Genomic DNA, 57,671 nt, shown 5'->3' with positions numbered 1-57,671 from the left:
TATCGTCGAGCCTATCGGGGTGTGGGGGGTGGGGCCACGGGGCCGGGGCTTGGTGGGGGGTGTGGCGGGGCAGGGCTGCGCGGCGGCCTCGGGTGTGGAGGCCGCCGCGCGTGTCGTCCTGGAGGGGTGTGTCAGAGGTATTGGCCGGTGTTGGCGACGGTGTCGATGGATCGGCCGGCTTCTGCGCCCTTGGTTCCGGAGACGAGGGTGCGGATGTAGACGATCCGTTCGCCCTTCTTGCCGGAGATGCGGGCCCAGTCGTCGGGGTTGGTGGTGTTGGGGAGGTCTTCGTTCTCGCTGAATTCGTCGACGCAGGCGGCCAGGAGGTGGGTGACGCGTAGGCCTTTCTGCCCGGTGTCGAGGAATTGTTTGATGGCCATTTTCTTGGCGCGGTCGACGATGTTCTGGATCATGGCGCCGGAGTTGAAGTCCTTGAAGTAGAGGACTTCTTTGTCACCGTTGGCGTAGGTGACTTCGAGGAAGCGGTTCTCCTCGGTTTCGGCGTACATGCGTTCGACGGTGCGTTGGATCATGGCTTCGACGGTGGCGTCCGGGGAGCCGCCGTGTTCCTTGAGGTCGTCCGGGTGGAGTGGGAGTCCCTCGAGGATGTATTTGGAGAAGATGTCCTTGGCGGCTTCGGCGTCGGGTCGTTCGATTTTGATTTTGACGTCGAGGCGGCCGGGTCGGAGGATCGCGGGGTCGATCATGTCCTCGCGGTTGGACGCGCCGATGACGATGACGTTCTCGAGGCCTTCGACGCCGTCGATCTCGCTGAGGAGTTGGGGGACGATGGTGTTCTCGACGTCGGAGGAGACTCCGGATCCGCGGGTGCGGAAGATGGAGTCCATCTCGTCGAAGAAGACGATGACGGGGGTTCCGGCGGAGGCCTTTTCGCGGGCGCGCTGGAAGACGAGTCGGATGTGGCGTTCTGTTTCGCCGACGTATTTGTTGAGGAGTTCGGGGCCCTTGATGTTGAGGAAGAAGCTCTTGCCTTCTTGGCCGGTTTTCTCCGCGACCTGTTTGGCGAGGGAGTTGGCGACGGCCTTGGCGATGAGGGTCTTGCCGCATCCGGGGGGTCCGTAGAGGAGGACGCCCTTGGGGGGCCTGAGTTGGTGTTCGCGGAAGAGGTCGGCGTGCAGGTAGGGCAGTTCGACGGCGTCGCGGATCATTTCGATCTGTGAGCCGAGTCCGCCGATCTCGTTGTAGGAGATGTCGGGGACCTCTTCGAGGACGAGTTCTTCGACCTCCGCTTTGTGGATTTTTTCGTAGGCGTATCCGGAGCGGGGTTCGAGCATGAGGGAGTCGCCTGCGCGGAGGGGGACTCCGCGGAGGGGTTCGGCTAGTTTGACGACGCGTTCCTCGTCGGCGTGTGCGATGACGAGGGCGCGTTCGCCGTCGTCGAAGAGCTCTTTGAGCATGACGACTTCGCCTTGTTCTTCGAAGGCGAGGGCTTCGACGACGTTGAGGGCCTCGTTGAGCATGACCTCTTGGCCGCGTTGGAGTTCGTCGACGTCGACGGCGGGGCTGACGTTGACGCGGAGTTTGCGTCCGCCGGTGAAGATGTCGATCGTTCCATCGTCGCGGGCTTCGAGGAAGACTCCGAACCCGGATGGTGGTTGTGCGAGCCTGTCGACCTCCTCCTTGAGCGCCACGATCTGTTCGCGAGCCTCCTTGAGGGTCGCTACGAGACGCTCGTTCTGACCGGTTACGGCGGCCAGGTTGGCCTGTGCCTCATGGAGGCGTTCTTCCAGAACACGTACTTGGCGGGGGGATTCCGCGAGCTTGCGGCGCAGCACGGAGATCTCCTCCTCCAGGAAGGAGATCTGTGTTTGGAGGTCCCTGACCTCTTTTTCGTGCTGCGCCCTTCGCGCCCCAGCGTCGTCACGAGCGGCCACGCCCCGTCACCTCCTCATGAAGAGCCGACGACCTACTGAGACCCTACCTATCTGGAGGGCTTCCGTAACCTGCCCATTCGGTGTTCGTGTCGTGCGGTGGGGTTCCGCGGGGGTTGGGAGGGGTGCTGTGGGGGCGGTGTGGGTCGGGGGGTTACGGGGCGTGGACCTGGGGGTTTGTGGGTGTTGGGTGGGGTGTCGTGGTGGGTTTGGGGGGTCGGGTGGGGCTGGGGGTGGGTTTCCGGGGTGTCGTGGTGGGTGCGGAGGTGGTGTCGTGGGGTGTGGGGGCGGGGTGTGATCTACGACTCGGTGGTGTGCCCGGGCGTGGCGGGTTCTGGCGTGGCGGGTTCGGGTGTGGCGGGTTCGGTTCGGGGGGTGGCGGTTTCGTCGGGGGTGGGGTGGGCGCCTTTGGCGGGGCGGCGGCGCCGAGCGGGTGGGGTGACGCCGTCGGCGAGGCGGCGGGCGGTGACGAGGAAGCCGGTGTGGCCGATCATGCGGTGGTCGGGGCGGACGGCGAGGCCGTCGACGTGCCAGGTGCGGAGCATGGTCTCGAAGGCGGTGGGTTCGGCGAAGCGGCCGTGGGCGCGGAGGTCTTCGACGATGCGGGACATCTGGGTGGTGGTGGCGATGTAGGCGCAGAGGATGCCGCCGGGGATGAGGGCGCGGGCGACGGTGTCGAGGCATTCCCAGGGGGCGAGCATGTCGAGGACGACGCGGTCGATGTCGGTTTCGGTGAGATGGTGTTCGAGGGATCCGACGGTGAGGCGCCAGGCGGGGTGGGGGGCGCCGAAGAATTTCTCGACGTTGGTGCGGGCGATGTCGGCGAAGTCGGGGCGGCGTTCGTAGGAGGAGAGGAGGCCGTGTTCGCCGACGGCGCGGAGAAGGAAGCAGCTGAGGGCGCCGGATCCGGCTCCGGCCTCGATGACGCGGGCGCCGGGGAAGATGTCGGCCATGGCGACGATCTGGGCGGCGTCCTTGGGGTAGACGACGGCGGCGCCGCGGGGCATGCGGAGGGCGAAGTCGGCGAGGAGGGGGCGGAAGGCGAGGTATTCGGTGCCGCCGGTGGAGCGGTAGACGGTGCCTTCGGGGTTGCCGATGATGGCGTCGTGGGGGACGGAGCCTTTGTGGGAGTGGTAGAGCTTGCCGGGTTGGAGGGTGATGGTGTTGATGCGGCCTTTGGGGTCGGTGAGCTGAACCTGGTCGCCGGGGCGGAACGGGCCGTGGGGGGTGTGGCGTGGGGTGGGGGTGGTGGCGCCGTTCGGCTGGGGTTCGCTCATGGGCGTCAAGGCTAGCGGCGGCTGTGGGACGTCCGGGCCGGTCGGGGTGGGGGCGCGGGCGGGGTCGGGTCTGGGGGGCCGGTGGTCGGGTCAGATGCCGGTGAAGGCGCGGTCGATGTCGGCGGTGGCGAGGACGCCGTAGACGCGGCCGTCGGGTTCGACGAGGAGGTATTCGGTGGCGGGGGCGCGGCGGAGGGCGTCCATGAGGTCGTCGCCGGCGATGTCGGCGGGGAGGGTGAGGTCGTCGTCGATGCCGCGGGAGAGGTCGCCGGCGGTGACCCAGGGGCGGCGGTGGTGGGGGGTGGCGGTGACGGCCTTCTCGTTGACGAGGCCGAGGGGTTTGCCGTCGTGGTCGGCGATGACGATGGCGCCGGCGTGGTCTTCCTGGGCGCGGCGGACGGCTTCGGCGAGGGGGACGTCGGCGGTGACGAGGGTGGCGCGGCGGGCGAGGCGGCGGGCGGACAGGAGGGGGATGCGGTCGCGGACGTGTTCGGCGCGGATGGCGTGGGTGGCGCCGACCCAGATGAAGGAGGCGACGAGGGCGGACCAGAGGAGGGCGAGCCAGCCGATGCCGCCGTCGTCGCCGGTGCCGTAGGTGGCGAGGAAGGCGCCGGCGACGAGGGTGGCGAGGGCGACGCCGCGGCCGACCCAGCCGGCGATGATGGCGCCGCTGCGGGCGCGTCCGGTGGCCTTCCAGACGGCGGCGCGGACGAGGCGTCCGCCGTCGAGGGGGAGGCCGGGGAGGAGGTTGAAGACGCCGACGAGGAGGTTGGCGAAGGTGAGGGCGTCGACGAGGAGGAGGGCGACGTCGGGGAGTGGGAGGAGGGCGTGGGTGAGGAGGCCGAGGCCGGCGAGGATGAGGTTGACGAGGGGGCCGGCGAAGGCGATGAGGAATTCGCGTCCGGGGGTGGGGGCCTCGCGTTCGATGGAGGTTTCGCCGCCGAGGATGTGGAGGGTGACGGATCGGACGGGGAGGCCGAAGACGCGGGCGGTGACGGCGTGGCTGAGTTCGTGGACGAAGACGGAGCCGTAGAGGAGGACGGCGTAGAGGAACGCGACGAGGTAGCTGACGGGGCGTTCGACGACGTCGTGGACCTGTCCTTCGAACATGACGGTGACGAGGGCGGCGACCAGGAACCAGCTGGGCGAGACGTAGATGGGGACGCCGAGGAGGCGGCCCATGAGGAGGCCGGGCCGTGGGGTGGGGCCGTTGTCGTGGCCGGGGCCGCCGGTGGGCGTCTTGCCCTCGGTCGGGGGCGCGCTGTGTGTCACGTTACCGATGCTACGGCCCCGGTGGGGCGGGCCGGGTGGTGGTGTGGGGGTGGGGGCGTCGGGTTGCGGGATTTCGTCGGGGGTGTGGCCTAGTGTGCTGTGCCATGACGACGACCGAGGCGGGTAGTGAGGCGTGCGTTCCGTCCGCTGGTGGCGGCGCGGGGGCGACCGGGTCGGCGGGGTCGGTGGGATCGGTGGGGTCTGCGGGTGTGGAGGTGGTGGGGTCGTTGTCGCCGTCGCGGGCGAGCGATTTCATGACGTGTCCGTTGTTGTATCGGTTCCGGGTGATCGATCGGTTGCCGGAGCGGCCGAGTGCGGCGGCGGCGCGGGGGACGTTGGTGCACGCGGTGCTGGAGCGGTTGTTCGATCTTCCGCGGGGTGGGCGGACGGCGGCGGCCGCGGTGGAGTTGGTGGGTCCGGAGTGGGAGCGGCTGCTGGCGGCGGAGCCGGAGTTGGCGGGGTTGTTCGGGGACGGGGAGGCCGGGGACGCGGAGCGGGCGGAGTGGCTGGGGCAGGCGCGGCGGATGGTGGAGCGGTATTTCGAGTTGGAGGATCCGCGGCGGTTGGAGCCGGCGGAGCGTGAGTTGTTCGTGGAGACGGTGCTGGATTCGGGGTTGAAGTTGCGGGGTTACATCGACCGGGTGGATGTGGCGCCGAGTGGTGATGTGCGGATCGTGGACTATAAGACGGGGACGGCGCCGCGGGCGGATTTCGAGGCTCGGGCGTTGTTCCAGATGAAGTTCTACGCGTTGGTGCTGTGGAGGTTGCAGGGGCGGGTTCCGCGGTTGTTGCAGTTGATGTATCTCGGTAACGGTGAAGTGTTGCGGTATGAGCCCGATGAGGGGGATCTGCGGGCGACGCAGCGGAAGGTGGAGGCGTTGTGGGAGGCGATCCGGCGGGCGATGGACAGTGGGGAGTGGCGTCCGCGTTCGGGTCGGTTGTGCGACTGGTGTGACCACAAGGAGCGGTGTCCGGAGTTCGGGGGTACTCCCCCGCCGCTGCCGGTGGGGCCGGTGGGTCGCCCGTCCCCGGCGGATCTCGAGGGTGGGGGCGGTGTGGAGGGGTCGGCGCGCGAACACGACGATCTGTGATCCTTCCGGTCGTGTCGCGGGTCGGGGTTCCGGTCATGCCGTTGGTCGCGCGGTCAGGTGCGCCGCTGGTCACGGGGGCGTGTCGGCACCGGCCCGGTCACCGGTCCGGTCACTGGTCCGGCTGCTGGTCCGGCTGCTGGTCCGGTCGCTGGGCAGGGGCTGGTCCGGGCGGTTCGGCGCGGGGTGGATCGGGTGCCGTGGGCGCGTCCTCCTTGGGGAGGACGGCGGATCGGCGTCCAGGAGGGCTCACGACCTGGTGCGACCTCCTAGGGTGAGAGTCGTGTCACCCCGCATCAGTGGTCTACTGTCCATCCGCGCATGGCTCAAGGCGCGTCCGCAGGCGGCGGACGCGCTGCTCGCGGTGGGGCTGCTGGTCGTGGGGTTGCCGCAGCTGTTCCTGGAGAAGCTTCCGGCGTCTCCGGAGTTCGAGCGGTTCCGTGACCCGGACGTTTGGGCGGCGTTGCTGATCGCGGGGGTGACGTTGGCGCTGACATGGCGGCGCCGGGCCCCGCTGGCGGTCCTGCTGGTGATCATCGCCGGTGAGTTGACGTTGGCGGTGTTGGAGTATCCGCCGGGGTTGCCGGACGTGGTGGCGTTCCTGGTGGCGGTGTACACGGTGGCGGCGTATCGCGGGTTGGCGAAGAGCGCGCTCGGCGGGCTGGTCGCCTGCGTGTACTTCGTGACGTTCCTGGTGATGTTGCCGGTGTCGACGTCGCCGTTGACGATGATCACCGATGCCGCGTTGGTGGTGGGTGTGTGGGTGCTGGGCCGGAACCTGCGGCTGCGGCGGGCGTACTTCGCGGAGTTGGAGGATCGGGCGGCGCGGCTGGAGCGGGCGCGGGGCACCGACGCGCGGGCGGCGCGGATCGAGGAGCGGTCGCGGATCGCGCGGGAGCTGCACGATGTGGTGGCGCACCATGTGAGCGTGATGACGGTGCAGGCGGGTGCCGCGCGGCGGATCATCGACCGGGATCCGGGGAGCGCGCGGGAGGCGATGTCGACGATCGAGGAGGTCGGTCGGACGGCGTTGAGCGAGATGCGGCGGATCGTGGGGGTGTTGCGGACGGACCGGGATTCGGAGCGTGCGGGGCGGGAGTTGGCGCCGCAGCCGGGTCTGGGGGATCTCGGTGAGCTGCTGGATCACGTCCGGGAGACGGGTCTGTCGGTGCAGTTGTGGATCGAGGGTGAGGCGCGGCCGCCGTCGCCGGGGGTGGACGTGGCGGCGTTCCGGCTGATCCAGGAGGCGTTGACGAACACGTTGAAGCATGCGGGGCCGCAGGCGCGGGCGTGGGTGCGGTTGTACTACGGGGACGGTGATCTGACGGTGGAGATCGAGGACGACGGTCGGGGCACGACGACGTTCATGGGGGACGACGGTGACAACCCGGGGCATGGGCTTGTCGGCATGTACGAGCGGGTGGCGCTGTACGGTGGCGAGTTGAAGATCGGGCCGCGGGTGGGCGGCGGGTTCGGGGTGCGGGCGCGTTTCCCGTTGGAGGCGTGAGATGGTCCGCGGATCCGCCGGTTCGGGCGGTGAGTCCGGGACGGCGAGATTCGGACAAGGCTCCGAACGAAGCTCCGGGCGAAAGTCCGAACGAAAGTCCGGGCGAAGGTCCGAACGATGCTCCGGGCGAAAGTCCGGGCGAAAGTCCGGGCGAAGGCCCAGGCAGAGATTCGGGCCGGGTTTGGACCAGGGTCCGGGCGAGGGTCCAACTTCGTCCTCGTCCGCACGCTGGGCGGCGGGCCGGATGTCGACCAGCAGGTCGCCCGCCTCCCACCGGGCGTGCGCCGCCTCGGGGGTCAGACCGTCGCCCGGACCAGGGTCCGGGCGAGGGTTCGGGTCGCGGGATCTGGGCGGTGCGGTCCGGTGGGGCCGTAGGGTGTGCTGGAGCGCTGTGAGGCGAGGAGCGGTGACGATGAACGGACCGGCCTGTGATGGAGGGACGGCCCCCCGCGCGTCCCGGAGCGGCCCGGTGCGCCGGGTGGGCGGGGCGCGGCGATGACGGCGGTACGGGTGCTGCTCGTCGACGACCAGCCGCTGCTGCGGACGGGGTTCCGGCTGATCCTGGAGGCGGAACCGGACATCGCGGTGGTCGGTGAGGCCGGGGACGGCGCGGCGGCGGTGGAGATGACGCGGTCGTTGCTGCCGGACGTGGTGTTGATGGACATCCGGATGCCGGGCGTGGACGGGATCGAGGCGACCCGGCGGATCATCCGGGAGGGCGCGGCGTCGCACGACCCGCGGGTGTTGATCCTGACGACGTTCGATCTGGACGAGTACGTGATCGAGGCGGTGCGGGCGGGGGCGAGCGGGTTCCTGTTGAAGGACTCGCCGCCGGAGGACCTCGTCCAGGCGATCCGGATCGTGGCGGCGGGGGACGCGATCGTGGCGCCGTCGGTGACGCGGCGGCTGCTGGACCGGTTCGCGACGCGGCTGCCGGCGGTGCGGGACCAGACGCCGCCGCCGGGGTTGGACACGTTGACCGAGCGGGAGCGTGAGGTCCTGGCGCATGTGGCGCGGGGCCAGTCGAACGCGGAGATCGCGGCGGAGCTCGTGGTGAGCGAGACGACCGTGAAGACGCATGTGGGGAACGTGCTGGCGAAGTTGGGGCTGCGGGACCGGGTGCAGGCGGTCGTGTACGCGTACGAGACGGGGTTGAGCAGGCCGGGTCAGAGCTGACCGGCGGTGCCTCGTCCGCGGCGCGGAGAGCGTCGCCGGGCGCCGGGGTCTCGGGGATGTCCCTGAGGTCCCGGCGTTCGTGTCGGTGCAGGTGAGCGGCGCGTGCCGGGGCGCGGGGCGGTTCCGGGCGGGTTTCGGTCCCTGAGACGTCCCCTGTCTTTCTGCGCGGTGGGTCTACTCCGCTGGTACGACCGGCGGAGGGTCGCTCCTGCCCTGGGTGGACGGACGATTCAGTTCCTCAGGGCCATCTCAGGAGATCGTCGGGCTTCTACTGTTTTGAGGGTCGGATCGCCGGGGGCTCGGCGCGGTCACGACGCGAACGTTCTACTCACTCACACATGGGAGTTTCACGTGACGAACACCGCCCCGTCGACCGCCGGCGCGCCGACCGCGCCCGGGGCGGGCGACTTCGCCGCACGGACCGTGGAGATCGCGAAGGTGTACGGGCGTGGTGACGCCCGTGTCGTCGCGCTCGACGGGGTCACGGTCGGCATTCCCCGCGGCCGGTTCACCGCGATCATGGGTCCGTCCGGGTCGGGGAAGTCGACCCTGATGCACTGCATGGCGGGTCTGGACTCGGTCGACTCGGGAGAGGTCTTCATCGGGGACACCGAGCTGACGCGGTTGAAGGACAAGCAGTTGACGCGGCTGCGGCGCGACAAGGTCGGTTTCATCTTCCAGGCGTTCAACCTGGTGCCGACGTTGACGGCGTTGGAGAACATCACGCTGCCGATGGACATCGCGGGTCGTAGGCCGGAGAAGGAGTGGCTGGACGCGGTGATCGACACGGTGGGGTTGCGGCCGCGGTTGAAGCACCGTCCGACGGAGTTGTCGGGCGGGCAGCAGCAGCGGGTGGCGTGCGCGCGGGCGCTCGCCGCCCGCCCCGAGATCATTTTCGCGGACGAGCCGACGGGGAACCTGGACTCGCGGTCGGGCGCGGAGGTGCTGGGGTTCCTGCGGGACTCGGTGCGGCGGATGGGGCAGACGATCGTGATGGTGACGCATGACCCGTCCGCGGCGGCGTACGCCGACCAGGTGCTGTTCCTGACGGACGGGCAGATCGTCGACACGATGGCCGGGCCGACGGCGGAGCGGGTGCTGGAGCGGATGAAGGGCTTCGAGGCGGGCGGTGCCCGCGCTCCGCGGCCCGCCGCCGCGGGCGCGGGTTCCGACCAGGGGCCGGGGGTCACGGCACGATGATGGGGAAGGTGACGCTCCGCAATCTCGCGGCGCACAAGATCCGGCTGGTGTTGACGGCCGTGTCGGTGATTCTCGGTGTGGCGTTCGTGGCCGGGACGCTGATCTTCACCGACAGCATGAACAAGCAGTTCGACGAGCTGTTCAGCCGGGTCGGCGTGAACGTGGCCGTGGACGTGCGGGCCGAGAAGATCGTGGACGGCGACGACGACGGGATGGCGGCGCAGCCGGTGCCGGAGTCGCTCCTGACGACGTTGCGGGGCGTTGAGGGGGTGAAGAACCCGCAGGGGAACGTCAACGGGTACGCGGCGGTCGTCGGCAAGGACGGGAAGGTCATCGGCACCCCGCAGAACGGGCCGCCGCAGCTCGGCGTGAACTGGACCGGCGGCGAGTCGTACGACCTGGCGTCGGGCCGGGCGCCGCGGGGGCCGAACGAGATCGTCGTGGACCAGCGGACCGCCGAGAAGGGCGACCTGTCGATCGGGGACACGGCGCGGGTCCTCACGCAGGGGCCGCCGCAGCGGATGCGGATCGTGGGGTTGGCCGACGCGGGGAACCTGATGGGCGCGACGCTCACCGCGTTCGACACGCCGACGGCGCAGCGGCTGATGCTGAAGCCCGGCTATTTCAGCGACATCGAGATGGCGTCGTCGGGGCCGTCGCAGGCGGAGCTGCGCGACCGGGTCGCGAAGGCGCTGCCGGACGGGCTGGAGGCCGTGACCGGGGAGGAGCTGCGGGAGGAGGCCAAGAGCGACATCGCCGCGATGATGAACTTCTTCCGGACGTTCCTGCTCGTGTTCGCGCTGATCTCGATCTTCGTCGGGGCGTTCATCATCTTCAACACGTTCTCGATGCTGGTGGCGCAGCGGACCCGGGAGCTGGCGCTGCTGCGGGCGGTCGGCGCGGCCCGCGCGCAGGTGACGCGGGCGGTGATCGGTGAGGCCGTCGCGGTCGGGGTCGTGGGGTCCACGCTCGGGCTGCTGGTCGGGGCGGGCCTGGCGACGATGCTGCAGTCGCAGGTCGGTGACGCCGGCGACGGCGGGTTGACGTTCACGGCGACGCCGGTGATCTGGTCGTACGTGGTCGGGATCGTCGTGACGGTCGTGTCGGCGTACTTCCCGGCGCGGCGGGCCGCGAAGATCCCGCCGGTGGCGGCGATGCGGGACGATGTGGCGCTGCCGCAGCGGTCGATGCGGATCCGGGTGGCGCTCGGGTCGCTGCTGACCCTCGCCGGCGCGGCCCTCATCGGTGTCGGGCTCACCGCCGACGGCGGCAACGCCGTGGTGCCCGTGGGGGCGGGCGCGTTCGCGGTGTTCATCGGTGTCGCGATGCTCGCCCCGGTGATCAGTGTGCCGGTGCTGCGGGTGCTGGGCGCGCCCGGGGCGCGGCTGCTGGGGTCGCCGGGCCGGCTGGCCCGGCAGAACGCGCTGCGCAACCCGCGCCGGACCGCGGCGACCGCCGCCGCGTTGATGATCGGCCTGGCGTTGATCACGACGGTGAACGTGTTGGGCGCGACGATGCGGGCGTCGGTCGACTCCCAGATCGACTCCCAGTTCGGCGCGGACTACCTGGTCTCCTCGCAGGGCGCGGCCGGGGTCGCGGACGGTGTCGAACAGAAGCTCAAGGCGGTTCCGGGGGTGGCGGCGGCGTCGACGGTGTACCAGGGCGACGCCAAGATCGCCGGGAAGAAGGCGCCGTATGTGTCCGGTGACGCCGCCGTGATCGTCAAGGCCGCCAAACTGAAGATCGTTTCGGGTGGTACGGCGATCGGGTCGGCCGGGATCATGGTGGACGAGGACACCGCGAAGAACAACGGCTGGAAGGTCGGCTCGGCGGTGCCGGTGACGTTCACCGACGGGAGGACCGAACGGCTGACGGTGGCGGGCGTGTTCGCCAAGAGCGACCTGATCGGCAGCAGGCTGGTGTCCCAGCAGGCGTACCTGCGGCACACGGTCAAGCCGACCGTGGACGCGATCCTGGTGGACGCGGCGGCGAACGCCCCCGCGTCGCGGTCGGCGCTGCAGACGGCGCTGGCGGACCACCCGGACCTGGAGGTCCTCGACCAGGCGGCGCTGAAGGAGGACGTCCGCAAGGAGGTCGACGGGTTCGTGACGTTCCTGACGATCCTGCTGGTCATGTCGGTGATCATCGCGGCCGTCGGGGTGGTCAACACGCTGGCGTTGTCGGTGATCGAGCGGACCCGGGAGATCGGGCTGCTGCGCGCGATCGGGATCTCCCGCCGGCAACTGCGCCGCATGATCCGCCTGGAGTCCATCATGATCGCGTTGTTCGGGGCGGCGCTCGGCGTCGTGATCGGGGTCGCGTTCGGCGCGGCGCTGCAGAACGCGCTGGCCGACAAGGGCCTCGGGGTCCTCGCCGTCCCGTACGGGACGATCGGGATGTACCTGGTGGTCGCCGCGGTGATCGGTGTGCTGGCCGCGGTGTGGCCGGCGTGGCGGGCCGGGCGCATGGACGTCCTGAAGGCCATCGCCACCGAATGACGCGGACGAGGCGCCCGGGACCGCCACGGATCCGGGCGCCGGAGAAACAGAACGCCTGAGAAACAGAACGCCAGAGAAGAAACAAGGCGCCCAGAAAAACAGGACCGGAGCAACAAGGCGCCCAGAGAACAGGACGCCGGAGAAACCGGGCGCCGACGCGAAGACCCGGCCCTCTCGGACGAGGGGGCCGGGTCTTCGCCGCGCACGGGCATCCGCGACCGGCGCCGGGGAAGGAGGCACCGGGAGGGAAGGCGCCGGAAGGGCGCCGGGGCGGCTACTCCGCGGGTTCGGGGTCGTCGGCCGGTGCCGCCGTCGGGGCCACGGCGGCCTTGGCGACCGCGTCGGTCGCGCTGACCGTCGTGTTCTCCGGGAAGTGGCAGGCGGCCTGGTGGCCGGGGCTGAGCTCCGCCAGCGGCGGCTCGACCTGCCGGCAGATGTCCTGCGCCTTCCAGCAGCGGGTGTGGAAGCGGCACGCGGGCGGCGGGTCCAGCGGGCTCGGCACGTCGCCCTGCAACCGGATCCGCTGCCGTTCACCGCGCTGCGACGGGTCCGGGATCGGCACCGCCGACAGCAACGCGTTGGTGTAGGGGTGCATGGGCCGTTCGTACAGGTCCGACCGGTCCGCGATCTCGACGATCTTGCCGAGGTACATGACGGCGACACGGTCGGAGATGTGCCGCACCACCGACAGGTCGTGCGCGATCACCACGTAGGTGAGGTCGAGTTCGTCCTGCAGGTCCTCCAACAGGTTCACGACCTGCGCCTGCACCGACACGTCCAGCGCCGACACCGGCTCGTCCGCGACGATCAGTTTCGGTTTCAGGGCGAGGGTGCGGGCGATGCCGATGCGCTGCCGCTGCCCGCCGGAGAACTCGTGCGGGTACCGGTTGTAGTGCTCGGGGCTGAGGCCGACGAGTTCCAGGATCTCCTGGACGGCCTTCTTCACGCCCTGCTTGGCCTCGATGTTCTGCAGCCGGAACGGGGCCCCGACGATCGCGCCGACCGTCTTGCGGGGGTTCAGCGAAGAGTACGGATCCTGGAAGATCATCTGAAGGTCGCGGCGGAGCGGACGCAGCCGCGCCTGCGACATCTTCGTGATGTTCTGCCCCTCGAACGTGATCTTCCCGAAGCTCGGCTCCAACAACCGCATGATCATGCGGCCGGTGGTGGACTTGCCGCAGCCCGACTCCCCCACCAGTCCGAGCGTCTCGCCCTTGCGGACGGAGAACGACACTCCGTCGACGGCCTTGACCGCCGCGACCTGCCTGCGCAGCAGCCCCGCGGTGACGGGGAAATGCTTGCCGAGGCCCTCGACCTCCAACAGCGCCTCGCCCGCGGGGCGGGTTCCGCCCGCCGGGGTCTTCGATGTGCTCACCACAGTCTCGTTCCCACCTGTGCTCGTCACAGCTTCGGCCGGATCTCGTCGGCCCAGATCTCCCGCCGCCTGTCCACAGGCAGGTGGCACGCCGCCTTGTGGCCCGGTTCGATCTCGACCAGCTCCGGCCGTTCGGTCGTGCTCTTGTCACCGTTCAAGTCCGCGTACGGGCAGCGTGGATGGAACGCGCACCCGGACGGCACGTTGATCAGGCTCGGCGGCGACCCCACGATCGGCAGGAGCCGTTCGGAACGCTCCCGGTCCAGCCGCGGCATCGACCCGAGCAGCCCCCACGTGTAGGGGTGCAGCGGCCGGTGGAACGCGTCGTCGACCGAGGCGTACTCGACGCAGCGGCCCGCGTACATCACCAGGATGTCGTCCGACAGTTCCGCGACCACCCCGAGATCGTGGGTGATCATGATGACGGCGGAGTTGAACTCCTCCTGCAGGTCGCTGATCAGGTCGAGGATCTGCGCCTGGACGGTCACGTCCAGCGCGGTCGTCGGCTCGTCGGCGATCAGCAGCTCCGGGTCGCACGACAACGCCATCGCGATCATCGCGCGTTGCCGCATGCCGCCGGAGAACTGGTGCGGGTAGTCGTCGACCCGCCGGTCCGGTTTCGGGATGCCGACCTTGCCGAGCATGTCGATGGCGTGTTTGCGGGCGACCTGCTTGGAGACGTCGTTGTGCACCCGGTACGCCTCGATGATCTGGTGGCCGACCGTGTAGAACGGGTGCATCGCCGACAGCGGATCCTGGAAGATCATCGCCATGTCGCGACCGCGGAGGCGGCGGACCTCCGCCTCGGAGGCGCCGACGAGCTCCTTGCCGTTCAGCCAGATCTCACCGGACACGTTGGCGTTGCGTTTGTTGTGCAGGCCGAGGATGCCGAGGCTGGTGACGCTCTTGCCGGAGCCGGACTCGCCGACGATGCCGAGGGTGCGGCCCCGTTCCAGCTGGAACGTCAGACCGTCCACGGACCTGACCAGACCGTCGTCCGTCGGGAAGTGGATCTTCAGGTCGCGGACCTCGAGGAACGCCGTGGGAGCGTCGCCGGTGCCCGTGGTCTGCGCGGTGGGCGCGGTTCCGGTCATCAGCCCAGCCTCACTCTCGGGTCGACGACGGCGTACAGCAGGTCGACGATCAGGTTGATGATCACGATCGAGGCGGAGGTCAGCAGGGTGACGCCGAGGACCATCGGCAGGTCGCCGCTGCGGATCGAGTCGATCGCCAGCCGGCCGAGCCCGGGAATCCCGAAGGTGCTCTCCGTCAGCACCGCGCCGCCGAGCAGCAACCCCAGGTCCAGACCGAACACCGTCATGATCGGTGTCAGGGACGCGCGGAGCGCGTGTTTGGTGACGACGGTCCGCTCCGGAAGCCCCTTGGCGCGGGCGGTGCGGATGTAGTCCTCGTTCATCGTCTCCAACATGCCCGCCCTGGTCAGCCGCGCGTACATCGCCGCGTAAAGGAACGCCAACGTCACCCACGGCAGGACCAGCGCCTGGAACCATTTCACCGGATCGGCGGTGATCGAGGTGTACTGGCCGCCGCCGGGAAATATCTCGACGCTGTAGGAGAACAGTTGGAGGGAGACCATGCCGGTGAAGTAGATCGGCAGCGACACCCCGCTCAGGGCGACGACCATCGCCGTCCTGTCCCAGAGGCTCCCTCTTCGCAACGCCGAGATCACGCCGACGGTGATGCCGCCGGTCAGCCAGATCACCGCGGCGCCCGTCGCGAGCGACGCCGTCGCCGGTGCCCGGTCGATCAGGGTCTCCAGGACCGGCTGGCTGCTGCGGAACGAGTACCCGAGGCACGGGGCCGGGCAGCGGTCGGTGACCGGGCCCGCCTCGAAGTCCCGGCCGGCGACGATGCCCTTGACATAGTTGCCGTACTGCACGAGCACCGGGTCGTCGAGACCGAGCCGTTCCTTGGTGTCCTGGATGGCCTCCTTCGTCGGGGCCTTACCGACGTAGCCGGCCGCGATCTGGTCGGTGGTCTGCCCCGCCAGTTTCGGCAGCCAGAAGAAGATGCCGAAGGTCACCAGGCTGACCAGCAGCAACATGAGGACGGCACCGATGAGCCGCCGGACGATGTAAGCGAACACATTGCGCGGCCCCACCCGCCGGCGGGGCGGGCCTGTAGGCCCGGCCCCGGCCGGCGGGCGTCGCCTTCACCTGCCTTCAGAGGGACGCATGGACGAGCGGACTGTTACTCCACGCCCATGTTGAGGTAGTCGTACATTCCGCCGTAGGAGTAGGTGATCCCCACGTTGGTGACACGCTTCGGCCGGTACATCAGCGCCTTGGCGTACACCAGCGGGACCTCCGCGGCCGACTGCATGACCATCTTGTCGATCTCGCCGTAGGTCTTCAGGCGGGCGGCCTCGTCCGGGTTGGCGATGGAGTCGTCCAGAGCCTTGTTGATCTGCGGGTCGTCCAGCTCGGCGAGGTTGTTGCCACCGGACGGCTTGATCGCGTCACCGTCGACGATCTGCGAAAGGAACCCGTAGCCGGTGGGCCAGTCCGCCGCCCACGCCATGATCATCATGCCGATGCCGTTGTCGTGGACGTACTTCGGCACGCCGACGTACTTGGTGAAGTAGTCACCGGCCGGGTACTGCACGATGTCGGTCTTGATGCCGACCTTGGCGAGGCTCTGCTGGATCGCCTGCGCCATCGCCACCTCCTTCGGCCGGTCGGACCGGGCCGAGAGCTTGGTGGTGAAACCGTTCGGCTGACCGCACGCCTGCAGCTCCTGCTTGGCCTTGGCGAGGGTGGCCTGGTCGAGACCGCCGCCCTCCGCCTGCTTCTGCGGGTACAGGTCGAACTTCGTGTAACCGGCGACCGTCGGCGGCAGCACCGTCGTCGCGATGTCACCACCGGCGAGCGGGCCGCCGTAGGCGGTCTGCGCGGCGACCTTGTCGGTCGCGTACTGCACCGCGATACGGCAGTGGACGTTGTCAAGCGGCTTGACGTTCACGTTCAGCGACATGAACCGCAGGAAACCCTGCACCGGGTTGTCGACGTACGGCTTCTGGTCGTCGGCCAGCACCTTCGGCTGCGTGCCGGACTGCACACCGACGCCCGCCATGTCCACGTCCAGCGAACCGGCCAGAAGCCGCTGGTCGATGTCGTCGCCGTTCTGCTTGAGCTGCACCTCGATCTTGTCCGGCAGCGCCTTGCGGAGCGGGTCGGTGCTCTGGTTCCAGTTCGGGTTACGCGACAGCGACATCGACTTGCCGCGCGCGTAGCTGTCGACCTTGTACGGGCCGGTGGAGGCGATCGCGGTCTCGTACTTCAGGCCGGTGTCCTTGGCCTTCGGCACGGGCATCGTCTGCGACATCGCGACCAGGTAGTCGAACTCCTGGAACGCCGTGTTCAAGCGGAAGATGATCGTCTGGTCGTCGGGGGTCTCGATCGACTTCAGACCCTCGTCGCTCTTGTCCTTGTACGGGCCCTTGTACGGGGGCTTGTTGTCGACAAGGTAGGCCTTGAAGTACTTCGGCCCGTTCTGCAACTCGTCACTGTAGTTACTGCGCTCCACCGCGTACTTCACGTCCTTGGACGTGACGGTGGTGCCGTCGTCGTACTTCACGCCCGTGCGCAGCTTGTACGTCCAGGTCTTGCCGCCGTCGCTGGCCTGGCCGAGGTCGGTCGCCAGGTCCGGGACGACCTTGAGGCTGGCGTCGCCCGCGGCGGGCGCGAACGTGGTCAGGCCACGGCCGTACAGGCGCGAGAAGTTCTGGGAGAACGCGTAGTAGGTGTTACCGGGGTCGGGCGAGTCCCAGTCGTCGGAGTGACCGAGTTTGAGCGTGCCGCCCTTCTTGTCCGACTTGTTGACCTGCTCCTTCACACCGGCGTTGAAGCCGGGGCCGCTGCCCGTGCCGCCGGAGTCGTCACCGCCACCACAGGCGGCGAGCGTCGCGGCCGCGACCACACCGGCCACGACGACCGCGATCGGTCTCATCTTGTTCATGTGCAGGCGCACCCCTTCATATAGACGGGTCAGAAGAGACCCGAGTCACCTGGACCGTGGATCGAGAGCGTCCCGCAGCCCGTCACCGAACAGGTTGAAGGCGAGGACGGTGATGAAGATGGCCATACCCGGAATGATCATGTACATCGGGTCCGAGGAGTAGATCGGCACCGCGAGGGTGAGCATGCCGCCCCACGACGGCGTCGGCGGGTTCACACCGACCCCGAGGAACGACAGCGCCGCCTCGAACAGGATGTTGGTCGGGATCAGCAGGGTCGAGTAGACGAGGATCGGCGCGACCAGGTTCGGCAGGACCTCCTTGAACAGCACGTAGGAGTTCCGCGCGCCCATGCTGCGCGCCGCGTCGACGAACTCGCGTTCTCGCAGCGACAGCGTCTGACCTCGGATGATGCGGCCGATATAGGGCCAGTTGAAGAACCCGATGACGATCACCAGCACCGACACGCGCAGATTGTTGCCGCTCAGCCCGAACGCGTCGTCGGCGACGACGCCGACCAGCGCGATCGCGAAAAGCAGGAGAGGGAACGCGAGAAAGGCGTCCATCGCACGGCTGATGACGTAGTCGACCCACCCGCCGAAGAAACCGGCGATGATTCCCATGGTCGTTCCGATGATCACCGACATGAGGGTGGCGAGGAACGACACCAGCAGGGAGATCCGTGCGCCATGGACGATTCGGGCCAGCATGTCGCGGCCGGTGCCCGGTTCCACACCGAGCCAGTGCTCGGAACTGATGCCCGAATGCCAGAAGCCGGACTTGGGCCGGTTGTAGGTCGGGTCGATCAGGTTCTGGTGGTACTTCAGCGGGTCCTGCACGAAGTACGGACCGAAGATCGCGATGAGGATGAGGAGGATCACCACGAGCGCGCCGGTGAGGGCGACCTTGTCACGTTTGAGCCGTAGCCAGGCGATCTGGCCTAGGGAGCGCCCCTGGATCTTCTTGCGGTCGACGCCGGCCAGTACCGATTCGGGCTGCGCCTCGGTGTCGGACCCGCTCACCTCGATGGGTGCGGCCACGCTCCATACCTCCTACCGTTCGGCCAGGGTTCGGCCATGCCGCCGGCGCGCGACCGGCGGCAACAGAGATCATCCGCTGCCGACATGCCTGTCACGCCGCGTTCGCTGAAGGGAAACGTAGTCCTTCGCGCACGACTGTCCATCCGTGAGGCGACCTTCGCCAGTACCCGTATCTGACTTGTGATCTCGTCGTCATCTCGGGAACACGCGCCCGCGCCACACGTCGAATAAATCGCCCGAATAGTACGTTCGGCGCTACCCAGGCAGGCAATACCAGACCGGTCTAGACCGGAAAGCTTTACCGTACTGAGTCCGTTCCGAGACCGTTTCTCCGCAGGTCAGCAGCGCACCCGGAAACACGACGGCGGCCCGGAACGCCCCAAGATCACCTCGGAACGCCCCACCCGGCCACCACCGAACGCCTTATCCCCAAAGCCCTGCACCCCACACCCCACACCACCCCGTGCGCCAGCCGTGGACGCCCGGCCGTGCGCCACCTCCCGCGCCAGACCGCGCGCCCGGCCCCACGCCGGATCGCATGCCCGTCCGCGTGCCCGGATCGTGTGCCAGGCCCGTCGCGGCTCGTGCTGCGAGCCGTGCTGGACCCCGGGCCATATACCTGGTCGTGCACCGGGTCTCGCGTCCGGTCACATGCCGAATCGCATACCCGGTCGTATGCCCGCCCCGCCGCGGCTCGGCCTCTCAGGGCGGGTAGGACGCCGGACCATATGCCTGGTCGAGCGCCGCGCCCTGCGCCGGGTCGCGCGCCCAGTCACATGCCGGTTCACATGTTCGGTCGCGTGCCGGACGGTTTGCCCGGCCGAGTGCCTGGTCGCGGCCGGTGCGGGCGGTCTGCCGCAACGCCCGTTCCCGATAGAGGACGGCCAGGTCGTGGTGCAGGTCGAGGTCCCTCGGCCGCTCGCGCAGGCAGCGCCGCCAACGCTCGCCGATCCGCGCGTCGTCTCGCGCCACCGGGCCATGCGCCGGGCCGCGTGCTCGGTCGTGCGTCGGGTCGTGCATGCCCGGTCACGCGCCGGGGCGCGCTTCCGGCCGCACGCCCGGCCGGCTGTGACTCGAGCTGGACGCCGCTTCGCACGCCTGGTCACGCATCGGGGCGCGTTTCCAGCCGCGTGCCGGGCGCGTGCCGGGTCATGTGTCGGGCCGTGTGCCCGGTGGTCTGGGCGGCCATGGGTTGGGCTGGGGGGATGGACGCCGGGGCGGTGTCAGGAGATGCCGTGGTCGCGTAGGATTCGCTCGATCTCGGCCATCTCGGGGTCGGCGCCCGGCGCGGGGCCCTCCACGGCCTTCTTGCCCTTGCCGGACCGTCCGGCGGGCTTCGCCGGGGCGTCCCCGGCCTCGGTGGTCTTCTTTCCGCCGCCGGAACCCGCGCGGCGGCTCATCATGGCGCCGGACGTCATGTAGAGCAGCACGGCGAGTCCCGCGACGGCGACGCCCGCCCACTTGACCGGGCTGAAGGCCAGGTCGACGAAGAACTCGGTCACGCCGGTCATCGCCGCCGCGAGCGGGACCAGCGACAACGCCGCGCCGCGCAGGCCCACGCCCGCGCCGCGGCGCCGGTACACGCCCCAGCTGATGACCAACCCGAGCAGGGTGACTCCGAGGCTGATCGCGAAAATGGCTGCGTCGCTCATGCCGACCCCTCACTCCGTACGGTGCTGCTCTCTCCATCGTCACACGTCGAACGGTGGTTCCGATCCTCCCGGCGGACGGTTTGTGCGCGCGGGCCTCTCCTCCTTCGGCGTGATCTCTCCCCTGAGAACCGCCTCGCAGGTATCAGGGGCCGTCGAACGCGGGCAGGTCCCGCAGCGTCGCGAGGCTGACCTCGCGCAGCGACGCGACCACGACGCGGCCCGGGGCGGATGGGATCGGCAGGACGCTCGGCACCGCGACGGTGACGCAGCCCGCGGCCTCGGCCGCGGCGACGCCGTTCGGGGAGTCCTCCAGCACGACGCAGCGGCCGGGGTCGGCGCCGAGCCGGGCCGTGGCCGTCAGGTAGGGCTCGGGGTCGGGTTTGGTCCGCGTCACCTCGTCGCCCGCGACGCTCAACGCGAAGTGCTCGCGGCCGACGGCGTCCAGCACCGGCTCCAGGAGCCGCCGGTGGCTGGAGGACACCAGCGCGGCCGGGACGCCCGCCGCGCGGACCTCGGCCAGCAGGTCCTTGGCGCCGGGCATCATCGGCACGCAGGCGCTCAGCCGCTCGGCCATGCCGTCCAGCATCCGCCGCCCGACCTCCTCGGGCGGCGCGTCCGCGCCGGTCAACTCCAGCATGTAGTCGACGGCGACGGACAGGGAGCCGCCGACGAGGTGTTCCTGGTGGGCGCGGCTCCACTCGCCGCCCAGCCACGCCATGACCTCCGACTCGACCTCCAGCCAGACGCGCTCGGAATCGATGAGCAGGCCGTCCATGTCGAACAGCACGGCCTGCGGGCCCCCTCGGGTCACGGCGCTCCTCTCGAAAGACTACCGACGAGTAAACCAGTCGGGGTCGTGCCGCTCCCCCGCGCCTTCTGATCGTCCCCGCCATTGACGGTAAGTGACGGCGCCCGGGCCGTTATTCCGCCCGGGGCGTACAGGGCGGACGTGGGGTCATCCAAGGGTGGGGTACGTCACCGTCAGGACGTAGGCTGACAGCCACCGATCATGAGCCGGGGGCCGCCCCCGGGAATGAGGTCCCCCGTCGGTGACGCTGTACCTGGGCGTCGGAAGGAGGCAGCGCGTGGTCGAGCTGGAAAGTCTGCCGGAGCTGGTCGATCCGGTGCTCGTGGCCGCTTTTGAGGGGTGGAACGACGCCGGGGAGGCCGCCAGCGGGGTCATCGCGCATCTGGAGGCCACCTGGGAGGCGGTGCCGATCGCCGAACTCGACCCCGACGACTACTACGACTTCCAGGTCACCCGCCCGATCGTGGAGATGACCGACGGCGAGACCCGCGGGATCACCTGGCCGACGACGCGCGTGTCGTGGGCGCGGCTGCCGGGCGGCAAGGACGTCGTCCTGCTGCACGGCATCGAGCCGAACATGCGGTGGCGGTCGTTCTGCCGGGAGCTGATCGGGCTGATGATGGAGCTGGAGATCCGCAACGTCGTGCTGCTCGGCGCGCTGCTCGCCGACGCCCCGCACACCCGGCCGGTGCCCGTCACCGGCGCCGCGTCCGAGGCGGGCCTCGCCCGCACCCTGCACCTGGAGCCGGCCCGTTACGAGGGGCCCACCGGCATCCTCGGCGTGCTGCAGGACGCGTGCGCCAAGGCCGACCTCGACACGGTGTCGCTGTGGGCGGCCGTCCCGCACTATGTCGCGCAGCCGCCGTCCCCGAAGGCCACCCTCGCGTTGCTGCGCCGCGTCGAGGACCTCCTGGACGTCGCCATCCCGCTCGGGGAGCTGCCCGAGGAGGCCCGCGCCTGGGAGAACGGCGTCAACGAGCTCGCCGAGGAGGACTCCGAGGTCGCCGAGTACGTCCGGACGCTGGAGGAGCAGAAGGACGCCACCGAGCTGCCGGAGGCGAGCGGCGACGCCATCGCCCGGGAGTTCGAACGCTACCTCCGGCGCCGCGACCCCGGCTGAGACACCCCGATCGGCCCGCGCGCCGGTCGGGCGCCGTCCCGTCCTGAGCGAGCCGTCGGGTCAGAGGGCGACGCCGAGGAGGGCGTCGACCACGGCCGCGACCTGGCCGGGGGCGGTGGTGTCGGCGCCGTCCGCGGCGGCCCAGGCGTCGACGGCGGCGAGCGCGGCCGGGGCGTCGAGGTCGTCGGTCAGCCGGTCGCGGACTGCGGCGGCGACGGGCCCGGCGGGCGGCCCCGACGGGCGCGCCACCGCGGCGCGCCACCGTTCCAGGCGCGCGACGGCCTCGTCCAGGACGTCCCCGGTCCACTCCCAGTCGGCGCGGTAGTGGTGCCCGAGCAGCGCCAACCGGATCGCCATCGGGTCGACGCCCGACTGCCTCAGCCTCGACACGAACACCAGGTTCCCGCGCGACTTCGACATCTTCTCGCCGTCCAGGCCGACCATGCCCGCGTGGACGTAGGCGCGGGCGTGGGGGCGTTCGCCGGTGGCGACCTGCGCGTGGGAGGCGCTCATCTCGTGGTGCGGGAACGCCAGGTCGGAGCCGCCGCCCTCCACGTCGAACGCCATCCCGAGGTACTCGATGGAGATCGCCGAACACTCCACGTGCCAGCCGGGGCGGCCCTCCCCGAACGGCGACTCCCAGCCCGGTTCGCCGGGGCGGCGCGCCATCCACAGCAGCGCGTCGAGCGGGTCGCGTTTGCCGGGCCGGTCCGGGTCGCCGCCGCGCTCGGCGAACAGCGGCGCCATCTCCGCCCTGCTGAGCCCGCTGACCTGGCCGAACGCCGGGTCGGCGGCGACCGGGAAGTACACGTCGCCGGCGACCTCGTAGGCGGCGTCCCGGCCCCGCAGCTTCTCGATCATCTCGACGATCAGCGGGATCGCCTCGACCGCGCCGACGTACCGGTCGGGCGGCAGGATCCGCAGCGCCGTCATGTCGTCGCGGAACAGCTGGATCTCGCGGTCGGCGAGACGCCGCCAGTCCTCGCCGGTGTCGCGGGCGCGTTCCAACAGCGGGTCGTCGACGTCGGTGGTGTTCTGGACGTAGTGCACCCGGTGCCCGAGATCCCGCCACACCCGGTTGACCAGGTCGAACGCCAGGTAGGTGTTGGCGTGGCCGAGGTGGGTGGCGTCGTAGGGGGTGATCCCGCACACGTACATGCGGGCGGTGCCGCCGGGGTGGTCGGGGCCGGCGGGACGGGCCGTCCCCGTGCCCGTGTCGTGCAGGCGCAACGGCCGGGCCGCGGCGGGCAGGCCCGCCTGGGGCAGGCCGGGGACTTCGGGGGCGGGCCACGATCGCATAAGGAAAGCTTATCCATGCCCAGATCGCGGGTATGCGGCGAGATCACGGCAAGTGTCCGATCCGTCCGGACGAACCGGTCAGGAGCGCCGGACGCGCGGGTCCAGGACCGCGTAGCCGAGGTCCACCAGAAGGTTCGCGGCGACCACGAACAGCGTCACCGTCAACGTCACCCCGATGATCACCGGGGTGTCGCCGACCGCGACGGACTGGTGGACGAGCTGCCCCACGCCCTGCAGCCCGAACACCTTCTCGATGACGACCGTGGAGCCGACGAGGGCGCCGACGTCGACGCCGAACTGGGTGACGACCGGGGTCAGCGCGGACCGCAGCCCGTGGTGGAGCACGACACGGCGTTCCGGCAGCCCCTTGGCCCGTGCCGTCCGGACGTAGTCCTCGCCGAGGACGTCCAGCATCGCGCCACGCGTCAGGCGCGTGTACGAGGCGAGCATCAGGAACGCCAGCGCCACCCACGGAAGGACCATCCGTTGGAGGAAATGCTCCTGCAACGGCGGTCCCGCCTCGAACACGGGGACGCCGGCCCGGTCGAGGCCGGTGGCGAACACGTGCAGCAGCACCAGGGCCAGCACGAACGGCGGCGTCGACAGACCGACCAGCACGAACGCCGTGACGGCCCGGTCCCACGCCGTCCGCGCCCTGGCCGCGCCGAGCACGCCGAGGCCGACACCGCCGACGAACCACAGGGTCGCGGCGCCCGCGACGAGCCACAGCGTGGCGGGGAGCCGCTCGGCGATCAGCGTCGACACCGGCGTCCCGTTGACGTAGGAGTCGCCGAGGTCGCCGCGCAGGAGCCGTCCCGTGAACCGCCAGTACTGGACGAGGACGGGCCGGTCCAGGCCGAGGTTGCCGCGGATCCGCTCCAACGTCTCGGCGGTGGCGCGGGGCCCGCCGATGACGTGCTCCACCGGGACGGGCGAGACGTGCAGGAACACGAACACCAGCGTGGACACCAGCCACAGCACCGCCGCCGAGTACAGCAGGCGGCGCAGGACGAACCGCGGCAAGCCCCCGCTCACCTCCGGCGCCCCGCCCCGTCACGCGGGTCGAGGGCGTCGCGGATCCCGTCCCCGAGCAGGTTGAACGCCAGCGTGATCGCCAGCAGCAGGGCGCCCGGGACGGCGAGGAGCCACCACGCGGACCGGAACATCTCCCCGCCCTCACCGAGCATCGACCCGAGGCTCGGCGTCGGCGGCGGAACCCCCGCGCCGAGGAACGACAGCGTCGCCTCGAACACGATCGCCGCCGGGATCTGCAGCGACGTCAGCACGGTGACCTGCGCGGCCAGGTTCGGCAGGACTTCCTCGACCATGATGCGGGCGTCGGACGCGCCGATGGACCGGGCCGCGTCGATGAACTCGCTGCGCCGCAGCGCCAGCACCTGACCGCGGATCACCCGCCCCGACGCCGCCGCCGAGAAGAACGCGATCACCACGGTCGTCAGCGCCAGCCCCGCGGCCGGCGACGACACCTGGAACGTCGTCGCCAACGTGATCGCGACCAGCAGGTAGGGCAGCGCGAGGGTCATGTCCATCAGCCGGGCCAGCAGCGTGTCGACGGCGCCGCCCGCGAACCCGGACACGATCCCGGCGACGGTCCCGGCGACGGTCGCCAGCAGCGCCGCGCACACCCCCACGACCAGGGAGATCCGGGTGCCGTAGGCGGCGCGGACGAGAACGTCCCGGCCGAGCCGGTCGGCGCCGAGCGGGAACCCCGCGCCGGGCCCCCGCGGCTGCCCGGCGACGTCCAGGCCCGTGGCGGGGAACGTCCGGTCGTAGGGGTGCCCGGTGAGATGGGCCCACAGCGGCGCCAGCAACGCGAACACCGCGACCGCCAGCAACACGACCAGGGACGCGACGGCGGCCCGGTCACGGCGGAGACGATCCCAGGCGACCTGGAACGGCATGCGCCCCGGCACCCCCCGTCAACCCAGCTCGCGATGAGTGGCCAAGCTAACACCGAGCGTCACACCGCGGAGCCCTGTCGACGAAATTCGCCGTGCGCTACAGCACCCGCGTCCACGCGAAGGAGTCACCGGAGACGGCCGAGAAGTCGTACCGGACGCCGGTCGCGGTGAGGGCGGTGAGGCTGACCGAGGTGGTGCCCCACACCCGTCCCTCACCGAGGTCGAGCAGCGGCAGCAACGCCCGGTGGTCGGCCCTGGGCAGCCCGTCGCCGTTCACCAGCGGAAACCACTCCCCCCACGCCTGGTCCAGGGGCTCGTCCGGACCGGGCTCGGGCCGCGCCGCCGCGGCCAGCAGCGGGCGGAAGTGCGCGAGCCGCGCCGTCATGTAGGCGTCCTCGGTCTGCCCCTCGAGCCGCCCCTCCCCCTCCAACCCACTGTTGACGATCATGTGGAGCCCGGGCCCCAGGTCCCGCTCGGTGAGGTCCGCGCCGTCCCACCGCCACAGCCGCACCCGGTCGGGTTCCGCGCCGACGAGGTGGAACGGGTCGAACAACGCGAGATCGAGCCGTCCGAGCTTGCCGTCGGCCGCCACCCGCAACGGCAACTCGCCCCGCGACAGACGCCCCGCCTCCGGCGCCATCCGCCCCCGCCCGTTCAACACCGTGGCGACCCGAGGCGCCCCCGGATCCACGGCCAACCAGGTCCCACCCGCCCGCAGATCCCGCCCACCGACCAGCCCCGGCCGATCCGCCCAGTGCCGCCCCGGCGCCTCCCAGTCCCGAGCGACGAACTCGTCCCGCACCCCGACGAGCAGCACCGGCACCGGCGACAAGGGATCAAAACTAATGATCGCCGTACACATGCCCCCAATTGCACCACCCCGCCCCCGACCCCCAACCCTCCGCCCCCACCCCCGAGTACGAGCTACAGGGGCGGCCAGGGGATTGCCGGCCAGTCCTCCGGGGGGTAGGGGTGGATGCGGTGTTTGAGCATCAGGTCGACGCGGCGGCGGGTGGCGTCGACCTCGTCGGGGGTGAGCAGTTCCGAGAGGCGGGGGCCGAGGGGGCCGTCGCTCAGGGCGGCGGCGACGCGGTCGAGGGCCTCGAGCGCCTCCGGGGTCAGGGGCTTGCCGCGCCACTGCCACAGGACGGTGCGGAGCTTGTAGTCGACGGAGAAGCAGACGCCGTGGTCGCAGCCGTAGACGCGGCCGTCGCCGGGGGGCAGCATGTGTCCGATCTTGCGGTCGGCGTTGTTGACGACGGCGTCGAACACGGCCATGCGGCGGATCTCGTCGTCCTCGGAGCGGGACAGGGCGACCAGGTCGACGTCGGGGTCGGGTTCGACCCACAGTTGCACCATGCCGGGCCCGTAGGGGCCGTCGCGGTGCACGGTGGGCGGGACGGTGCCCCAGCCCATGGCCTTGGACACCTCGTAGGCGGCGACCTCCCGTTCGGCGAGGGTGCCGTCGGGGAAGTCCCACAGCGGCCGTTCCCCGGCGACCGGTTTGTAGACGCAGGCGGCGGACCGTCCGTCGTGTTCGACGGTGCAGTACAGGGTGGCGTTGGACGCCTGGACGAGGCGGCCCTCGACGTTGAGGCGCCCGGCGCTCAACAGGCTCTCGGCGGCCACGACGTCGCGGGGGGAGACCGGGGGGCCGGGCGTCCCGTCTCCGGCGGCGTCGCCCGCGGGCGCCCGGTCCCGGGAGGGCTGCGTCATGGGGTCATTCTTCCGGCCGCGCGGTCCATGATCCAGCGCAACGAGCCCATTTCGTCCTCGGCGGACCCGGGAGCGGTCATCTCAGCCGAGGTATCCGTTCTGGCGCGGGCACACGTGACCCTCGGTGTCGAGGGGCAGGCCGCACAGCGGGCACGGGGGGCGTCCGGCGGCGACGACCTTCAGGGCCCGTTCGGCGAACGCGCGGGCCTGCGCGGCGCTGATCCGGACCCGCAGCACCGCGATGGCGGGATCGTCCTCGCCGACCTCGGTCTCCTCCTCGGTCTCGGTGACCTCCTGCGCCTCGATGACGACCTGTTCGTCGTCGGGGTCCCAGGCGAGCGCCATCGTGCCGACCCTGAACTCCTCCTCGACGGGCTGGTCGAGGGGGCCGTCGTCGACGAGTTCGGAGGGGGTGACGGCGGGCACCGGGGCCTCGCCGCCGCTGCGCCGCAGCACCTCGTCCAGGAGTTCCTCCAGCCGTTCCGCCAGCAGCGTCACCTGGAACTTCTCCAGGCCGACGCTGGTGACGCGACGGCCGGAGCGGGCCTGCAGGTAGAAGGCGCGGTCGCCGGGCCGCCCGACGGCCCCGGCGACGAACCGTTCCGGCAGATCGTAGGAGATGACGGGCATGACAAAGACCCTACGCGCCGCCGCCGGGCACCGCGTCACCCGGCCCGAGTCCGTTTTCTCCCGTGCCGTCGCCCGACGGTTCGGGAACGAGACCCGCCACATCACCGCCGGTGTCGTTGACGCGGACGACGAACGGACGTGTCTCCGTGTACCGGATCGCGGTGATCGACGCGGGGTCGACCTGGATCCGTTGGAACTGGTCGAGGTGGACGCCGAGCGCGTCGGCGACGATCGCCTTGATGATGTCGCCGTGGCTGCACACCGCGTAAACGGCGTCGGGGCCGTGGCCGGCGGCGATGCGGGCGTTCCAGTCCCGGACGGCGGTGACGGCGCGGTGCTGGGCGGCGGCGAGGGACTCGCCGTCCTCGCCGGGGAACCGGACGGCGCTCGGGTGGTTCTGCACGACCCGCCACAGGGGGTCTTCGGCGAGCTCCTTCAGGGGGCGGCCCGTCCAGTCGCCGTAGCGGACCTCGCCGAACCGTTCGTCGGTGTCGACCTCGACGGCGCGGCCGGTGGCGACGGCGGCGGCGGTCTCGACGCAGCGGTCGAGGGGGCTGGTCACGAGCGCGGCGAGCGGCACCGGCGCGAGGCGGGCGGCGACCGCGGTGACCTGCGCGCGGCCGCGGTCGTCGAGGGACACCCCCGGCGTCCACCCCGCGAGGACGGGACCGGTCATCGCGGTCAGGCCATGCCGTACCAGGAGAAGCATCGTCACAGCGGTCACTCTAGGAGATGCCCGGTGGCGCCGACGCGGCGGTTCGCGCGGCGCGGATGCGGAACAATGCGCCGTGTGATCGTGGACAAGGCCATATACGCCGACGGGACCCGCCGCGACATCGACGGCGACATCAGCGACGCCTTCGACCTGGCCCGCGAGGACCGCGACTGCTTCGTCTGGATCGGCCTGTTCGAACCCGACGAGGACGAGTTCGAGCTGGTCAAGGAGGAGCTGGACCTGCATCCGCTGGCCGCCGAGGACGCCGTGTCCGCGCATCAGCGGCCCAAGATGGAACGCTACGACGACACGCTGTTCGTCGTGTTGAAGACGCTGGCCTACATCGACGAGACCTCCGACATCGAGGTCGGGGAGATCATGGTGTTCCTCGGGCCGGACTTCGTCGTCACCGTCCGGCACGGCGCCGCGAACCCGCTCGGCCCGGTCAGGCAGCGGCTGGAGGACGCGCCGGACCTGCTGAAGCACGGCTCCACCGCCGTCCTGTACGCGGTGTGCGACGAGGTCGTCGACCGGTACGGCATCGTCGCGCACGAGGTCGAGATCGACATCATCCAGTTGGAGAAGGCGGTGTTCGACCCGGCGGCGCGGGACGTCACCGAGGCCGTCCACTCCCTCAAGCGGGAGGTGCTGGAGTTCCGCACCGCCGAGGACCCGCTCGTCCCGGTCCTCGAGGAGATCGTCCGGGGCCGGGTCGCCGAGTGCGCCTCCACCCGCGAGTACTTCCGGGACGTCCTCGACCACCTGCTGCGCGTCGACCAGCAGGTCGACGCGCACAACGAGCTGCTGAACAGCGTGCTGACCGCACATCTGGCGCTGCTCGGCAAGCAACAGAACGAAGACATGAGAAAGATCTCGGCGTGGGCCGCGATCATCGCGGTGCCGACCGCGATCGCCGGGATCTACGGCATGAACTTCGAGCACATGCCGGAGCTGAAATGGACGTGGTCGTACCCGGTGGTCCTCGTGGTCATCGCGGTGATCAGCGTGCTGCTGTTCCGTCGTCTGCGCCGCAGCGGGTGGCTGTAGCGGGCGGGCGCGCGCGGCGTTCCCGGAGCGAAGGTCCTGCACGTCGACGTCACCGCGGACCGCTACATTGACCGCCTATGAAGGAGCGTCACCTCGGGCGGAGCGGGCTGCTGGTGTCCCGGCTGGGTCTCGGCACCATGACCTGGGGGCAGGACACCGACGCGGAGGAGGCCGCGGAACAGCTCACCGCGTTCGTCGACGCCGGCGGGACCCTGGTCGACACCGCCGACGTCTACAACGGCGGGGAGAGCGAACGGATCCTCGGGCGGCTGCTGCACGAACGCGTCGACCGTGACCGGCTCGTCGTCGCGACGAAGGCCGCGATCAGGCCGAACGGCCGCTACGACGGTTCGCGGCGGCATCTGCTCCGCGCCCTGGACGCCTCCCTCGACCGCATGGACCTCGACCACGTCGACCTGTGGCAGTTGCACGTGTACGACCCGGCGACGCCGCTGGAGGAGACGCTGTCGGCGTTGGACGAGGCCGTCGCGTCCGGCCGGACCCGGTACGTCGGCGTGTCCAACTACGCGGGCTGGCAGATCTCCAAGGCCGCCGCGTGGCAGCGCGCCTGGCCGGGCCGCTCCCCCGTCGTGTCGGCGCAGCTGGAGTACTCGCTGCTGCGCCGCGACATCGAGCGTGAGGTGGTGCCCGCGACGGTGGACGCCGGGGCCGGGCTGCTGGCCTGGTCGCCGCTCGGCCGGGGCGTGCTGACCGGCAAGTACCGCACCGGGATCCCCGCCGGGTCCCGGGCCGCCGCCGCGCACTACTCCGACTTCGTCCAGCCGTACCTGGACGAGGAGTGCGCCCGCATCGTCGAGTCGGTGGTGACGGCCGCCGAGGGCCTCGGCCGGTCCCCGGTGGCCGTGGCGCTCGCCTGGGTCCGCGACCGTCCCGGGGTCGCCGCGCCGATCGTCGGCGCCCGGACCGTCGCCCAGCTCGGCGCGATACTGGAGAGCGAGGACCTGACGCTGCCGAACGAGATCCGGGCGGCGCTGGACGACGTCTCCGACACCTCGACGGGAAGCCCGTGAACCCAGACGACCGCGACACCACGCCCGCCGAACGCGCGGCGCGCGCCGCGGAGGCGATGCGCGCCGCGGAGGCGGCCGCACGAGCCGCACGACCCCCCGCCCGACCCTCCACACCGCCCCGGGCGCAGCCCTCGCCCGCAGCGCCCGACGCGCGGGAGGGGCTGCGCGCGCTCACCGACCTGTTCGCCGAGACGGGCGTCCCGGCGCCGCTCGCGTCCCGGACCGCCGCGCGACTCGGCCCCGGCGCCGCCGGGCGGCTCCGCGACGACCCGTGGCGGCTGCTGCGCGTCCCCGGCGTCGGACCCCGGCAGGCCGACCACTTCGCCCGCGCGGTCCTCGGCCCGGACGCGCGGCCGGGCGACCCCCGCCGCGGCCGCGCGCTCGTCCTGCACCTGCTGACCGAGGCGGCACGCGGCGGTCACACGGTCACGCCCACCGCCGACGTCGTGTCCGCGTTGGAACGCGTCCAGGTCGCCGACCCGAGACGGGCCGTGGAGGACGCGCTCGACGAGGCGGAGGTGCTCGCGCTCACCGAGGAACCCGAGTTCGACGAGGAGGCGTTCGAGGAGGACGCCGAACCTCCCGAGCCGGAGGAGACGCTGGGCCCGGCGCGGTGGGCGCTCGCCGAGGAGGCCGCGGCGGAGGGGTTCCGGCGGCTGACGCTCACGGCCGAGCCGCTGCTGGACGACGTGACGGTCAAGGGCCTGCGCGACGGGCTGCCCGAGGACCGCTCCCTCGCGCTCACCGCCGCGCTGCGCACCGGCGTCAGCGTCCTGCGCGGCACGCCCCGCGACCTCACCCGCACCGCCCTCGACATCGCGACGGCAGCCGCAGGCGCGGGCCTGCGCGCCGCCGTCGCCACCCCCACCGACCGCGCCGCCGCCGACCTGCCGGCGGCGGTGACGAGCCTGCACCGGTTGCTGGAGCCCCGCGACGACCCGTCCGCGACGCCGGGCACGGTCGTGTACGGCCGCGGCGAGCAGCGCCCCCTCGACCTCGACCTGGTCATCGTGACGGACGCGTCCGCGCTGGACGTCGAACTGTGCGCGGTCCTGGTGGAGGCGTGCCCCGACGGCGCGCACCTGCTGCTGTGCGCCGAACCGGACGCGCCCCCACCCGCCGGCCCGGGACTGCCGCTGGACGACCTGGAGGCCTCGGAGACGGTGCCGGTCGTGACCCTGGACTCCGCGCCGCCCTCCGACCCCCTCGGCACGCTGACCGAGGCGGCGCGCGGCGGCGACCTCGTAGCCGTGGACGCCCCGGGACACGAGGTCGTCGTCGTGCCCGCCGACGGCCCCGAAGAGGCGGTGCACCGCACGGTCCAGCTCGTCACCGACTCGATTCCCCGCGCGCTCGGAATCCCGGTCGACGACGTCCAGGTCGTCACCCCCACCACGGGCGGCGACGCGGGCGCCACCGCCCTGAACACCGCACTCAAGGCACGCCTGAACCCGGGCCCCGGCAAGTTCGGCGGACTGGACCCCGGCGACCGCGTGGTCGTCGCCGCGCCACTCCCCCACGCCGCGGTCGGCGAGACGGGAACGGTCACCGGCGGCGGCACACACGGCCTGGACGTCGAGTTCCCCGCCGGCCCCACCGTCATCACCCCCGCGGACGCGTCCCGCCTACGACCCGGCTGGGCCATAACGATCGACCAGGCCCGCGGCACCCCCCGCCCCGCCATCGTCGCCGTCATGACCCCGGAGGGCCTGTCCCGCCCCCTGGTCACAACAGCCTTCGGCCTCGCACACCGTCACCTGTCGGTCGTCCAAGCAGCAGGCCCCGCCCTGGCCAAGGCCGTCCGCGACACCCCCGCCCCACCCCGCCGCACCCGCCTGGCAAGACTCATGACCCAGTAACGCCCCAGGACAGGGCCCCCACCCCAGTCCCATCGCCACAACCCCAGATCCACGATCAAACCCGACCGCAGGTCCCGAACCCGCGAGAACCCGCCCACGCAACGAACTCAACAGACGAGCCGGACCGACGCAACCACCGCGCCGCACCCACCTCAGGCCGCCACAACCCCAAAGTTTCGCGATCGCGTCCGAACGCAGACGCCGAACCTGCGAGAACCCGACCGCGCCGCACCTACCCCAGCCCATACCGCAACCCGCGACAACCCAGGGCCGGCGATCGCGCCGAACGCAGATTCCGCGCCTGCGAAACCTGGCCACGCAGCGAACTCACCGGGCGAGCCGGAGCAACGTGATGACCGCACCACCAGCGACCCCGCGCACCTACCTCAGCCCGTCACCGCAACCCCGCGACAACCTGGGCCACGGCGATCGCGTCCGAAGGCAGGTTCAAGCGAAGCGAGAACCTGATCGCGCAGCGAGCCGTAAGGCGAGTCGGAGCGATGCCAGCGATCGCACGCAGTTCACGACGATGGAGGGCCGCCAGGCCCGAAGGAGGAGTGCACTGCAATAAACACAGTCGTTAAGACGGAGCTCCTACTGAGTGGAGGCCGCCGTCTACGTGGACGATTTCGCCCGTGGTCGCGGGGAACCAGTCCGACAGCAGGGCCACGCAGGCGCGGGCGGTGGGTTCGCTGTCCTTGAGGTCCCAGCCGAGGGGCGCGCCCTGCGACCACAGGTCCGTGATGCTCTCGAAGCCGGGGATGCTCTTGGCCGCCATCGTGGCGAGGGGGCCGGCGGCGACGAGGTTGACGCGGATGCCCTGCGGGCCGAGGTACTTGGCGAGGTAGCGGGCGCACGACTCCAGGCCGGCCTTCGCCACGCCCATCCAGTCGTACACCGGCCATGCCTTGGTGGCGTCGAAGTCGAGGCCGACGACGGAGCCGCCGTCCTTCATCAGCGGCAGGCACGCCATCGTCAGCGACTTCAGCGAGTACGTCGAGGCGTGCACGGCGGTCGCGACGTCCTCCCAGGGTGTTTCCAGGAAGGTGCCGCCGAGCGCGGTCTGCGGCGCGAACGCGATCGCGTGGACGACGCCGTCGAGGTGGTCGAAGCCGTGGTCGCGGAGGTTTCCGGCGAGGGCGTCGAGCTGCTCGGTGTTCGTGACGTCCAGTTCGATCACCGGGGGCGGTGAGTCGGGGCCGGACGGAAGTCGCTTGGCGGTGCGCTGGGTGAGCGTCGGACGCGGGTAGGCGGTCAACGCGACCTCGGCGCCCTGCTCCTGCGCGACCCGCGCGATGTGGAAGCCGATCGACGCGTCGGTGAGGACGCCGGTGACCAGGATCCGCTTGCCTTCGAGAATGCCCATGATCGTCAGTGCCCCATTCCCAGTCCGCCGTCGACCGGGAGCACGGCCCCGGTGATGTAGGAGGCGTCGTCGCTCGCCAGAAACCGGACGGCCTTGGCGATCTCTTCCGGTCGCGCGATCCGGCCGAGGGGGACCGAGGCGGTGATGGCCTTGTGCTGGTCCTCCGACAGCACCGCGGTCATGTCGGTGTCGACGAACCCGGGGGCGACGACGTTGACGGTGACGCCGCGGGATCCGAGTTCGCGGGCCAGGGAGCGGGCGAAGCCGACCATGCCCGCCTTGGACGCGGCGTAGTTCGTCTGCCCGGCCGAGCCCGACAGCCCGACCACGGAGGAGACCAGGACGATCCGTCCCGAGCGTTTGCGCATCATGCTCTTGGTCGCGCGTTTGGCGACGCGGAACGCGCCGGTCAGGTTCGTGTCGAGGACGGAGGTGAACGCCTCCTCCGCCATGATCGCAAGGAGGGTGTCCTTGGTGATCCCGGCGTTGGCGACGAGCACCTCGACGGGCCCCTGTTCCGCCTCGACCTTCCCGAACGCGGTGTCGACGTCCTCGGTGCTCGTCACGTCGCACCGCACGCCGAACAGCCCCTCGGGGGGCTCACCGGACCGGTAGGTCACCGCGACCGCGTCGCCCGCGGCGGCGAGCTCGCGGGCGATGGCGAGGCCGATGCCCCGGTTACCCCCGGTCACGAGGACAGATCGACTCATCAGGACCCTCTCGTTCGGCTGCGCGTCGGTGCGTCACGACCTTAGCGGCCCCCGGCCCGGCCCGCGGATGTGCCGACCCGACAAGATCCGTCGACCCGTGTTTGTCGGGTCCCTCGCGCGGCCTCCGGAGGCGGGGACGGGAGGGGCGGGAGGGGTAGGTTGCGAAAGGTGCATGACATCGATCCATCCTTCACCGCGCTGCCGCTTCGCGCGCTGGCCGACGCGGCCCTCAGCCGGGCCCGGGAGCTCGGCGCCGAACACGCGGACTTCCGCCTGGAACGCATCCGCAGCCAGACCCTCGCCCTCCACGACGCCGCGTTGGAGACCGCCCTGGACGCCGACGACGTCGGCCTGTCGGTCCGGGTCGTCAAGGACGGCACGTGGGGTTTCGCCGCCGGCATCGACCTGACCGTGGAGGGCGCCGCGCGCGTCGCCGCGCAGGCCGTGGACGTCGCCGCCGTCGCCCGGCCCGTCAACCGCGAACCCATCGAGCTCGCGCCCGAACCCGTCCACGGGGAGCGGACCTGGGTCTCGGCGTACGAGATCGACCCGTTCGACGTCCCGACGGGCGACAAGGTCGCGTTGCTGGCCGGGTGGAGCCGCCTGCTGCTCGACGACGACCGGGTCGACCACGTCGACGCCACGCTCCTGCAGGTCAAGGAGAACAAGTTCTTCGCCGACCTCGCCGGGACCGTCACCACGCAGCAGCGGGTCCGGGTGCATCCGTCGGTGAACGCCGTCGGCATCTCCGGGTCCCTGTTCGACACGATGCGGACGCTCGCGCCGCCCGCCGGGTACGGGTGGGAGTGGCTGACCGGCGACCACTGGGACTGGGACGGTGAACTCGCCCGCATCCCCGAGCTGCTCGCCGAGAAGCTCGCCGCGCCGTCGGTGGAACCGGGCGTCTACGACGTCGTCGTCGACCCGTCCAACCTGTGGTTGACGATCCACGAGTCGGTCGGGCACGCCACCGAACTGGACCGGGCCCTCGGATACGAGGCGGCGTACGCGGGGACGTCGTTCGCCACGCCCGACAAGCTCGGGACCCTCCGGTACGGGTCCGAGGTCATGAACGTCACCGGGGACCGTACGGCCGAACACGGCCTGGCCACCATCGGCTACGACGACGAGGGCGTACAGACGCAGGAGTTCGACATCGTCACCGGTGGGCTGTTCACCGGCTACCAGACCGACCGTCGTATCGCCCGTCTCACCGGCGCCGACCGTTCCAACGGGTGCGCGTTCGCGGACGCCGCGTCCAGCATGCCGATCCAGCGGATGGCGAACGTGTCGCTGCGGCCCGCGGAGAACGGCCCGTCCACCGACGAGCTGATCTCCGGTGTCGACCGCGGGATCTTCATCGTCGGTGACAAGAGCTGGTCGATCGACATGCAACGCCACAACTTCCAGTTCACCGGGCAGCGGTTCTACCGCATCGAGAACGGGCGCCTGGCCGGGCAGCTCCGCGACGTCGCCTACCAGGCCACCACCACCGACTTCTGGAACTCCATGGAGGCGGTCGGCGGTCCCGGGACGTACGTGCTCGGCGGCGCGTTCAACTGCGGGAAGGGCCAGCCGGGGCAGGTCGCACCGGTCAGCCACGGCTGCCCGTCGGCGCTGTTCCGCGGCGTCAACATCCTCAACGCCCTGAAGGAGGCGGGCCAGTGAGCGTGATCAGGCCGCAGGAGGCCGTCGAACGGGCGCTGGCCCTGTCCCGCGCGGACGACTGCGTCGTCATCGCCGACGAGGCGAGCACCGCGAACCTGCGGTGGGCGGGCAACACGCTCACCACCAACGGCGTGACCCGGTCGAACCGCCTCACGGTCATCGCGTTGCGGCACACCGCGGACGGCGTCGCGGCGGGCGTGGTGTCCCGGTCGGCGGTCGGCGCCGACGCGATCGAGGACCTGGTGCGGGCCGCCGAGGCCGACGCCGCGGGCAACGAGCCCGCCGAGGACGCCGCGCCGCTCGTCGAGGGCGGCCCGTCCGGCGGCTGGGACGACGACCCCGCCGAGACCGGCATCGGCGTGTTCGAGGGGTTCGCGCCCGCGCTCGGGGAGGCGTTCGCGGCGGCGCAGGCGGCCGACCGGCGCCTGTACGGGTTCGCGAACCACGTCCTGACGTCGACGTTCGTCGGGAGTTCGGCGGGGCTGCGGGCCCGTCACGACCAGCCGACCGGGCTGCTGGAGCTCAACGCCAAGGGCGCGGGCGGGTCGGCGTGGGCGGGCGTCGGCACCCGCGACTTCACCGACGTGGACGTCCCCGCCCTGACCGGTGACCTGGCGCGGCGGCTGGAGTGGGGGGCGCGGCGCGTCGACCTGCCCGCCGGACGGTACGAGACGATCCTGCCGCCGTCCGCCGTCGCCGACCTGATGATCTACCTGTACTGGTCGGCGGGGGCGCAGGACGCGCAGGACGGCCGGACGGTGTTCAGCGCGCCCGGCGGCGGCACCCGGGTCGGTGAGCGGCTCGCGAGCATGCCCGTCACCCTGTCCAGCGACCCGGCGGCACCGGGCCTGGAGTGCGCGCCGTTCGTCGTCGCGCACGCGTCCGGCCGGGACGCGTCGGTGTTCGACAACGGCCTCCCGTTGCGGGCCACCGACTGGATCGCCGACGGGACCCTCACGGCCCTCACCCAGACGCGGCGGTCCGCCGAACGGACCGGCCTGCCGCTCACCCCCGCCATCGACAACCTGGTGCTCACCGGACGCGACACCGGCGCGTCGCTGGAGGAGATGGTCGCCCGCACCGAACGGGGGCTGCTGCTGACATGCCTGTGGTACATCCGTGAGGTCGACCCGCAACGACTGCTGCTGACCGGTCTCACCCGCGACGGCGTGTACCTCGTCGAGGGCGGGGAGGTCGTCGGGGCCGTGAACAACTTCCGGTTCAACGAGAGCCCCGTCGACCTGTTGTCCCGCCTCACCGAGGTCGGGGGGACGCGGCCGACCCTTCCGCGGGAGTGGTCCGACTACTTCACCCGCTCGGCGATGCCGCCGCTGCGCGTTCCCGACTTCAACATGTCGACGGTGTCGCAGGCGTCCTGACGGCCGACTCCGGCCTTTCGCGCGGAGCCCGTCCCCGGTTCCGGGGACGGGCTCCGCGCGGCGCTCAGGCGTCCTCCAGGCGGAAACCGACCTTCATGGTGACCTGGAAGTGGGCGACCTCGCCGTCCTCGATCTGGCCGCGGACCTCGGCCACCTCGAACCAGTCCAGGTGGCGCAGCGTCTGCGCGGCGCGTCTGACACCGTTGCGGATCGCGGTCTCGACCGACTCCGGCGAGGTTCCGACGATCTCCGTCACCCGGTACGTGCGATCGCTCATCTCGTTCCTCCCGCTTTCTTGACCCGTACTGCCGTCGCCCGGCGTCCCCCTTGGGCTTACCGTGGAAGTGTGAAGGTCAATCACCATCGAGGGCCGGACGTCTACACGGTCACCGACGCCCCCCGCCCCATGTCGGAGGACATCGGCCACCGGCAGCGCCGTTACCTGCTGTCCATGGGCGTCCGGACGGGCTGCTTCGTCGGCGCGATCCTGGCCGCGGTCGCGGGCGCGCCGGTGTGGGTGATGATCCTTCTGGTGGTCGGGGCGCTCTTTCTGCCGTACGTCGCCGTGATTTTCGCGAACGGGGGCCGGGAGCCCACGACCCGCGCGACCTTTGACGACCGGTCACGGCGGGTACAGAAGCCGGTTTCCGGACAGCGACCAGAAATCCGGTCGTGACATTCTCTTGACTAACCGCGGGGGGTTTCGGTGTACGATTTGTACCGGCGCTCTGGTCCCCCGTCGGGGCGCCCGTGCCGGTGTTCCGGGCCCCCGTCGGAACACCGATGATGCGGCGCCGGGTGGATTGCCCCCGTATCCACCCGGCGCCGCTTTTCATGTCCGGGGACGATCTCCTGGAACTTCCCCGGGTCGCCGATGACCCCGCCCTGGCCCGCGCTTGACGGCGTCCACCGGCGGTGCGCGCGTCCGGACGGGAAGGCAACCCCCTGTCGTGGCCTGGTCCGGCCATGGCCGAAACCCGGGCCCCGAGCAACCCCCGGCGGAACCGCGCGGCCGAGCGCCTCACCGGGACCGCCGAGCGTTCAGGAGGCCGTGGACGTGTGCGCACATGGCCGCTGACGCCAGACAGGCGTCCACTCCTCCGGGCCTGCGCACAGGGATCTGAGGGCCGGGCAGGTGCCTTCGGCGGCGACGGGTGAGGGTCCGTCAGCCCGGGTGTCAGCGGCGGTGGGTGTCGGAGAGTTGGCGCGCCAGGGCTCGCGGGGCCTCGACCAAAGACGGGCCGTACCAGGTGAGCAGGCGGCCGTCGACGAGCGCGACGTCCACTCCCGGGAACGACTCGGGGCCGTCGTTCTCGGTGAACCGGTAGGGCTCGTCCGGCAACACGACCAGGTCGGCGCCCGCCGCGTTCAGCTCGCCGAGGGGAATCTTCGGATAGCGCTCGGAATGATCGGCGTAGACGTTGGTGACCCCGAGGCGGGACAGGACGTCGCCGGCGAAGGTGTCCCGGCCGACGACCATCCACGGCCGCCGCCAGATCGGCACGATCGCCCCGCGCGGCTCGCCGGGAGCGACGTTCGCCCAAACGCGGGACGCCTCGTCCAGCCAACCCGGCACCGGGACCCGGCACGCGACGGCGAGGACCCGGCGCAGGGACGCGAGCGCCTCGTCCACGGTGCGGATCTCCGTCATCCACACCGGGATCCCCGCGGCGCGCAACGCCTCCACGTCGGCGGGACGGTTCTCCTCGGTGTTGCCGAGGACGACGTCGGGCCGCAGCTCCGCGATCCGCTCCAGGTCGGGGTTCTTCGTGCCCCTGACGCGCGGCACGTCCAACCCGGCCGGATGGGTGCACCAGGCGGTCGCGCCGACCAGGAGCCCCGGCGCGGTCACCGCGACCGTCTCCGTCAGCGACGGGACGATCGACACGACCCGCCCCACCCGATCCGGGACGGGGACCGGGGCGCCGGTGTCATCGACCGCGTCCCACTCAGGAGCGTCCCACTCGAAGATGCCCGGACCAGGGACGCCCCGCTCTTGGACGCCCCGCTCCGAAGCGCCCCGCTCAGAGGCGTCCCGAACTGGGGCGCCCCGCTCCGAAGCGCCCCGCTCAGAGGCGCCCTGATCTGGGGCGCCCCGCTCCGAAGCGCCCCGCTCAGAGGCGCCCTGACCTGGGGCGCCCTGATCTGGGGCGCCCTGATCTGGGGCGCCCTGATCTGGGGCGTCCGGAGCGGTGGCGTCTCTGTGGGCGTTCCTGTCAGGGCGGTTCACACGTTGCGCCGGTACTGGCCGCCGACCTCGAAGAACGCGTCGCTGATCTGCTGGAGGCTGCACACGCGCGCCGCGTCCATCAGGACCGTCAACACGTTCCCCGGCCCGCGCCGCGTCCTTCAACGCCTCGAGCGCCTCCCGCGCCTCGTCGCGGTGCGCGTTCCGGTAGGCGCGCACCCGGTCGAGCTGGGACCGCTTCTCCTCCTCGGTGGCGCGGGCCAGCTCGATCGTGTCGGGCGTCCCGTCGCCGGAGTCGGGGCCGCGGAACGTGTTGACGCCGACGATCGGCAGGGAGCCGTCGTGCTTGCGCTGCTCGTACAGCATCGACTCGTCCTGGATGCGGCCGCGCTGGTAGCCGGTCTCCATGGCGCCGAGGACGCCGCCGCGTTCGCTGATCCGGTCGAACTCCGCCAGCACGGCCTCCTCGACGAGATCGGTCAGCTCGTCGATGATGAACGACCCCTGCAACGGGTTCTCGTTCATCGCCAGCCCCCACTCGCGGTTGATGATGAGCTGGATGGCCAGGGCGCGCCGCACCGACTCGGCCGTCGGGGTGGTGACGGCCTCGTCGTAGGCGTTGGTGTGCAGGCTGTTGCAGTTGTCGTAGATCGCGATGAGCGCCTGCAACGTCGTGCGGATGTCGTTGAAGTCCATCTCCTGCGCGTGCAGGGACCGCCCGGACGTCTGCACGTGGTACTTCAGCTTCTGGCTGCGCTCGTTGGCGCCGTACCGGTCGCGCATCGCGACGGCCCAGATCCGGCGGGCCACGCGGCCGAGGACGCTGTACTCGGGGTCCATGCCGTTGGAGAAGAAGAACGACAGGTTGGGCGCGAAGTCGTCGACGTCCATGCCGCGCGCCAGATACGACTCGACGTAGGTGAACCCGTTGGCGAGGGTGAACGCGAGCTGGCTGATGGGGTTCGCGCCGGCCTCGGCGATGTGGTAGCCGGAGATCGACACCGAGTAGAAGTTGCGGACCCGGTTGGCGATGAACCATTCCTGGATGTCGCCCATCATCCGCAGGGAGAACTCGGTGGAGAAGATGCAGGTGTTCTGCCCCTGGTCCTCCTTGAGGATGTCGGCCTGGACGGTGCCGCGCACGGTGGACAGCACACGCGCGCGGATCGCGGCGGCCTCCTCGGCGGACGGTTCGCGTCCGTGCTCCTCGTAGAAGGCGTCCAGCCCCTGGTCGATGGCGGTGTTGAGGAAGAACGCCAGGATCGTCGGCGCCGGGCCGTTGATCGTCATCGACACCGACGTCGTCGGCGACGACAGGTCGAACCCGTCGTAGAGCGCCTTCATGTCGTCCAGCGTGGCGATCGACACGCCGGACGTGCCGATCTTGCCGTACACGTCGGGGCGCTCGTCCGGGTCGCGCCCGTACAGGGTGACGGAGTCGAACGCGGTGGACAGGCGGGTCGCGGGCTGGCCCTCCGACAGCAGCTTGAAGCGCCGGTTGGTGCGGAACGGGTCGCCCTCCCCCGCGAACATGCGGGCCGGGTCCTCGTTGTCGCGCTTGAACGGGAACACCCCGGCCGTGAACGGGAACCGTCCGGGCAGGTTCTCGTTCCGGAGGAACCGCAGCAGTTCCCCGTGGTCGGTGTAGCGGGGCAGCGCGACGCGCGGGATGCGGCTGCCCGACAGGGACTCGCGGGTCAGTTTCGTGTGCAGTTCCCTGTCGCGGACGCGGACGACCTGCTCGTCCCCGGAGTACGACTCCACGACGGCGGGCCATTCCTCGATCAAGGCGGCGTCGCCGGGGTTCACGTCGCGGCGTGCCCTCTCCAGCAGTTCCTCGACCTCGGTGGTGTCCGTCAGCTCGGCGCGGACCTCGTCCAGCCGCTGGACGCGCCGGACGGCCTCGATCTGCCGCACCGTGTCGGCGTGGTAGCCGCGCACGGTCTCGGCGATGTCGGACAGGTACCGCACCCGGGCGGGCGGGATCACGGTGGCGGCGGCCGTGGAGGTCTTCGTCTCGACCTTCGGCAGGTTCCCCTCCGAGAGCTCCACGCCGTGGTCGACCAGGAGCCCCTTGAGGTGCTGGTAGAGCGCCGTCACCCCGTCGTCGTTGAAGGTCGCGGCGCTGGTGCCGTACACGGGCATGTCCTCGGGACGCTGCCCGAACGCGCCCCGGTTGCGGATGATCTGCCGCGCCACGTCCCGCAGCGCGTCGGCGGCGCCGCGCCGCTCGAACTTGTTGATCGCGACCGCGTCCGCGAAGTCGAGCATGTCGATCTTCTCCAGCTGCGTGGGCGCGCCGAACTCCGGCGTCATCACGTACAGCGAGACGTCGACCAGCGGGGCGATCGCGGCGTCGCCCTGCCCGATGCCGGGCGTCTCCAGGATGACCAGGTCGTATCCGGCGGCCTTGCAGGCGACGATGATGTCGTCGATGCCGTCGGGCAGTTCCCGCCTACCCCGCGTGGCCAGGGACCGGAAGAACACCTGCTCGCCGTCCAGGGAGTTCATCCTGATCCGGTCGCCGAGCAGCGCGCCGCCGCCGCGCCGCCGGGTCGGGTCGACGGCCAGCACCGCGACGCGGGGGCCGCCACGCTGGTCGACGCCGCCCTGGTCGACGCCGCCCTGGTCGACGCGCAGCCGCCGCACCAGTTCGTCGGTGAGGGACGACTTCCCGGACCCGCCCGTCCCGGTGACGCCGAGCACCGCGGACGAACGGGCCGCCGCCCGCTCGGTGAGCCGCGCCCGCTCCTCCTCGGTCAGTCTCCCGGCCTGGGCGCGGGTGATGGTCCGGGCGAGCGCGCGCCTGTCCCCGGCCAGCACGGCCTCCACCGGCGCCGGTTCGGCGGTCAGGTCGACGTCGCACTCGCGCACCAGCTCGTTGATCATTCCGGGCAGGCCGAGCCGCTGCCCGTCCTCCGGCGAGAAGATCCGCACCCCGGCCTCCGCCAGCCGCGCGATCTCCTCGTGGACGATCACGCCGCCGCCCCCGCCGAACACCCTCACGTGCTCGGCGCCGGCCTCCTTCAGGCTGCGCGACAGGTACTCGAAGTACTCGACGTGGCCGCCCTGGTAGGAGCTGATCGCCACGCCCTGCGCGTCCTCCTCCAGGACGGCGTCGACCACCTCGCGGACCGAACGGTCGTGCCCGAGGTGCACCACCTCCGCGCCCTGGGACTGCAGGATGCGCCGCATGATGTTGATCGCCGCGTCGTGCCCGTCGAACAGGGCCGCCGCCGTCACGAACCGCACCGGGTGCACCGGCGTGTGCAGGTCCGCCGTCACCGTCTCCACCCCAACCCTTGGACATCCAATATTTGGAAGTTAAAATAGTTTCCATGCGTCCCTCAGTCAAGACCGCATACGATCAGGCGGTGCCCGACATGCCCGACCCCATCGCCGAGGCCCACCGCCAGTGGAGCCTGCGCTGGCCCGAGCACGCCGACCACATGGCGGCCGTCACCTCCGTGATGCGGGCCCAGCAGCTCCTGCTGAGCCGGATCGAGGCCGTCCTCAAGCCGTACGGGCTGACGTTCGCCGCCTACGAGGCGCTGCGCCTGCTCGCGTTCACGCGCACCGGGACGCTACCCATGGGGAAGATGGGCATGCGGCTCATGGTCCATCCCGCGTCGGTCACCAACGTCATCGGCCGGCTGGAGCGGCGCGGGCTCGTCGGCCGCGCCCCCTCCCCCGACGACCGCCGCGTCGTCCTCGCCACCCTCACCCCCGACGGACGCGACCTCGCCGAGAAGGCCACGCTGGCCCTCAACGAGTCCGGCTTCGGCGTCTCCGGCCTGCCCGCCGCACAGGCCGCCGAGATCACCGCCTCGCTGCGCCCCCTCCGTCTCGCCGCGGGCGACCTCGACTGACCCGGGCCCACCTGGGGCACGTTGCCGGGTATGGGCGATTCAGGGGGCCTGATCACCTTGCTGGGGTGATGCATCCCATATGCTGCGGATCACATCCTTGGTGTCGCGAGGAGGCGGAATGGCGGAGTCGCCGGCGTTGACGTACGGCGGTTACCTACGGCTCGATGATCTTCTGTCCTGCCAGGACCCCCGGACGGAGGCCCACGACGAGCTGCTGTTCGTGATCATTCATCAGGTCTACGAGCTGTGGTTCAAACAGATCCTGCACGAGGCGGCGCTGCTGCAACGCAGGCTGGAGGAGGGCAACAGCGCCGGGTCGCTGCACACGGCCCGCCGGATCGCCAAGATCCTCAAGACGGTGGTCGGGCAGCTGGACATCCTGGAGACGATGACGCCCCGCCAGTTCGCCGCGTTCCGCGACGAACTCGGCACGTCCAGCGGGTTCCAGAGCGACCAGTTCCGGGAGATCGAGGCCGTCCTCGGACGGCGCGGGTTCCCCGCGTCGGATCTGCGCGGCGACGACCGGCTCCGGGCCGCGGTGACGCGCCGGTCGATGTTCGACTCGCTGCTGCGCTACCTGGCGGGACGCGGATTCGCCGTCCCACGCGAGGCGCTCGACCGCGACCCGTCCGCGCCGTGGGAGCCGGACGAGGCGGTGCAGGAGGCGCTGCTCGCCGTGTACGCCGACGAGTCCGGGCCCGCCGCCGAGGTCTGCGAGGCCCTCGTCGACGTGGACGAGGGCGTCCAGGAATGGCGGTACCGGCATCTGAAGATGGTCGAACGCACGATCGGCGCGAAGGTCGGCACGGGCGGGTCGGCGGGCGCCGACTACCTGCGCCGGACCCTGTTCGCGCCCGCGTTCCCCGACCTGTGGGAGGTCCGCTCCCGGACCGACGCGACCGGCGCGGAGGGGGTCGCGGTCCATGGCGGATGACGGGCGGCGGGTCGCGATCGTCGGCGCGGGCCTCGCGGGCTGCCTCCTGGCGGTGCTGCTCGGCCGCAGGGGCGTCCCGGTGACGGTGTACGAGCGCCGCCCCGACCCGCGGATCGCCGGCGCCGAACGCGGCCGCTCGATCAACCTGGCGATCTCGGCGCGCGGCCTGGCCGCGCTGGAGCAGGTGGGGCTGCGCGACCAGGCGCTCAAGCAGGCCCTGCCCATGCACGGCCGGATGGTGCACCCGCGGTCGGGCGGCCGGAACTTCCAGCCCTACAGCGCGGACGGCGAGCGCGCCATCAACTCCATCAGCCGCGCGGAACTGAACCGGGCGCTGCTCGACACCGCCGAGGCCACCACGGGCGTCACGCTGCGCTTCTCCCAGCGCGTCACCGGCGTGGACGCCGACGCCGGGGCGATCCTGCTGGACGGCGCCGACACCGAACCCGCGGACGTCGTCCTGGCCGGGGACGGCGCCTACAGCGCGGTCCGCAGGTCCCTCGACCTGAACGAGGACGCCGACTTCCTCGAACACGGCTACAAGGAACTGACCGTCCCGCCGAAGGACGGGGAGTTCGCGCTCGACCCGGACGCGCTGCACATCTGGCCGCGCGGCACCTCCATGATGATCGCCCTGCCGAACCTCGACCGGTCGTTCACCTGCACGCTGTTCTGGCCGAAGGGCGACTTCACCGCGCTCGGCACCCCCGAGGAGGTGACCGCGTACTTCGAGCGGCACTATCCCGACGTCGCGGGCCTGATGCCCGACCTGGTCGACGACTACGAGCACAACCCGGTCGGGTCGCTGGTGACCGTCCGGTGCCGGCCGTGGACCCGGTTCGGGGAGGGCGCCGCCGTGGCGCTGCTCGGCGACGCCGCGCACGCGATCGTCCCGTTCTTCGGGCAGGGCGCCAACTGCGCGTTCGAGGACTGCATCGAAATCGACCGCTGCCTGACCGAGACCGACGGCGACTGGAGACGCGCGCTGTCGCTCTACCAGGAGCGCCGCAAACCCAACACCGACGCGATCGCCGAGATGGCCCTCGACAACTTCATCGAGATGCGCGACCGCGTGTCGTCCCCCGTCTACCGGGCGAAGCAGGCCGCGACCCACGCGCTGGAACGGCGACTCGCGGGACGCTACGTCTCCCGCTACGAACTGGTGTCGTTCTCGACGATGCCGTACGCGGAGATCCCGGCCCGGATCAGCCGGCAGAACCGGATCCTCGCCGCCACCGTCGCCGGGACCGCCCTGGCGGGCACGGCCGCCGTCGCCCTGGCCGCCCGCGCGCTCCGCCGAAGCGGGAACTGACCGGGGCGCGGGACGGGCGGCGCGCGGCCTGTGCCACAGTTGCCGGATGACCGAATCCGGCCCCGACGAACTGCAGTGCTCCGCCAAGGGCTGCCGCGCGGACGCCGTATGGGCGCTGCGCTGGAACAACCCGAAGATCCACACCACGGACCGGCGGAAGATCTGGTTCGCGTGCGACGATCACCGGGAGAGCCTGTCGACGTTCCTCGCCCGCCGCAACTTCCTCAAGGACGTGGTCCCCGTAGCCGACCGCGACACACCCCCGACCCCCGACACCCCCTGACCGGTCGCCCGCGCCCAGGGCCGGTCTGAAGCACCACCCGACCTCACGTCGACCGGACCCCGCACAGGGCGGACCTCGCGTCGGCCGGGCCTTCGTCGACCGCACCTCACGCCCGGCGGCCCCCGCGTCGAGCGGGCCTCACGTTGACCGAGCTGCACGTCAGCCGGACCCCGCGCCCGGCGAACCCCCGCGTCGGCCGGGCCTCACATCGACCGGATCTCACGACCGGCGGACCCCGCGTCCGGCGGGCCTCACGTCGAGCGGACTGTTCGTCAGTCGCGGCTCGCGTTGGGCCGGGTGGTGGCGGGTGGGCTCAGGCGTCGTCGAGGACGGGGTTCGCCGGTGGGGTGGGGAGGTCGGGGGTGTTCCAACTGTCGGCCATTTCGGTCAGGCGGGCGGCGGCGTCTCGGGCGGGGGCGCCTCGGCCGACGGCGAGGCCGAGGAGGTACGCCGTCAGTGGCGCGCCTGGGCGGGCGACGCCGTGCGCGACGTCGCGGGCGAGGTCCAGGACCAGGTCACGGTCGATGTCACCGCGTTCCAGGCCCAGCTCGCGGCAGGCCGCGTCGATCCAGTCTTCGAGCACCGACATGGGTCCCCTCTCTCACGTCGTCCCCGCCGAGATCTGCCCGCTCCCGGACGATCAAAGCAGGCGTTCGGCGGCGGCGAGGTCTTCAGGTGTGTCGCAGTCGTACCAGGCGGGACGGTCGCCCCCGGGCGGCTTGACCGGGACGGGGTCGAGCGGTCCGAGGAGGCCGCGTAGGGACGTGCCCGGGTAGGCGGCCAGGGCGTTCCGGAGCGTTGTCGTCCGCCAGGCTCCGGCGAGCCACTGTTCGCGGCCGTCGCCGTCCACGAGCACGGACCCGGCGCGGTCCTTCGCCGCGTCCAGCAGCCGGGCCACGTGGGCGGGGCGCAGGAACGGCAGATCGGCGGCCAGCAGCACCAGCCACGGCGCGCGCACCTCGGCGAGGCCGGTCCGCAGCGCGGGCACCGGGCCCGCGCCCGGCGGGTCCTCCCGCACGACGACGGCGCCCGGCAGGACGTCCCGGCGCGGCCCCACCACGATCAGGCGGTCCGCGCCCGCCGCGGCGGACGCCGCCCATTCGAGCAGCGTCCGGCCGCCGACGGGCGCGGCGGGCTTGTCGGCGCCGAACCGGCGGGCCCGGCCGCCCGCGAGCAGCACCGCGTCGAAGTCCACCGGGCTCAGCCGCCGATCGCCGACATGGGCCGGGACGGTTGCAGGAACGACGGGTCGTCGATGCCGTGCCCGGCGCGTTTGACCCACACCGCCTTCCGCCAGCGGTCGGCCAGTTCCGTGTCGGTGGCGCCGCCGCGCAGCGCGCCGCGCAGGTCGGACTCCTCGACGGCGAACAGGCAGTTGCGGACCTGCCCGTCGGCGGTGAGCCGCACCCGGTCGCAGGCGCCGCAGAACGGGCGCGTCACCGAGCCGATCACGCCGACGGTCTCCGGGCCGCCGTCGACGGTGAACGTCTCGGCGGGGGCGCTGCCGCGGTCGTGCTCGGTGTCCGGGGCGAGGGTGAAGCCCTCCGACAGCCGGTCGAGGATCTCGTCGGCGGTGATCATGTCCTTGCGGGTCCAGCCGTGCTGGGCGTCCAGCGGCATCTGCTCGATGAACCGCAGCCGGTAGCCGTGGTCGAGGGCGAACCGCAGCAGCGGAACGGCCTCGTGGTCGTTGACGCCCCGCAGCAGCACCGCGTTGATCTTGACGGGGGCCAGGCCCGCGGCCCGCGCCGCCGCCAGCCCGGCGAGGACGTCGTCCAGGCGGTCGCGATGGGCGAGATTCCGGAAGGTGTCGCGGTCGAGGGTGTCGAGGGACACGTTGACCCGGTCCAGGCCCGCCTCGGCGAGCGGCCCGGCGAGCCGGTCGAGGCCGATGCCGTTGGTGGTCAGCGAGATCCGCGGCCGGGGCGCCAGCTCCGCCGTGCGGCGCACGATGTCGGGCAGGCCGCGCCGCAGCAGCGGCTCCCCGCCGGTGTAGCGGACCTCGGTGACGCCGAGGTCCCGGACGGCGAGCCCGACGAGCCGGACCACCTCGTCGTCGGTGAGCAGTTCCGGCTTCGGCAGCCAGTCCAGCCCCTCCGGCGGCATGCAGTACGAGCACCGCAGGTTGCACCGGTCGGTGAGGGAGACCCGCAGGTCCGTAGCGGTACGGCCGAAGGCGTCGACCAGCACGGGCGCCCCTTCCTGAAGACCGCCGGCCCTGCGCACGGGCCGCCGGGGATTACGGTCGATCAATCCAGCCTATTGCGGTGGTTGACGATCCGTCGCATCACGAGAGACGGTTGCGGTCCGTTCGGCATCAGGGAGGCTGTGTGACCACCGTACGGGTTTGGGAGTTCGCGGGGACGCGGAGTGCCGTCACCGCCCGGTTCTGGTCGGCCGCCGAGCCGTGGTACGTCGCCGTCCTCGTGCACGGATACGGCGAACACCTCGGCCGCTACGGCCATGTCGTGGACGTCCTCGTCCGGCACGGCGCCGCCGTCTGCGGCCCCGACCACATGGGACACGGCCGTTCCGGCGGCGAACGCGTCCTCATCGAGGACTACGACGACGTGGTCGCCGACGTGCACACGGTCGTGGAGGCCGCGCGCGGCGAGCATCCCGGCCTGCCCGTCGTCATGATCGGCCACTCGATGGGCGGACTGGTCGCGACCCGGTACGCGCAGAGGCACGACGGCGCCCTCGCCGCGCTGGTGCTGTCCGGCCCGGTCCTCGGCCGCTGGCACGTCGTGGACGAGCTGCTCCCCCTCGACGAGATCCCGGACACGCCCATCGACACGTCCCTGCTGTCCCGCGACCCGGCCGTCGGGAAGGCGTACACCGAGGACCCGCTGGTCTGGCACGGCCCCTTCAAGAAGACCACCGTGCGGGCCCTGGACACCGCGCTGGAACGCGTCAACGAGCACGGCTCCCTCGGCGACCTGCCGACCTTCTACATGCACGGCGCCGCCGACGAGCTCGTCCGTCCCCGGGACACCCGCGTCGGACTCGACGCCGTCGGCGGATCGGACCTCACCGAACGCCTCTACCCGGGCGCCCGGCACGAGATCTTCAACGAGGCCGACCAGGAGGAGGTCCTCGCCGACGTCACCGCCTTCGTCGAGGGCGTCCTCACCTGAACCGCCGTCGTAACGGTCCAAACCTGAGATCTCCGACCGGCAACGGTCAGGGATCATGCCTTGATGTGCCGTCCGAAACGACCGATAAATCAAGGGACGGCGATCATGCCGTTTCGGGTCGTCACAAGGAGGTTCGCATGGGCTTACGGGGGTTTCGTCACCTGGCGGCGGTCACGGGGGCGGCGGTGCTCGTCACCGCCCTGGGCGGAACGGGGGTCGCCTCCGCTCGCACGTCGGAGATCGTCTGCGGGCCGGAGGTCGATCTCGGTCCCGTCGTGTACCAGACGTGCAGCGAGGTCGTCGGGTCATGGAGCACCGGATACGGCACCCAACCGTTCATCTACGCGCAGAACCGCGGCATCGTGGGGACCGACGTGTCCATCACGATCCAGCGTTGGAACTACTCGACGAGCACCTGGGAGACCACCGCCACCGGTTCGAAGACCCTCGGGGCCGGCGGCAACAGCCACTTCTTCAGTACGAATCTCGAATGGGCGTGCGGGGATGACGCCCGTGAGCGCGGCCGGGTCTCCAGCGAGGGCGACACCGGAGACTGGTCCGAGGTTCTCATTCCCGCGGAGTGCTGACCGGGCGTCACGCCGTCCGAGCCGGTCGTGGTGAAATGCGATCGCCGTGGGAGAACATCATTTATTCGGTTGTGCCCGCGCGTCCCTTCCTGATCTACTGGGCTTCTCGCCCTTCGGACGAGAATTCACGTCGAGGCATTCTGTGAATTCGGAAGGGTCCACGACTCCAGAGCGTGCCCGGTGCGTAGATGAGGGATACTTCGAATTGAAATCCAGTGGTTGCGGGTTCGAGTCCCGTCGTCGGCTCAGGGCCGGCGTAGCTCAAAAGGTAGAGCGCTGCGTTCCTTCATCGGTTTGATCTCGGGCACGGCCTCTGGCACAACTGAACACGTACCTCCCGGTGCGCAGGCGAACGGATACTTCGAGGTTCGATTCCCCGTAGCCGCTCGTGCGGCTATCGCCCTATTGGCAGGGCAATCCGTGCGCCGACTTGATCTCGGGAGGGAGCACATTCCTCGCCGGTGACGCGTGCACAGGCCCCGGATACCGCTTGGCCGTCCGGGGCCGCGGCTTGTTCTCCGTGCGCTTTCGCGACGCCAAAGGCTCCCTCCGTTCGGAAGGGAGCCCCATTCATGGCGAAGTTCAACCGCAGGACAGTCCGCGCGGCCGCCTCCGGCCCGGTTCGCACCGAAAGAAGGCCTTCCGGGCGTACCTACGAGGGCGCGCCCGGCTACGTCCGCGACGCCAAGAGCGAACTCTTCCTCCTCGCGGTGGCGGACATGGTCGGCGAGGAGACCTTCTACGAGCCCGCCGTCGACCGCGACGAGCGTTTCCGCGACCTCGTCCACCAGGTCGCCGTCAAGCACCCCGTCTGGATGGCGGGTTTCCTGCCGTGGCTGCGCGGCGAGGCCAACATGCGCTCGGCGCCCGTCGTCGTCGCATTGGAGGCCGTCCGGGCGCGCCTGGAGGCCGGACTGAACGGCGGCAACCGGCAGCTCGTGGCGAGCGTTCTCCAGCGCGCCGACGAGCCCGGCGAGGCCCTCGCCTACTGGACGTCCACCTACGGCCGCGCGATCCCCAAGCCGGTCAAGCGCGGCGTCGCCGACGCCGTCCGGCGCCTCTACACCGAACGGTCGCTGCTCAAGTACGACACCAACGGGCGCGGCTTCCGCTTCGGCGACGTCATCGACCTCGTCCACCCGACCTCGGACCCGGACAAGCCCTGGCAGGGCGACCTGTTCCGGCACGCCCTCGACCGGCGCCACGGTCGCGGCGACGTGATCCCCGAGCGGCTGACGATGCTGCGGGCCCGCGCCGAACTGATGGCCGTTCCCGTCGCCGACCGGCAGGTGGTCTTCGCCGCGGACGGCCCCGACCGGCTCGGCGCGGCGGGCATGACCTGGGAGTCGCTGGCCGGCTGGCTGCAGGGTCCGATGGGCCGCAAGGCGTGGGAGGCGATGATCCCGACGATGGGCTACATGGCCCTGCTGCGCAACCTGCGCAACTTCGACGAGGCGGGCGTGAGCGACGCCGTCGCCGAGCAGGTCGCCGCCAGGCTCGCCGATCCCGAGCAGGTCGCGCGGTCACGGCAGTTCCCGTTCCGGTTCTTCTCGGCGTACCGGTCTACCCGGTCGTCGCGCTGGGGCCACGCCCTGGACAAGGCGCTCACCGCCGCCACCGCGAACGTCCCGGCCTTCCCGGGCCGCACGCTCATCCTGGTGGACACCTCGGCGTCCATGACGTCCCTGGGCGTCTCCGGCCGGTCGAAGATGACCTACGCGCAGATGGCCGCCCTCTTCGGCGTCTCGCTCGCGGTGCGAGGAAACAAGGTCGACCTGTACGGCTTCGCCGACGACGTGTTCCGGCATGACGTCCCCCGGGGCGCGTCGGTACTGCGCGCGGTCGACCGGATGGTCGACCGCATCGGCGAGGCGGGCCATGGCACACAGATCGCCAGGTCCGTCAGCGCGACGTACCGCCGCCACGACCGGGTGATCATCCTGTCGGACATGCAGACGTTCGGCTCGTGGGCCGGGAACGTCACCGACTCCGCACCCGCGGACGTCCCCATCTACGGGTTCAACCTCGCCGGATACAAGCACGGCGCCATCCCGAGCGGCACGGGCCACCGTCACGAGCTGGGCGGCATGTCCGACGCGACGTTCCGCCTGATCCCGTTGCTGGAGGCCGGACGGGACACGACCTGGCCGTGGCTATGAAAAGCCCGCCCACTCCGTACGAGTACGGAGTGGGCGGGCTCTTTCGCGGTCGCCGCTCCTGGTCCACGGGTGCGATCTCGTCGGTTCGCGGGCCAGCGCCCAAGGCCTCTTCCGAAGTGGCCTCAGCCCCGCACGCGAACGCGTGACCCGCCCGGCACAGCAACACCGATGACAAGCGCAGCCGGGCGGATCGCGAAGCGATGCCGCGTCCGCCCAGACCCGACCACGCAGCAAGCCCCAAGGCCAGCAAAGTGAGCCGGGCCTGCAACCAACACAGCGACCTCAGCCCGCACGCGAACGCGTGACCCGCCCGGCGCAGCAACGCCGAAGGCGAGCGCAGCCGGGCGGATCGCGAAGCGATGCGCGTTCGCACAGGAACGGTCACGCAGCGAGCCGCCAGGCGAGCGAAGTGGGCCGAGACTGCAATGAACACAGCCGCAAGGCGAGCGAAGTGGGCCGGTCCTGCAATTAAATACAGTACGACTCAGCCCTTGATGCAGATGAGCTGGCGGAGGTGGGCGACGACCTCGACGAGGTCGGACTGGGCCTCGATGACCGTCTCCAGGTCCTTGTAGGCGCCGGGGATCTCGTCGATGACGCCGCTGTCCTTGCGGCATTCGACGCCCCTGGTCTGCTCGACCAGGTCGTCCACGGTGAAGTGCTTGCGGGCCTGGTTGCGGCTCATCTTGCGGCCCGCGCCGTGCGAGGCGGAGTTGTACGCCGTCTCGTTGCCGAGACCGCGGACGATGTAGGTGCCCGTCGCCATCGAGCCGGGGATGATCCCGAGGTCGCCCGCGCCGGCGCGGATCGCGCCCTTGCGGGTGACGAGCAGCTCGACGCCGTCGTACACCTCCTCCGCCACGTAGTTGTGGTGGCAGGAGATGGCCTGGTCCCAGCGGCAGCGGCGGGCCCCGAACCGCTTGGTCACGACGTTCTGCGCGAGCGCCATCATGACCGCGCGGTTGCGGCGCGCGTACTCCTGCGCCCAGAACAGGTCGTGCCGGTAGGCGTCCATCTTGGGGGTGCCGCTGATGAACACGGCGAGGTCGTCGTCCGGCAGGTCCTGGTTGTGCGGGAGCCTGCGCGCGGCCTCGATGTGCTGCTCGGCCAGCTCGTTGCCGATGTTGCGGGACCCCGAGTGCAGGACGAGCCAGATCGCGCCGTCGTCGTCCGCGCACAGCTCCAGGAAGTGGTTGCCGCCGCCGAGCGTGCCCATCTGCGCGTGGGCGCGACCGAGGCGGGACCGGACGGCCGGGTGCAGGTCCTCGAACGCCTTCCAGAAGTCGTACCAGCCGCGTTCCTTCAGGTTCGCCAGCCCGGACGGGTCGACGGCCTGCTTGTGGGAACCGCGGCCGACCGGGATCGCCTTCTCCAGCCGCGAACGCAGACCGGACAGGTCGTCGGGCATGTCCTCGACGGTGAGGCTCGACTTGGCGGCGGTCATGCCGCAGCCGATGTCCACGCCGACGGCCGCCGGGGACACCGCGTTGCGCATGGCGATGACCGAGCCGACGGTGGCACCCTTTCCGTAGTGGACGTCGGGCATCACCGCGAGGCCCTCCACCCACGGCAGCGCGGAGACGTTGCGGAGCTGCCCGAGCGCGAGGTGATCGACGGTGGCGGGGTCGGTCCACATCCGGATGGGAACGCGGCCGCCCTTGATCGTCTGGTACGGCATTGCCTTCTCCTTCTCGACGGGAACCGGACCGTGATCTATGAGGCCAGAGTCGACGACCACGGTTCAAACGGTTTTTCGAGAGGAGTCGGTGCGGCGGCGCTCGGTGAGGCCGAGTCCGTCCAGGTGGCGCAGCAGGGCGGCGGCGACGCGGCGGCCGGTCGCCAGGGCGTCCCCGGCCTGCTGCGGGGTGAACGGCTGCGGCAGTGCGGACAGGATCCGCAGCGCCTCCCGGTCGGCGCCGGGCAGCAGGACGATGTCACCACCGCCGTCACCGTCCTCGCCGCCGATGCGCAGGACGGCGCCCGCGCGTTCGGCGGCGTCCAGGACGGCACCGGTGAGGCCCAGCTCGGCGAGGCGGTCCGCGGTGGGCGCGGCGAACGGGGCGCCCGCCAGGTCGGCTTTGAGACGTTCCACGGCGGTGGCCCAGAACGGTCCAGGGGCGGGGCCGTGGACGCGTCCGGCCTCCACGCGCAGCGGCGGCCGGACGAGCGCCGCGACGAGCTGCCGGGCGGGCAGGCCGAGCCGCAGCCGGACGTCCTCGAGGGGGATCCCCGGCGCGTGCGGGTTCTGCGCTGCGTGCCGGGCGGCCTCCTCGGCCAGGCGTTCGAACAGCGACTCCCAGTGCGCGGGGTCGGCGACCCATTCGCCGTTCAACGCGACGGCGTCCGGCGGCGGCGCGCAGCCCATGTGCGACAGCTCGGAGCGGCGCAGCACGCCGTGGCGGCGCAGCACGACGGTGCCGTCCGGCCGGTCGGGCCAGGCCGCCAGCTCCCGGGCGCGGGCCGCTCCGGCGCCGCGCCGGACGAGGGTCGGGGGCCGGACGTCGAGGACGCTCACCCCGGCGATCGAGCGGCGTTCCGGGTCGCGCAGGACGCCGGTGTCGCCGAGGTGCAGCGCGAGCCGGCTGTTCAGGGTGAGACGGGCCGTGTCGGGGCCGAGGGGGCGCAGCCGCACCGGCACCGCCGCCGAGCCGAGGTGCAGCGTCATCCGCCGCGCGAGCCTCCCGGACGCCGCGCCGAAGCGGGTTCGGACGTCGACGGACGCGGTGTGCGTCCAGGCCCCGGGCGTGACGAGGGCCATCCCGGCGGCGACGCGGCCGGTGTCGCGGAGGGTGAGGACGACGCGGGAGACGCCGCCGACCGACGTGTGCGGCTCCCCGACGCAGCCGATCGTCCGGACGCGGACGCGTTCGCCCGCCGGCATCAGCAACAGTTCGTCGCCGACCGCGACGGTCCCGGCGGTGAGGGTGCCGGTGACGACGCTCTGGCGTCCGGCGGTGAAGGCGTGGTCGATCCACAGCCGCACGGGCGCGTCCGGGTCGGGGACGGGCAGGCGGCCCGTGAGCCGGTCGAGGGCGGCGGTCAGCTCGTCCATTCCGGCGCCGGTGACGGTGCTGACGGCGACGGCCTCGACACCGCGCAGCGCGGTGCCGGCGAGCCGCTCGCGCGCCTGCCGCAGCGCCAGCGTCGGGTCGGCGGCGTCCGCCCGGGTGACGGCGAGGACCCCGAACCGGACGTCGAGCGCGGCGAGCGCGTCCAGATGCTCCTGCGACTGGCTCTTCCAGCCCTCGTCGGCGGCGACGGCCAGCAGCACCGCGGGCGCGGGCGCGGCGGCGGCGATCATGGCGGGCACCGCGCGGTCGCCGCCGGGGACGTCGACGAACGCGACCCGCCGCCCCGAGGGCAGCTCCGTCCAGGCTCCGGGACGCTCGGTGTTCCCGCCACAGCCCGGGTCCTTGCCGGTGAGGGCGTGCACGAGCGCGGACTTGCCGTGCCCACCGTGGCCGGCGGTGGTGACGACCTGCATCAGCGGCCCGTCCGGGCGGGGTCGCCGGGCACGCCGGGGAGGGCGCTGCGAAAGGGGGCGAAACGGGGTCGGCGCAGACGAAGGTCCACGAGGGACAAGCCTATTCAGTTCCGGACGGTCTCCGCGTCGCGGCACTCCGAACGAACCGCGAAGTCGTCGGCCGTCCGGGGTCGGCCGGATCGGCGTTCACCCCCCGCCGATATGATTACTTAACTTAGCTAATCAAATCGGAGGTCAGCATGACCGGCGTCCCGGCCCGCCGGAGGACGACGACGGCCGAGTTCGGGCGCGCTCCCGCCACGCCCGTGCGCACCGGCCCCACACTGCTCGCGCTGGCGGCGGCGGGGATGGTCGTTTCGGTCCAGCAGACCCTCGTGCTGCCGCTGCTACCCCGGTTCGGACGGGCCTTCGACGCCCCGATCACCGATGTGACCTGGGTGTTCACGGCGTCGCTGCTGGCGGGCGCGGTCGCCACCCCGCTGCTGACGCGGTTCGGCGACATGTACGGCAAGAAGCGGATGATCCTCATCGCCCTCGGCCTGCTGCTCACCGGATCGGTCATCTGCGCGCTGTCGGAGTCGCTCGGCGTGCTGATCGCCGGGCGGGCGGTGCAGGGCGTCGCGTCCGCGCTGATCCCGCTGGCCATCGGGATGATCAGGGACACCTTCCCGCGCGAGCGGATCATCACGGCGATCGGGGTGGTCAGCGCCACCATGGGCGTCGGCGGCAGCGCCGGGATGATCGTGACCGGGCTGATCGCCGACCGGACCGCCAGCCACCATCCGGTGTTCTGGATCACCGCCGCGCTCGCCGCCACGGTGCTGGTGCTGGTCGCCGGGGCCGCCCGCGACGTCGGCGGACGCGCGGGCGGGCGGCCCGACTACGCGGGCGCGGCGGTGCTCGCCGCGCTGCTGCTGTGCCTGCTGCTCGGCATCAGCGAGGGCGACGCGTGGGGCTGGACGTCCCGCGGGGTGCTCGGCCTGTTCGGCGCCGCCGCGGCGCTGGGCGCGGCCTGGGTGGCGATCGAACTGCGGGTCCGCGCGCCGCTGGTGCGGCTGAACCTGCTGGTCGGCAGCCGGTCGCTGTCGGCCAACGTCATATCCGCGCTGCTCGGCTTCTCCATGTTCGCCGCCTTCACGCTCATCACCGGCTTCGTGCAGGCCCGGCCCGCGACCGTCGGGTACGGGCTGGACGGCTCCGTCCTGGACGTCGGGCTCTACATGCTCCCGAACACGGCCACGATGCTCGTGTCGTCCACGATGGCCGGACGGGTCGCCGCCAGGCTCGGCCCCGCCTTCACCCTCGCGCTCGGGTCGACGTTCGTCGCGCTGTGCTACGTGTGGCTGGCCGTGTCGAACGCGCACGTGTACGACGTCCTGGTGTTCAGCTCCCTCCAGGGCACCGGGTTCGGGATCGCGTACGCGGCGCTCGGCACGCTCGCCATCCAACACGTCCCGATGGACCAGAGCGGCATCGCCAGCGGGATCAACTCCCTCGTCCGCGTCGCGGGCGGCAGCGTCGCGGGCGCCCTCACCGCGTCGATCCTGGCCGCGCGCGTCGCCCCCGGCACCGGCGAGCCCACCCTCGGCGCCTACGAGCTGTGCTTCTGGGTCGTCGCCGGGGGCGCCCTCGCGGCCGCGGCCGTCGCCGTCGCGCACGGCCTGCGCCACCCCGACACCTGAGGCCCCACCCCGCCCGTCACGATGCCCGTCACACCGCCCGTCACACCGCCCGTCACGATGCCCGTCACACCGCCCGTCCCGAAGCCCATCGCGAAGCCCATCGCGAAGCCCATCGCGAAGCCCGTCCCGAAGCCCGTCCCGAAGCCCATCGCGAAGCCCGTCCCGAAGCCCATCGCGAAGCCCGTCCCGAAGCCCATCGCGAAGCCCGTCGCGAAGCCCGTCCCGAAGCCCATCGCGAAGCCCGTCCCGAAGCCCATCGCGAAGCCCATCGCGAAGCCCATCGCGAAGCCCATCGCGAAGCCCATCGCGAAGCCCGTCATCGTGCCCGTCACCGGGCGCCGGGCGGCGCGGGGCCTTGACGAACGGGCCCCGCGCCAGGCCCTATAGGGATGGCGGCCCGAACCCGGAATCCGGGCCGATCGCCGGACCAGAACCGCCGGACAGGGCCGAAATCTCACAGCGCGGGACGGGGAACCCGCCATCGGGAGGACAGCATGGGCGCCTACGCGGCCGCGTACGAACGCAGCATCGCCGACCCGACCCGCTTCTGGGGCCTGGCGGCGCGGGACGTCCGCTGGCTCGTCCCACCGGACCGTGTGCTGGACGACGGCGCCCCGCCGTTCTACCGCTGGTTCACCGGCGGTGAGCTGAACACCTGCGACAACGCGCTGGACCGGCATGTCGAGGAGGGCCGCGGCGACCAGCCCGCGCTGATCTACGACAGCCCGGTCACCGGGACCGTCCGGTCCTACACCTACCGCGAGCTGACCGACCTCGTCGCCCGGTTCGCGGGGGCGCTGCGGGCGCAGGGCG

At 71.3% G+C, this 57,671-nt stretch carries 50 protein-coding genes and 1 pseudogene (2 of these 51 only partly in view); 21 read left to right on the top strand and 30 right to left on the bottom strand.

Translation table 11 applies throughout. The annotated features are described in order from the left end of the window. The 4 genes from dop to BZB76_RS19995 all read right to left on the bottom strand — a co-directional run. A protein-coding gene (gene dop, locus BZB76_RS20010; protein WP_121435902.1) for a depupylase/deamidase Dop crosses the window boundary here: on the bottom strand, position 1 shows a 1-nt sliver of it. 1,517 nt of this gene lie to the left of the window's left edge; only 1 of the gene's 1,518 nt is visible here; its start codon straddles the left edge of the window (only 1 of its three bases is visible, at position 1); its stop codon lies beyond the left edge, outside the window. Positions 2-131: 130 nt separating this feature from the next. Next, the gene (gene arc / locus BZB76_RS20005; protein WP_121435901.1) at positions 132-1,895 is read right to left on the bottom strand and encodes a proteasome ATPase; all 1,764 of its coding nucleotides are present in this window, start codon (positions 1,893-1,895) and stop codon (positions 132-134) included. A gap of 296 nt (positions 1,896-2,191) precedes the next feature. Further along, positions 2,192-3,169 (bottom strand): tRNA (adenine-N1)-methyltransferase, encoded by a 978-nt coding sequence (locus tag BZB76_RS20000; protein WP_121435900.1) that lies wholly within the window; start codon positions 3,167-3,169, stop codon positions 2,192-2,194. Positions 3,170-3,259: 90 nt separating this feature from the next. Next, positions 3,260-4,441, bottom strand: a complete 1,182-nt coding sequence (locus tag BZB76_RS19995; protein ID WP_246007064.1) for a site-2 protease family protein — start codon at positions 4,439-4,441, stop codon at positions 3,260-3,262. 209 nt (positions 4,442-4,650) lie between these two features. Between BZB76_RS19995 and BZB76_RS19990 the strand changes: the two genes are divergently transcribed. From BZB76_RS19990 to BZB76_RS19970, 5 genes are all read left to right on the top strand, one after another. Further along, the gene (locus tag BZB76_RS19990; protein ID WP_281273893.1) at positions 4,651-5,532 is read left to right on the top strand and encodes a RecB family exonuclease; all 882 of its coding nucleotides are present in this window, start codon (positions 4,651-4,653) and stop codon (positions 5,530-5,532) included. 280 nt (positions 5,533-5,812) lie between these two features. Next, a complete protein-coding gene (locus tag BZB76_RS19985; RefSeq protein WP_121436235.1) occupies positions 5,813-7,036 on the top strand; it encodes a sensor histidine kinase in 1,224 nt (407 codons plus the stop codon). A 495-nt stretch (positions 7,037-7,531) separates the two neighbouring features. Then, positions 7,532-8,212 (top strand): response regulator, encoded by a 681-nt coding sequence (locus BZB76_RS19980; protein WP_121435897.1) that lies wholly within the window; start codon positions 7,532-7,534, stop codon positions 8,210-8,212. A 351-nt stretch (positions 8,213-8,563) separates the two neighbouring features. Beyond that, positions 8,564-9,412, top strand: a complete 849-nt coding sequence (locus BZB76_RS19975) for an ABC transporter ATP-binding protein (RefSeq protein ID WP_121435896.1) — start codon at positions 8,564-8,566, stop codon at positions 9,410-9,412. Further along, entirely contained in the window at positions 9,412-11,910 is a 2,499-nt protein-coding gene (locus BZB76_RS19970; RefSeq protein ID WP_121435895.1) for an ABC transporter permease, read from the top strand. The genes BZB76_RS19975 and BZB76_RS19970 overlap by 1 nt, the downstream gene beginning before the upstream one ends. 274 nt (positions 11,911-12,184) lie before the next feature. On the opposite strand, the gene BZB76_RS19965 is transcribed toward BZB76_RS19970, so the two are convergent. From BZB76_RS19965 to BZB76_RS19930, 8 genes are all read right to left on the bottom strand, one after another. Beyond that, positions 12,185-13,285, bottom strand: a complete 1,101-nt coding sequence (locus BZB76_RS19965; RefSeq protein ID WP_121435894.1) for an ABC transporter ATP-binding protein — start codon at positions 13,283-13,285, stop codon at positions 12,185-12,187. Positions 13,286-13,311: 26 nt separating this feature from the next. Further along, complete coding sequence (locus tag BZB76_RS19960) at positions 13,312-14,379, bottom strand: ABC transporter ATP-binding protein (RefSeq protein WP_121435893.1); 1,068 nt, start codon at positions 14,377-14,379, stop codon at positions 13,312-13,314. Beyond that, a complete protein-coding gene (locus BZB76_RS19955; RefSeq protein ID WP_121435892.1) occupies positions 14,379-15,392 on the bottom strand; it encodes an ABC transporter permease in 1,014 nt (337 codons plus the stop codon). Before BZB76_RS19955 ends, BZB76_RS19960 begins: the two co-directional genes overlap by 1 nt. 104 nt (positions 15,393-15,496) lie before the next feature. Beyond that, positions 15,497-17,263 (bottom strand): ABC transporter substrate-binding protein, encoded by a 1,767-nt coding sequence (locus BZB76_RS19950; protein WP_121436234.1) that lies wholly within the window; start codon positions 17,261-17,263, stop codon positions 15,497-15,499. Between the two features lie 45 nt (positions 17,264-17,308). Continuing rightward, positions 17,309-18,301 (bottom strand): ABC transporter permease, encoded by a 993-nt coding sequence (locus BZB76_RS19945; RefSeq protein WP_121435891.1) that lies wholly within the window; start codon positions 18,299-18,301, stop codon positions 17,309-17,311. A gap of 702 nt (positions 18,302-19,003) precedes the next feature. After that, the gene (locus tag BZB76_RS19940) at positions 19,004-19,273 is read right to left on the bottom strand and encodes a hypothetical protein (RefSeq protein ID WP_147449476.1); all 270 of its coding nucleotides are present in this window, start codon (positions 19,271-19,273) and stop codon (positions 19,004-19,006) included. A 251-nt stretch (positions 19,274-19,524) separates the two neighbouring features. Further along, positions 19,525-19,953 (bottom strand): hypothetical protein, encoded by a 429-nt coding sequence (locus BZB76_RS19935; RefSeq protein ID WP_121435889.1) that lies wholly within the window; start codon positions 19,951-19,953, stop codon positions 19,525-19,527. A gap of 142 nt (positions 19,954-20,095) precedes the next feature. Continuing rightward, on the bottom strand, positions 20,096-20,764 hold the full coding sequence (locus BZB76_RS19930) for an HAD family hydrolase (RefSeq protein WP_246007063.1): 669 nt from the start codon (positions 20,762-20,764) through the stop codon (positions 20,096-20,098). Positions 20,765-21,038: 274 nt separating this feature from the next. Here BZB76_RS19930 and BZB76_RS19925 point away from each other — a divergent pair, with 274 nt between their 5' ends. Continuing rightward, positions 21,039-21,881 (top strand): PAC2 family protein, encoded by an 843-nt coding sequence (locus tag BZB76_RS19925; RefSeq protein ID WP_121436232.1) that lies wholly within the window; start codon positions 21,039-21,041, stop codon positions 21,879-21,881. A 60-nt stretch (positions 21,882-21,941) separates the two neighbouring features. Here the strand turns inward: BZB76_RS19925 and mshC are convergent, their stop codons facing one another. The 7 genes from mshC to BZB76_RS19890 all read right to left on the bottom strand — a co-directional run bounded on the left by mshC (position 21,942) and on the right by BZB76_RS19890 (position 28,163). Then, complete coding sequence (mshC, locus tag BZB76_RS19920) at positions 21,942-23,180, bottom strand: cysteine--1-D-myo-inosityl 2-amino-2-deoxy-alpha-D-glucopyranoside ligase (RefSeq protein ID WP_121435888.1); 1,239 nt, start codon at positions 23,178-23,180, stop codon at positions 21,942-21,944. Between the two features lie 78 nt (positions 23,181-23,258). Continuing rightward, positions 23,259-24,203, bottom strand: coding sequence for an ABC transporter permease (locus BZB76_RS19915; RefSeq protein WP_121435887.1), 945 nt, complete (start codon positions 24,201-24,203; stop codon positions 23,259-23,261). An 8-nt stretch (positions 24,204-24,211) separates the two neighbouring features. Beyond that, positions 24,212-25,102 (bottom strand): ABC transporter permease, encoded by an 891-nt coding sequence (locus tag BZB76_RS19910; protein WP_121435886.1) that lies wholly within the window; start codon positions 25,100-25,102, stop codon positions 24,212-24,214. 97 nt (positions 25,103-25,199) lie between these two features. Beyond that, a complete protein-coding gene (locus BZB76_RS19905; protein ID WP_121435885.1) occupies positions 25,200-25,964 on the bottom strand; it encodes an NRDE family protein in 765 nt (254 codons plus the stop codon). A 62-nt stretch (positions 25,965-26,026) separates the two neighbouring features. Then, positions 26,027-26,818, bottom strand: a complete 792-nt coding sequence (locus BZB76_RS19900) for an SCO1664 family protein (RefSeq protein ID WP_246007062.1) — start codon at positions 26,816-26,818, stop codon at positions 26,027-26,029. Between the two features lie 81 nt (positions 26,819-26,899). After that, positions 26,900-27,448, bottom strand: a complete 549-nt coding sequence (locus tag BZB76_RS19895; RefSeq protein WP_117401072.1) for a DUF3090 domain-containing protein — start codon at positions 27,446-27,448, stop codon at positions 26,900-26,902. Positions 27,449-27,458: 10 nt separating this feature from the next. Then, positions 27,459-28,163 carry a histidine phosphatase family protein gene (locus tag BZB76_RS19890; protein WP_121435884.1) on the bottom strand — a complete coding sequence of 235 codons (705 nt, stop codon included), beginning with the start codon at positions 28,161-28,163 and terminating at the stop codon, positions 27,459-27,461. Between the two features lie 75 nt (positions 28,164-28,238). Here BZB76_RS19890 and corA point away from each other — a divergent pair, with 75 nt between their 5' ends. From corA to BZB76_RS19875, 3 genes are all read left to right on the top strand, one after another. Beyond that, positions 28,239-29,210 carry a magnesium/cobalt transporter CorA gene (gene corA / locus BZB76_RS19885; RefSeq protein WP_121436230.1) on the top strand — a complete coding sequence of 324 codons (972 nt, stop codon included), beginning with the start codon at positions 28,239-28,241 and terminating at the stop codon, positions 29,208-29,210. A gap of 77 nt (positions 29,211-29,287) precedes the next feature. Then, positions 29,288-30,241, top strand: coding sequence for an aldo/keto reductase (locus BZB76_RS19880; protein ID WP_121435883.1), 954 nt, complete (start codon positions 29,288-29,290; stop codon positions 30,239-30,241). Further along, positions 30,238-32,100, top strand: coding sequence for a helix-hairpin-helix domain-containing protein (locus BZB76_RS19875; RefSeq protein WP_246007061.1), 1,863 nt, complete (start codon positions 30,238-30,240; stop codon positions 32,098-32,100). The genes BZB76_RS19880 and BZB76_RS19875 overlap by 4 nt, the downstream gene beginning before the upstream one ends. Positions 32,101-32,680: 580 nt before the next feature. Here the strand turns inward: BZB76_RS19875 and fabI are convergent. Both fabI and fabG read right to left on the bottom strand, forming a co-directional pair. Beyond that, a complete protein-coding gene (gene fabI / locus BZB76_RS19870; RefSeq protein WP_211343082.1) occupies positions 32,681-33,466 on the bottom strand; it encodes an enoyl-ACP reductase FabI in 786 nt (261 codons plus the stop codon). A gap of 5 nt (positions 33,467-33,471) precedes the next feature. Further along, positions 33,472-34,176 (bottom strand): 3-oxoacyl-[acyl-carrier-protein] reductase, encoded by a 705-nt coding sequence (gene fabG / locus BZB76_RS19865; protein ID WP_121435882.1) that lies wholly within the window; start codon positions 34,174-34,176, stop codon positions 33,472-33,474. A 168-nt stretch (positions 34,177-34,344) separates the two neighbouring features. Between fabG and BZB76_RS19860 the strand changes: the two genes are divergently transcribed. Beyond that, positions 34,345-35,844 carry a TldD/PmbA family protein gene (locus tag BZB76_RS19860; protein ID WP_121435881.1) on the top strand — a complete coding sequence of 500 codons (1,500 nt, stop codon included), beginning with the start codon at positions 34,345-34,347 and terminating at the stop codon, positions 35,842-35,844. 5 nt (positions 35,845-35,849) lie between these two features. Further along, positions 35,850-37,223, top strand: coding sequence for a metallopeptidase TldD-related protein (locus tag BZB76_RS19855; protein WP_121436227.1), 1,374 nt, complete (start codon positions 35,850-35,852; stop codon positions 37,221-37,223). Between the two features lie 64 nt (positions 37,224-37,287). Here BZB76_RS19855 and BZB76_RS19850 read toward each other — a convergent pair whose 3' ends face one another. Further along, positions 37,288-37,500, bottom strand: coding sequence for a dodecin (locus tag BZB76_RS19850; protein WP_121435880.1), 213 nt, complete (start codon positions 37,498-37,500; stop codon positions 37,288-37,290). Positions 37,501-37,569: 69 nt separating this feature from the next. Between BZB76_RS19850 and BZB76_RS19845 the strand changes: the two genes are divergently transcribed. Then, the gene (locus BZB76_RS19845; RefSeq protein ID WP_121435879.1) at positions 37,570-37,899 is read left to right on the top strand and encodes a DUF3099 domain-containing protein; all 330 of its coding nucleotides are present in this window, start codon (positions 37,570-37,572) and stop codon (positions 37,897-37,899) included. A gap of 501 nt (positions 37,900-38,400) precedes the next feature. Here the strand turns inward: BZB76_RS19845 and BZB76_RS19840 are convergent. Both BZB76_RS19840 and icmF read right to left on the bottom strand, forming a co-directional pair. Then, positions 38,401-39,195: a helical backbone metal receptor gene (locus BZB76_RS19840; RefSeq protein ID WP_420534805.1), complete on the bottom strand. Its 795-nt coding sequence runs from the start codon at positions 39,193-39,195 to the stop codon at positions 38,401-38,403. A 408-nt stretch (positions 39,196-39,603) separates the two neighbouring features. Then, positions 39,604-42,654 (bottom strand): annotated as a pseudogene (icmF, locus tag BZB76_RS19835) (fused isobutyryl-CoA mutase/GTPase IcmF); the annotation flags it as partial. 95 nt (positions 42,655-42,749) lie between these two features. Here icmF and BZB76_RS19830 point away from each other — a divergent pair. The 4 genes from BZB76_RS19830 (at position 42,750) to BZB76_RS19815 (ending at position 45,809) form a co-directional block, all read left to right on the top strand. Next, a complete protein-coding gene (locus BZB76_RS19830) occupies positions 42,750-43,280 on the top strand; it encodes a MarR family transcriptional regulator (protein ID WP_246007060.1) in 531 nt (176 codons plus the stop codon). Between the two features lie 118 nt (positions 43,281-43,398). After that, complete coding sequence (locus BZB76_RS19825; RefSeq protein WP_121435877.1) at positions 43,399-44,214, top strand: tryptophan 2,3-dioxygenase; 816 nt, start codon at positions 43,399-43,401, stop codon at positions 44,212-44,214. Further along, positions 44,204-45,526 (top strand): FAD-dependent oxidoreductase, encoded by a 1,323-nt coding sequence (locus BZB76_RS19820; protein ID WP_121435876.1) that lies wholly within the window; start codon positions 44,204-44,206, stop codon positions 45,524-45,526. Before BZB76_RS19825 ends, BZB76_RS19820 begins: the two co-directional genes overlap by 11 nt. Before the next feature lie 46 nt (positions 45,527-45,572). Continuing rightward, positions 45,573-45,809, top strand: a complete 237-nt coding sequence (locus tag BZB76_RS19815; RefSeq protein WP_121435875.1) for a hypothetical protein — start codon at positions 45,573-45,575, stop codon at positions 45,807-45,809. 313 nt (positions 45,810-46,122) lie between these two features. On the opposite strand, the gene BZB76_RS19810 is transcribed toward BZB76_RS19815, so the two are convergent. The 3 genes from BZB76_RS19810 to moaA are packed head-to-tail and all read right to left on the bottom strand — an operon-like array spanning position 46,123 to position 47,999. Further along, entirely contained in the window at positions 46,123-46,398 is a 276-nt protein-coding gene (locus tag BZB76_RS19810) for a DUF6457 domain-containing protein (protein ID WP_121435874.1), read from the bottom strand. 51 nt (positions 46,399-46,449) lie between these two features. Continuing rightward, positions 46,450-47,004, bottom strand: coding sequence for a molybdenum cofactor guanylyltransferase (gene mobA / locus BZB76_RS19805; protein ID WP_121435873.1), 555 nt, complete (start codon positions 47,002-47,004; stop codon positions 46,450-46,452). A 5-nt stretch (positions 47,005-47,009) separates the two neighbouring features. Next, complete coding sequence (gene moaA, locus BZB76_RS19800; RefSeq protein ID WP_121435872.1) at positions 47,010-47,999, bottom strand: GTP 3',8-cyclase MoaA; 990 nt, start codon at positions 47,997-47,999, stop codon at positions 47,010-47,012. A gap of 140 nt (positions 48,000-48,139) precedes the next feature. On the opposite strand from moaA, the gene BZB76_RS19795 reads away from it, so the two are divergent. The 3 genes from BZB76_RS19795 to BZB76_RS19785 all read left to right on the top strand — a co-directional run bounded on the left by BZB76_RS19795 (position 48,140) and on the right by BZB76_RS19785 (position 51,692). After that, positions 48,140-48,946, top strand: a complete 807-nt coding sequence (locus BZB76_RS19795; RefSeq protein ID WP_121435871.1) for an alpha/beta hydrolase — start codon at positions 48,140-48,142, stop codon at positions 48,944-48,946. Between the two features lie 137 nt (positions 48,947-49,083). Beyond that, positions 49,084-49,533 (top strand): hypothetical protein, encoded by a 450-nt coding sequence (locus BZB76_RS19790; protein ID WP_121435870.1) that lies wholly within the window; start codon positions 49,084-49,086, stop codon positions 49,531-49,533. A 572-nt stretch (positions 49,534-50,105) separates the two neighbouring features. After that, positions 50,106-51,692: a TROVE domain-containing protein gene (locus tag BZB76_RS19785; protein ID WP_121435869.1), complete on the top strand. Its 1,587-nt coding sequence runs from the start codon at positions 50,106-50,108 to the stop codon at positions 51,690-51,692. A gap of 484 nt (positions 51,693-52,176) precedes the next feature. Here BZB76_RS19785 and BZB76_RS19780 read toward each other — a convergent pair whose 3' ends face one another. Together BZB76_RS19780 and BZB76_RS19775 are read right to left on the bottom strand one after the other, a co-directional pair. Further along, a complete protein-coding gene (locus BZB76_RS19780; protein ID WP_121435868.1) occupies positions 52,177-53,370 on the bottom strand; it encodes an RtcB family protein in 1,194 nt (397 codons plus the stop codon). A 63-nt stretch (positions 53,371-53,433) separates the two neighbouring features. After that, positions 53,434-55,176: a SelB domain-containing protein gene (locus BZB76_RS19775; protein ID WP_121435867.1), complete on the bottom strand. Its 1,743-nt coding sequence runs from the start codon at positions 55,174-55,176 to the stop codon at positions 53,434-53,436. Positions 55,177-55,415: 239 nt separating this feature from the next. On the opposite strand from BZB76_RS19775, the gene BZB76_RS19770 reads away from it, so the two are divergent. Further along, a complete protein-coding gene (locus BZB76_RS19770; protein ID WP_121435866.1) occupies positions 55,416-56,858 on the top strand; it encodes an MFS transporter in 1,443 nt (480 codons plus the stop codon). On the opposite strand, the gene BZB76_RS19765 is transcribed toward BZB76_RS19770, so the two are convergent. Beyond that, positions 56,768-57,178 carry a hypothetical protein gene (locus tag BZB76_RS19765; protein ID WP_121435865.1) on the bottom strand — a complete coding sequence of 137 codons (411 nt, stop codon included), beginning with the start codon at positions 57,176-57,178 and terminating at the stop codon, positions 56,768-56,770. The two genes, BZB76_RS19770 and BZB76_RS19765, sit on opposite strands and share 91 nt — an antisense overlap. Before the next feature lie 174 nt (positions 57,179-57,352). Between BZB76_RS19765 and BZB76_RS19760 the strand changes: the two genes are divergently transcribed. Then, positions 57,353-57,671, top strand: partial view of a propionyl-CoA synthetase gene (locus tag BZB76_RS19760; protein ID WP_121435864.1) — the 5' end (the start) only. It continues 1,565 nt past the right edge of the window; 319 of the gene's 1,884 nt are visible here — the first part of the coding sequence; its start codon is at positions 57,353-57,355; the stop codon falls past the right edge of the window.

Origin of the sequence: Actinomadura pelletieri DSM 43383, assembly GCF_003634705.1 — a bacterium.
Lineage (GTDB): Bacteria > Actinomycetota > Actinomycetes > Streptosporangiales > Streptosporangiaceae > Spirillospora > Spirillospora pelletieri.
The sequence above is the reverse complement of the archived record's forward strand: the minus strand, read 5'-3'. Positions and strand labels throughout refer to the sequence as shown.

What these genes read in the sequence shown, in the direction of transcription:
- BZB76_RS20000 (WP_121435900.1), bottom strand. Translation starts at nt 3,169, where the DNA reads ATGAGCGAACCCCAGCCGAACGGCGCCACCACCCCCACCCCACGCCAC.
- BZB76_RS19980 (WP_121435897.1), top strand. Translation starts at nt 7,532, where the DNA reads ATGACGGCGGTACGGGTGCTGCTCGTCGACGACCAGCCGCTGCTGCGG.
- BZB76_RS19970 (WP_121435895.1), top strand. Translation starts at nt 9,412, where the DNA reads ATGGGGAAGGTGACGCTCCGCAATCTCGCGGCGCACAAGATCCGGCTG.
- BZB76_RS19960 (WP_121435893.1), bottom strand. Translation starts at nt 14,379, where the DNA reads ATGACCGGAACCGCGCCCACCGCGCAGACCACGGGCACCGGCGACGCT.
- BZB76_RS19950 (WP_121436234.1), bottom strand. Translation starts at nt 17,263, where the DNA reads ATGAACAAGATGAGACCGATCGCGGTCGTCGTGGCCGGTGTGGTCGCG.
- BZB76_RS19935 (WP_121435889.1), bottom strand. Translation starts at nt 19,953, where the DNA reads ATGAGCGACGCAGCCATTTTCGCGATCAGCCTCGGAGTCACCCTGCTC.
- mshC (WP_121435888.1), bottom strand. Translation starts at nt 23,180, where the DNA reads ATGCGATCGTGGCCCGCCCCCGAAGTCCCCGGCCTGCCCCAGGCGGGC.
- BZB76_RS19910 (WP_121435886.1), bottom strand. Translation starts at nt 25,102, where the DNA reads ATGCCGTTCCAGGTCGCCTGGGATCGTCTCCGCCGTGACCGGGCCGCC.
- BZB76_RS19905 (WP_121435885.1), bottom strand. Translation starts at nt 25,964, where the DNA reads ATGTGTACGGCGATCATTAGTTTTGATCCCTTGTCGCCGGTGCCGGTG.
- BZB76_RS19900 (WP_246007062.1), bottom strand. Translation starts at nt 26,818, where the DNA reads ATGACGCAGCCCTCCCGGGACCGGGCGCCCGCGGGCGACGCCGCCGGA.
- BZB76_RS19895 (WP_117401072.1), bottom strand. Translation starts at nt 27,448, where the DNA reads ATGCCCGTCATCTCCTACGATCTGCCGGAACGGTTCGTCGCCGGGGCC.
- BZB76_RS19880 (WP_121435883.1), top strand. Translation starts at nt 29,288, where the DNA reads ATGAAGGAGCGTCACCTCGGGCGGAGCGGGCTGCTGGTGTCCCGGCTG.
- fabI (WP_211343082.1), bottom strand. Translation starts at nt 33,466, where the DNA reads ATGGGCATTCTCGAAGGCAAGCGGATCCTGGTCACCGGCGTCCTCACC.
- fabG (WP_121435882.1), bottom strand. Translation starts at nt 34,176, where the DNA reads ATGAGTCGATCTGTCCTCGTGACCGGGGGTAACCGGGGCATCGGCCTC.
- BZB76_RS19850 (WP_121435880.1), bottom strand. Translation starts at nt 37,500, where the DNA reads ATGAGCGATCGCACGTACCGGGTGACGGAGATCGTCGGAACCTCGCCG.
- BZB76_RS19830 (WP_246007060.1), top strand. Translation starts at nt 42,750, where the DNA reads ATGCGTCCCTCAGTCAAGACCGCATACGATCAGGCGGTGCCCGACATG.
- BZB76_RS19825 (WP_121435877.1), top strand. Translation starts at nt 43,399, where the DNA reads ATGGCGGAGTCGCCGGCGTTGACGTACGGCGGTTACCTACGGCTCGAT.
- BZB76_RS19820 (WP_121435876.1), top strand. Translation starts at nt 44,204, where the DNA reads ATGGCGGATGACGGGCGGCGGGTCGCGATCGTCGGCGCGGGCCTCGCG.
- BZB76_RS19815 (WP_121435875.1), top strand. Translation starts at nt 45,573, where the DNA reads ATGACCGAATCCGGCCCCGACGAACTGCAGTGCTCCGCCAAGGGCTGC.
- BZB76_RS19810 (WP_121435874.1), bottom strand. Translation starts at nt 46,398, where the DNA reads ATGTCGGTGCTCGAAGACTGGATCGACGCGGCCTGCCGCGAGCTGGGC.
- BZB76_RS19790 (WP_121435870.1), top strand. Translation starts at nt 49,084, where the DNA reads ATGGGCTTACGGGGGTTTCGTCACCTGGCGGCGGTCACGGGGGCGGCG.
- BZB76_RS19785 (WP_121435869.1), top strand. Translation starts at nt 50,106, where the DNA reads ATGGCGAAGTTCAACCGCAGGACAGTCCGCGCGGCCGCCTCCGGCCCG.
- BZB76_RS19780 (WP_121435868.1), bottom strand. Translation starts at nt 53,370, where the DNA reads ATGCCGTACCAGACGATCAAGGGCGGCCGCGTTCCCATCCGGATGTGG.
- BZB76_RS19775 (WP_121435867.1), bottom strand. Translation starts at nt 55,176, where the DNA reads ATGCAGGTCGTCACCACCGCCGGCCACGGTGGGCACGGCAAGTCCGCG.
- BZB76_RS19770 (WP_121435866.1), top strand. Translation starts at nt 55,416, where the DNA reads ATGACCGGCGTCCCGGCCCGCCGGAGGACGACGACGGCCGAGTTCGGG.
- BZB76_RS19765 (WP_121435865.1), bottom strand. Translation starts at nt 57,178, where the DNA reads ATGACGGGCTTCGCGATGGGCTTCGCGATGGGCTTCGCGATGGGCTTC.